The organism is Lysobacter sp. OAE881 (assembly GCF_040546665.1).
GTDB lineage: Bacteria > Pseudomonadota > Gammaproteobacteria > Xanthomonadales > Xanthomonadaceae > Lysobacter_J > Lysobacter_J soli.
The window spans coordinates 3,927,847-3,985,517 of record NZ_JBEPOG010000001.1 but is presented as its reverse complement, the minus strand read 5'-3'; the positions used below and the strand labels follow the sequence as shown (position 1 = coordinate 3,985,517).

The following is a 57,671-nucleotide window of genomic DNA, read 5'->3' as shown; positions in this document are numbered from 1 at the left end:
CTTGAGTGGTTCCGCTCGCTAGACGAAGCTCCAGTCGAGGCGCGTACGGATAGAGGGATCGTTCTCTACTTCTCCGCCCAAGGGCCGCTTGCATATCAGGGGAGCGGAAACATCGACGAGCGCTCTTCGCCCATAGTCACGATTTTCCTCCCGCGCGCTAGGCGCGGCGAGCTTTGGACTGTAGGTGAGGCGCACTTCTTGTCCACACCGCTCCGGCGGTTCCCGTCCTTGCAGAAGGTCAACCTGGCGTTCGGTAGATGGCTCTCCCGCCTGCAGTGTGTGTATTCCAACGGGCGGAGCGAAAGCGACTTCAACTATTACCTGGAGGGTTCGATTCGCAACTACGACACTCCAGTGTTTGCGTTCGATTCCGGATTACGCTCACTTCAGGATGGCCGCTACTTCGTAGCGGATGACGACTCCGAGGCTAGGCTTGATTCGCTCTGCAGGGCTCTTCGGTTGCGAGGCATCGAGTGCGCAGCTACCTAACAGGTAGCCGAGTCCAGGGCATAGTCCGGATTCATCGGCGCTCGCGAAGTCCGCTTCTGGCCGATAGCGGACGTTGGGCCGATTGAAGTGGGCTCGGCGGTGCTGATGTCCGCTTTCGACCCAAAGCGGTCATATCAGGGTTGAGGCGCTATTAGTTCTTTCGTACGAGGCGCATTCGTAATCGCAATATTCGTGACGGCGTCGTGTTCCGGGTCGGGCACGCAGGACCAAACTGGCGATGAAGGCATGGATCTGCCTGCCGTGATCTCGGCCGAGGCGATGCTGTCGCCCTCGGCCAAATTCGCATCCCAACCCATCGCGCTGAACATACAGGGCGAGTACGCCAACTTCTCGAAGAAGTGCAGTCAGACGAAAGCACTCATTGGACCGGTTGCCTATCCCAGACAGGTGGTCGCGTTCGATGAGCCAGGGCGACGCCGTATTCCGACGAGCATCGAGGGTACCGACAAGGGCTGTCCGCTTCAGCTCGTCAGCATCCAAGTTGAACTTCTCGCGGCGGCTGGGGATTCTCTGGCAGGAGGCGCTGCATTTATCGGGACGCCGGGAAGGAAAGCGCTCCTCCAGTGCTTCAGTTCAGTGAACGCGCCGGGGACCTGCGTCGTAGTGGGACCCCAATCGGCCAAGGCGCGCGAAGCGCGCAAGGCCATGCTGATTGGCGACCTCGTAATCCGTTGGACCGAAGCCGGGGCCCGGCCCGCTCCTGACCGATAGCGGACGCTCGGACGACGACCGGCGACCAAGTTGCTAATGTCCGCTTTCGACCCAAAGCGGACATCCGGATGCGCAGGCAGGAGGCGTGGAGATCGCATGTATTTCGCACTTAGCGCCGATGATCTGATGCTTTATGTGTTCCCCACCGTGACCGCGCTGACTGACTACTGTGAAGGCTGCGACGTCGAATCGGGTGGTTGGCTGTTTTGGGACCAAAGCGGCGCTCCGCTCCAACCTCGCTTCACGGAGCCAGTTAATCGGTCCGGGCGTGTCGTGGACGGCGGGATCTACGTCCTTGAAGCCGGCGCGGGGGAACGCTTGGTCACAACACTGCACAGGGTCACAGGCTTGGAATCGGATGCCTCGTTTCGGAATGTGGAAGACGTACGGAAGTACCTCGGCGGCTGATGTCCGCTCCTGGCCGATAGCAGACGCTCGGCCGGACGAGCCTGCTTTGGCGGTGCCAATGTCCGCTTCGACCCGACGCGGACATTCGAGGCACACTAGCTCTACCCCCCCCCCCGGTCGCCGTACGAACCCTTCGCATGCCAAGCCCTCAGTACCTGATTGCCCACGCGTGCTTTGCTTGCCGAAAGAGCTTCAAGGTCGCACCGCGTCCGGCCTTCACGGCAACCTGCCCGAACTGCAGTGCTCAGCTTCATGAGATGGGTCGATCGTTCAGGGCCCCGCCTACGAAGGACACAGAGCAGTGGGCGACGGTCCAAGCGCTCTTTGACGCAGGTTTCCGCTTCTCCAGTTACCGCAGCGTAGATGGACCGCCGTTGCCCGATCGGTTGTCTGAGGTGGACGGGTTCATTCGGGATTACCCGGAGCACCCGCTTCGCGTTGCGCCGCCACAGAGTCGCTCAGGCCGAGGCATCAGCTGATGTCCGCTGTTGGCCGATAGCGGACATTAGGGCAGGACAACAGCCCGGGCGGTGCTAATGTCCGACGCGAAGTGGACACAAGGAAAGGTGCTTCGAATGGCGATACGGCCGATGGGAAAGTGGCTGCTGCGCTGGGGGTCGCTGGCGCTCGCCGTCGTCCCCACATCGATTGCCCTGACCATGTTCTTTCGCGCGTGGGCCTTGTCCGACCACGCGGTGCTGGATCGCCCGTTCTGGCCCATCGTCGTCCTGCAGTTGTGTGCCATTGCCGCGTTTAGTTGGCACGCACTCGGCAACAAGCGACTTGAGGAGGGTGGTGCGGCGCAATGGATCGTCCAGTTCGTGGTGATCATCCCGTTCGGCACGATCGACTACTGGCGCAAGTACCTATGGGCCGACTCGTCACGACCATGAAACGAAGCCTCCAGCTGACGGTACTCATCCTTTACATGGCGATCGCCGGTTGCGAAACGTATATCGCCGAGCGCCGGTATCCGACGCTGGAGGACGCCAAGGCGGATCACCTGTACGAGCGAGGCTGGCTTCCCGACGTGTTGCCGCCATCATCCGTCGATATCCATACCGTCAACAATCTGGACGCGAGCACCTCGAAGGGAAGCTTCCGTTTCCAACCGTCGGAAGGGCCGCTGCTTTTCGGGAAATTGATAGCCGTCGCTCCTGCCGACGCACCGATCTCCAACTGGCGCGACATGCTGATGGATTACAAGCAGCGCGGCTTCACCGCTTGGAGCTATCGGGAAGGCGATGGGCACTGGGTGTTCTTCTGCATCACCAGCGCCGGCAAGTGCGAGTACACGATGTGGTCCGCACCTGGGGCCACGACCACGACCGCTTCTGGCCAATAGCGGTCGTTCATCCGGGATGGACGGCAGCCGGGTGCTAATGTCCGCCTTCGACCCGAAGCGGACACTCGGTTCGCGATTCACTTTGATCCGAGTTGGTCATGACAACCTTGCGATATGGCGTTTGGCTACTTACCGGTGACAGACCACTTTCGAGCGCTCGCTATTGGCGAGAGGATGCGGACGGTCTCTCGCAACCAACCCCGTTCAGTCGAGCGCTAGGGATTAGGTCGACCGACTCGGACCTGTCTTTCTCAGGTGTGTTTAGCGAACTGGGGCGTGGTCATCGTTCCCTGCCGCTTCTGCTGAAGGGAATGTTCGGTCGCTCGTTCGTGAGTACGCAGCCGCTCGTTACGCGAGAGGTGCTTTCCCGACGGCTACGGGCCGCGACAGGTTTCGCAGTGATAGCCGCCCCGGGCTTGAGGCTTCGCACGCTGCCCGGGCTGGCGCGGCTCGTGGCCACCGCGCAAATCAAGGCAGAGCGCACAGACGAATGACCGCTTCTGGCCGATAGCGGACATGGCTCCCGCGGGCGCGCGACGGCGATGCTAACGTCCGCTTCGACGCAGGGCGGAAATTCAAATGATGAAGATTTTGTGCTCCACTTGCCTCGTGATGGCCTGTTTCTCTTGACAGGGTGTCGCGCGCCCGACCAAGACAAGCTTGACGCGTTGGCCGCGTCGTTGATTTCCACTGGGAGCCGTCTGGGCGACGTGAGGGGTCGTCTCAATAGCGAAGGATTCGAGTGCGAAATGAGATCGCCCACGCCGAACGTGCACTGCAGTCGCAGGAGCGGGTCGTTGATTAACGCATGCGTGGAGAACGTGACCCTGATAGTCGACCCGGCGCGTAACAAGGTTACCGGCGCGACGGCAGGCAAAGTGTCATGCGCAGGCTTCTGAGGCAAAGATGCCTCGCGTGAAGCACGTGACGGCTAGTCACGCAAATGCCTGCTCCGGCCGATAGCGGACGTTCGACCGGCCGATCCCGCTGTTGCGATGCTAATGTCCGCGGCCGACCCGAAGCGGACATTCGGGTCGCTGCACAAAAGGAACTTGTCGGAGCTCAACCTCGTGCCCAGATTGCTGCTACTACTCTTTCTGCTGTTCATCCCGCTGTGCGCGATTGCGCAGGAAGGGCCGATCCTGCATCTCCACTGCGATCCTTCGCAGCCTAGGATCGCGCTGGCGATGACACGTTTGCCGGATTGGACGCCAAGCCGTCCCGGCGCCCACGTCGAGCGCATCGAGGTCGCCAAGCTGGTGATCTATAGTCCGGAAGACGAGCGGGGAGATACCTACCGGCTAGGGAGCACGTCCACCACGCGGACCTGTGGAAACCTGGTCGTCAGAGTCACCGGCGCCTTCTTCAACTCCAAAACGCAAGGCGAGATGGGGGCGGCAGATGACTACCCCATTGTCGAGCTCTTCGATGGTGACAAGCCATTGGCGACGCCACTTGCCGTTGGGGAATGTGACGCGTCAAACGGGATCTACAGCCTGTCGGCGGAATGCCCCAGGAACTGGGCCAGCCAGATAACCGTGTTCTTCTCCAGCGGTTCCGCGGTGCTGCACTTGCGCCATGAGTACGATGAATTCCGCAGCGAGCTGTCTGCTTCCAACCCATGACGACGTGCCCTGCGGGGCTCGCGAACGACCGCCGAAAGCGGGCGTTCGGCGGATCGAGGCGGGCCGGCAGTGCTAATGTCCGAGTCTGACCCATAGCGGACGCTCGGGGCAGGGGAAGGTGGCTTTGCCAAAGTCAATCTCGCTACTCTTGTGGGCTGCGCTTCTCGCTAGCGGCTGTGCTCGTCAGCACGATGTGCTCGTGGTTGGAAAGGCGGAGTTCCCAGGGCAGGTTTCCTTCATTGCTGAGGGGAACGTGATGGAGGGTTACGACCTCTCGATCCTGCTGAGCGATGCGATCCATAAGCGAGTTGCCAAGGCCACCGTCTACTGCACCCTGGATTCGCCAGCGGACGCGACCAGCTATCTGAAGGGGTATGAGGTGAAAGGATCCAACATCGTTCTTTCGCTCACTGACGACACATCCTGCGGCGAGCGCGTGGACGGAAAGCTGATCGGTGGAAAGCGCATTGAAGTGACCGCTCCTGGCCGATAGCGACATCGAGAACCGCGTCTTCAATGCTGATGTCCGTCCTCGAGCGGCGCAGTCGAGCGGAGACGTGGCGCCTCTGGACGGCACGCGACTTCGCGCGGAGCAAGCCATCTTCGTGAAACAGGAGTCAGGGGGGATGCATGGATACGCAGCGATCGCTGGCGGACAGGCTCTGGACGCTTGAGACGCGCAACAGGCGCATGGGCATCGCGTCGAAGGCCGCGCAGCTTTCCGACTACACCTGATGTCCGCTCCTGGTCGAAAGCAGACACGGTTGAGGGGGCGTAGCCTGCTACATGGACCACCGGCCAATCTTTGAAGCATTCGCATCTGCCTTTGTCATGCCGGCGTTCCGCGACCGCTTCGTACATGAGGCGTTGAAGCGGCCTGACACGCTGTTGGCGCGCGTCTGCCACACCCCTGGCGATCTGTTTGAAGCCTCCCTCGCCCGGGGCAGGTGCAGCTTTGAGCTTTCCGAGCCCTGCTTGATTTTGAGCAGCCCTAGGGGCTTCAGGTCATCCAGATGGGCTGAAGCTCACCGCGCGATGGGTCTCGGTGACGGGTTCCTGGTCGTAGGCGTCGCCGGAGCCAAGTTCTACGCCGAGACTGAGGCAACCAGAGGTACGCCTTCGATAACGTTTGCTGGTGGCAGCTAACGCGTTGTCCCGCCCGAGGCAAAATGGAGATGAAAAACGCAATGCCGGACCAACAGCCGCCAATGGCAGAGATTGCGGCCGACTACATTGCCGCTGTTCGATCGGGCACCAACTATTCGCATGCGCGTTTCGCTCCGATTGATTGTTGGCTCGACGGCCGCTGGGACGATCTTTGGCTCTTGATCCGATCCGTCTCGGATCTCCCTGAGGAGATCGACAGTCTGACCCTTGCTACGGTGGCCGCGGGTCCACTTGAGGGTCTGCTTTCGAAGGCGCCTGCGAGCTACGCCGATCGGGTTCTTGCCGAGGCGCGGCACTCGCCACGGTTGGCCAGGATGCTCACTGGTGTATGGCCCAGTTCCATTGCTCCGGAGACTTGGGGAAGGGTCGTCGAATTCTGTCGCAAGGCTCCCCATCCCATCGATGGAACGTATCAGTACTGAGCATGCTGACGCGATCGAGCCGGCGCTTTGCTTGGCCGTCCGCTTCTGGGCGATAGCGGACATTCGGCTCAGGGAACACGGCTCTGCGGTGCTGATGTCTGCGTCCGACCTATAGCGACATGCGTGCATGGCAACCAAGTCGGCTGAACATACCGTCTCTGACTGCCTTGATCGCCCCAAGCGCGCCTTTCACTGTGTTCGCCGGAGCTGATCCTCTTTGCGGACCTTTACGTGAGTTCGTGAGGTCGATCGAGCGTGAGGCGACGAGACGTCTTGAGTTTCACACCTTGTGGCGCGCGAACTTCAAAGGCGCGGGCCGGCCATCCTTGACAAGCGGTGCGATCACAATGGCTATGTCCCCGCGATGGCCGTGTGCGCGTACTTGCTGAAACACAGGGCGGTAGACTTATCCGAAAGCAATCTCGTCGCAAGCGAATGAGCCGCCATTGGGCGGCTCATTCCATCCTCTCCGTCAGGCCCGAGCGCGGCTCGCGTGGCGTCGGACTCGCAACTCCACCGCCGGCTGAGTCAGCATCCGGGTCGCAAGGACACCCGCATCGTCAGGGCATCAGCACCTTGTCGATCACGTGGATGACGCCGTTCTTCTGGTACACGTTCGCGATGGTGACGTTCGCGGCGTTGCCCTTGCTGTCGGTCACGGTGACCTTGCCGCCAGCTGCGCGGGCCGTCAGCGTTTCGCCCTGCACCGTCTTCAGTTCAGCCTTGCCGCCGCCGGCCTTGATCTGCGCCGCGATGGCCGCGGCATCCAACTTGCCAGGCACGACGTGATAGGTGAGCACGGCGGTGAGCTTGGACTTGTTCTCCGGCTGCAGCAGCGACTGGACCGCTCCGCTGGGCAGCGCATCGAATGCGGCGTTGGTCGGTGCGAATACCGTGAATGGGCCCGCGCCCTTGAGCGTATCGACAAGGCCCGCGGCTTTGACGGCGGCCACCAGCGTCGTGTGGTCCTTCGAGTTTGCCGCGTTGTCGACGATGTCCTTGCTGGCGAGCATCGGCGCTCCGCCGACCGTGGGATTGGCGCTGGGGGACGCCGCGTGGGCGGCGACGGTGCATCCGACGGCGAGCGTCAGGGCCAGTGCGATCTTCTTGATGTTCATGATGTCGTTACTCCTTCGATGACGTAGGCAGAACCGCAAGTCGGTGCTACGTCATCGAAGGTATATCGCCGGGGAATCGCTCGGCTTCAGTAGTTGCAGCTGCACGCGATGCAGGGAAACACGTAGTTTTCCGTGCGTGGGCGAGTAGAACTACGCAGGCGCCGCGCGCGCTGTTGCAGTGCCGCGGCCGGGTCGTGATTCAACTCCGCGCCGTTACAACAGGTGGCGCAGCGTCGGCAGGTACTTCTCGCTGGAACCGGTGTTCACGGCGACCACGCGCTCGCCGCGGTGGATGAACCCGCGGTCGAGCAATTGCGGCAGCGCCGCGAGACACGCTGCGCCTTCCGGCGAAATCCAGTCGTGCGTGCGGCGCCACGTCGCTGCGAGTTCGGTTTCGATGTCGGCTTCATCGACCGCTACCGCCGCGCCACCGCTCCGGCGGATGATGTCCAGAACGCGGAAATGACCGACGCCACCGGGCACGTTGAGGCCTACGGCCAGCGTCCCGCCTGCTTCGACGACGGTCGTGTCCGCTGCGCCGGCGTCGAACGCACGCACGAGCGGGGCCGTTCGTGCGCTCTGCACGCACAGCATGCGCGGGCGTCGCGAATCGATCATGCCCAGCGCTTCAAGTTCGTCCCACGCCTTCCACATCCCGAGCACGCCGGTGCCGCCGCCGGTGGGATAGATCACCGCGTCGGGCAATGACCAGCGCGTTTCGCCCGGCAACGGCTCCGCGAGTTCGAGGCCGAGCGACTTCTTTCCCTCGATGCGCCACCCCGGTTCCTGGAACGTCGCGACGGAAAACCAGCCCTCGGGGATGTAGCGCTCCTTGAGGAACGCGCCGGCCTCGCGGATCGTCGGGCCGACCAGTTCGAGCTTCACGCGATCGGGACGACGCGTGGCCGCCGCGGCGACGCCGCCGAGGATCGGCATCGGCGTGTCGTCCGGCATCGCGACGACGACGCTCAGCCCGCCCTCCAGCGCATAACGCACCAGCGAATCGCCGGCGTTGCCCTGTGTCGGCACCGCGAGCCTGGTCAGGCCCAGGCGACGCGCCTGCGCGGCCACCATCGCCATGCCGCGGTCCTTGAAGCTCTGTGTCGGGTTGGCACCGTAGCCGGGATGCGCCTTGCCTTCGTCCTTGAGCTGGAGCGCGAGGCCTGCCTTAGCCGCAACCGGATGCGCCGAATAATCGAGCAGCGGCGTCGCGCCTTCGCCGAGCGGCACCAGATGCGCGGCGTCGACCGGATCGTCGGCATCGAGCGCCATCAACGCGCCGAAGCGCCACAGGTCGCGACGCTGCGGGCGATACCACGCTGCATGCGGTTTCTCGCGCGCCAGTCGCTCCAGATCGAGCACCATCTCGACCGGCCGCCCGTCGACGGGATCGAGGTTCATCGGTACATCGGCGGAGTACTCGACGCCGGAAGCGATACCACGAAGGCAGCGGACGTAGGACATGGGCGAACCCGGTGGGAGGTCCGTCGTTGTCGCAGCCCGGGGCGCGGATTGCAACCAAGCGCAGCTCGGTGTTCGTAAAGGAATCGCGTTCGTGGAGGGGTAAGGCGACGGCGGCGTTCAGCGCGGCATGCACATGAAGCAGGGAAGGGGGCTGATCAGCCTCGCAACGCAGTAACAGTAGAACTACCGAAGCAGCACGCGGTGCCCGATGTTCATCATGGCCATGACACCGCCACGCGCCACGCCTGCGTCGGCGCGCACGCCCGTCTGGAAGGTGAGGAAGCATGGCGCCTAAACAGCCACCGTGGAAACGCCCGGCGCCGCCGGGCAAGGCGCCGCGCAAGCCGTTGACGTCCGCTGAAATCAAGGCAGCCAAGGCACGCGCGGATACAGCCGGCCGACGCTACCCGAACCTGGTCGACAACATGTGGGCGCTGCGCCAGCGACGTCTCTCCGATCGTTGACGGCTTGAAGAAAGGAGCGGAGGGATTGCGCTCCCTCCGCCCCTCATGCGTCCTTCGACTACACGGAAGGCGTCAGCCTTTCAGTCCTCCGGCCGGCGCAACGGGACGACGACGCTACCGTCGGAATCCGCAATCCTTGCGGCATCGAGCCTGGGTAACGTCAGGTCGACCAGCTCGGCGGTCCAGTCTTCCGCACGGATCCGGCAGAGTTCGTCCAGATACGCGCTGTCGCGCTCGCGTACCGAGATGGGTCCGGCTTCGGCGTCGGCCAGAATGTTCCGCCACGCGGCCAGCAGCGCGGTCGGATCCGGATGCGTGGCAGCCAGCGCACGCAGCGCCAATCCCTGGACGTGTACCTGCGCCTGCAGGCTGCACATGGCTTCTTCGGTGCTTCTGTCCATGCGCGTGCTCCGGCCGGGCTCAGGAGTTGAGGACGGCCCCGACCTGGATGCGCCGGGGCGTCGATTCGGGACGCTTGGGGATGCTGATGGTCAGCACGCCGTTGTGCCCCGATGCCGTGATGCCATCCGGATCGGCGCTGTCGGGCAGCGCGAAGCGGCGGTGGAAGACGCCGTGTCGTCGCTCGATGCGCGAGTACCGTTCGGTCTCGTGCACCTTCTCCTCGCGGCGTTCGCCCTTGATCGTCAGCAGGCCCTTGTCCATCTGCACTTCGATGTCCTGCGGATCGACGCCGGGGATGTCGGCGTAGAGCAGGAAGCGATCGGCTTCTTCCTTGATGTCCACGCGCGGCACCCACTGGCTGGTGACGACCGACGACTCGTCGGCGGTGTTCTGGAACAGGCTCCCCTCGAAGAGGCGGTCGAAGATCTGCTTGACCGGATCCTTCATCGATCCCTGCGCGGGCCACTGGGGATTGCGAACCATCTCGTTCATGGCTGGGTCTCCAATTGGCAAGGGACGGTCATTCCGTCCGGCGATGGGAGTAGGTTCGCGCCGATGGTTTTCAAGGCCCGCAAACGACGGGCATGCGCGCGTTGAAGATCGGTTTGGCAACGTGGAGATCGTGTCGAGGCGGCAGGGCCTGCCTCGGCGCGCCGACGCGTCGTGCGCGCTGGATGGTGCTTCGGCGGAGCACTGCTCGCCGCGGCGTCATTGCCGCAGCGAGCAGCCTTGCGCATCACCGCCTGTTCAAGCGCTCCCGGATGACCTCCCGACCGAGCTGCACCGCCGATGCCTTGGACATCGTGGCCGCAGGCAGAAGTTCGGGCGCTGCCAGTGCGGAAGGCCTCGGTGTCGCGGATTCGCCGGGCGATCTCTCGAGCACGAAGATATCGCCGTCGAAATCGACGAAGTACACGTTCTTCCAGAGGTCCGTTCCGAACGCGACGACATGATCGATCGTTCCGGACATGGGTGTGAATTCGGCGTTGCGCAACGCGAAGCTGGCCGACGTGATCGTTGCTCCCTGGCGGATGTCGCTCGTCGGGATCGACCAGAGGTTCGGCTGGGTGAAGTCGGCGAAGAGGTACTGGCCCCGTAGGTATTCGATCGGCCCGCTGTAGACGACACCGCCGGTGACCGAACTGCCCTCGCGCGGCCCCGTGCCGTGCCGGTACTCGGCGATCGGCGGCGTGAGGCCAGCGGTCGAGCCACCACGGAAGGGCTGCGTGCCCTCCATGATCGGCCAACCGAAATTCAGGCCGGGCACGTTCGCGGGGATCATGTTGATCTCCTCGATCGACCCCTCGCCTACATCGCCGATGTAGAGATTGCCTGTTTGCGGATCGAAACTGTTGCGGAACGGGTTGCGCAGGCCGTATGCCCAGACCTCAGGAGCATCGGGAGCGCGGAAGGGATTGTCGCTCGGGATTGCGTAATCGCGGTTCGGATCGGCCGGGAAGTCATCGCGCCTGGGATTGATGCGCAGGATCTTTCCAAGCAGCGACGCACGGTTCTGCGCGTTGTTGTCCGCGTCGCCGCTGCTGCCGCCATCGCCGACGCCGATGTACAGCAGGTCGCCCCGGAACCCGAGCCAACCACCATTGTGGATGTTCCGCGGATGCGGAATGCGCAGGATCACGTCGGCCGAGGCCGGGTCGGCCGCATCGTGGTAGTTCATGTACGTCTTGTAACGACGCACTTCGAGAGTGCCGTCCGCGACGGTCAGCATGACGTAGATCGTGCGCTCGGCGAGGTAGTCGGGAGAGATGGCGAAGCCGAGCAGTCCGCGCTCGCCATCGGTCGATACCTCGCGCGACAGATCCAGGAATAGATTGGGATTGACCGCGCCACTCTCGGTATCGAGGAGCTTGATCTTCCCGCCGCGCTCGATCAGGAACATCCGTCCATACGAAGTCGCGCCGGGCTCCGGCCACAGGAACATCGGATAGTTCGTGCCCGAGGCGATCCGACGCACGCGCTGCGGTGGCAGATCCAGGTTGGTGACCTTCACGGTCAATGCGAGAGTGGACGAGAGCCTGCCGTCGTTCGCAATGATCGAAACGGCGTAGACGCCATCCCGATTCATATCGGTCGGTTGCTCGAAGTCCGGCAGGTTGGCGAACCGCAGGCCGCCGGTGTGCTGGTCGATGAGGAAAGCGAACTTGTCCTCGCCGGCAAGCTCGAAGCTGAAAGGCTTGCCATCCGGATGCACGGCAGTGGCCGTGTAGAACACCTGCAATGTGCCCTCGGGCACCGTGGCCGACGACGCGGAGGTAAACGTCGGCGGGCGTTCCGCCGGTGCCGGCGTGACGGGCGCGGGAGTCGTAGGCGTGGTGGGAGTCGCTGGCGTGCTGGCCCCGTCGCCGCCTCCACCGCCGCCACACGCCATCAACAGCGAAACCAGTAGCACCATCCCCGTCGAACGAACTGCATCCTTCCCCATATCCAGCTCCCTGTCCCCGCGGCCGGCCGACATGGCGGCCTGCGGACGCCGCAGGGTGCCAGATGAATCGCGCGAGCCACAACCACGGTCATGACGGAGGGTGGCAGGGCCGGCGCATGGGGCTACGCGAGCCTGCTCAGCGGTGGACGATGGATCCGGCCGCGGCGACGCGCTTCGGATCGCCGGCGGAACTCGAGCCCGCGAGCCTGCGACTACAGGCGCTACTTGTGCCCGCCGCCCGAGCTCCAGCCCGATCGGCCGGAACCGCTTCCGCTCCAGTGGCGTGAATCCGATTCACTGCCGGCGATCGCGGTGATCATGACGACGATCACCACGTAGACGATGTAAAGCAGCCTCTTCATCAATCCTCCAACAAGGAACTGGCGCCACGCAGGTGGCCCGTCATGGCCAGTGGCGCCCAGATCAGTCCGATGCCCAGCAGGATCGCGCCGAAGTCGACGACCTCGCTTAGCCACAGCAAGGTGACGGTGCCTGCTATGCCGATCCAGATCAGGCCCGTGTCGGGAGTCTGGTCTTCCTGCGGGCGGGTGGGCGCGGTCCGCGTGTATCGGGTCGTCCGTGGCAGGCCGAATGCATCGGCGATCGTGACCTCGCCCATGCGCACGGCGTGCGACCAGGTCACCTCATCGTCGGACTGCTCGCGCGTGAGCGTCTCGTGGCCACAGGCGAAATCCGTCACACGCGTCGAGTCGCCGCGGCGGACGCGCCAGTTGAACGCGCCGAAGACCTGCTTGACGCGCGACACGTAGTCGTACTTGCGCGTCCACGTCCGCTTTCCCCAGCGGGCGCTTCCCATGTCGTGCAGCAGCGGCCAGTCGTCGCACACGCTCACCCGCTGCCACCCCTCCTGTGTTTCCACCAGCCACAGGTAACCCTGATCCGGGTTGAACAGCAGGTATTCGGTCCAGGCGGGCTCCGTGCGGTCGGTCGGCACATCGCATTGCATGATGCCGATGACCGTGTATTCAGCGCCCAGGCGCCCGCGCGCGCCGAGCGACAGCGTGGTGTTGAAGCGGGCCAGCCGGCGGTTGGCCTCGATGATCTCGGCGCGGTCACCGCTGCAATCCAGCAGCGAGCTGCACGAGGGGCAGACGACCTGCGTGGCCATCGCCACGGCGATGCTCACTGTCCCGGCGCAGCTCGGGCAGTCCAGCGCCAGTACCTTGCCCCTATAGCGGCCGGTCGAAGCTTCGATCTCTTCCTTGCGACGCAGGGTGTCCTTGTCGAAGCGGATCTGGCCGGCGGTTCCCGAGTACACGACCGGCGTTGCGTCGGAATAGTCGAGCGTCACGAACGCATCGCCGCGACGGGCATCGACCACGCGCGATTCCCAGCCGTCGCCGACGAGGATCGGCAGCTCGCCCTCGCCGCCGATGCATCGGCAACGACGGACGTCCGAGACGGTGTAGAGCGCGCCGCCGACCTTTGCCGGTTCGCCGGGACGCAACTCGTCGAAGGACGGCAGCAGGGATACGTCGGCCTGCTCGTCGCGGCGGGTGATCGCGTACTGTCCCGAGGCATCCGACAGCCAACCATGCGTCCCCTCATCGAAGACGATGTACCACTCGTTCCAGCTTCCCGCCTCGTATCGCAGGCGCAGCCCGCCAAGCACCTGGAAGCCGCGCTGGCCTGCGCGTCCACGTGTGCCGAGCTGGACGAGCGAACCGTCTTCCACGAGTTCGGCCATGACGCCAACCAGGCGCGCCGCCTCGGCGTCACGGGTGATCGTGCTGCGGCAGCTGCCGCAGACGACCATCACGGCGCCCGCGGAGTCGAACCGCACCGACGCGCCGCACTGCGGGCACAGGAACTGCTGCATCTCAGCCGGCCAGGCTGCGCAGGATCTGCGCCTTGGCGGCGTCGTATTCCTGCGCGGTGATCAGGTCCAGGTCCAGCATGCGCTTGAGCTGCTGGAGTTTGGCGACCGGATCGGCCGCCTCCGTCGCCGGGCCGGTTGCGGCCGCTGCGGGCGCCGCAGGTGCCTGGCCCGATAGCGCCTGCGCCATCGTCTGTCCGAGTACCGCACCAGCCGCAAGGCCTGCGCCGACGCCGGCGATGCCGCCTTCGTTCCTGGCCGCCAGCGGAATGGCGGTAGCCGTCTGGTAACGCGTGAACTTGTCGAGGTCGCCCGACATGCCCACCGCGATGCGCGTGTCGAGGGCTTTCTGGAGTTCCTCGGGGAGCGACAGGCTCTCGACCGCGAATGCTTCGAGCGCCACGCCGTAGCGCTCGAACACCGGAACGAGCCGTTCCTGGATGCGCTGCGACATGGCGCTCTGGTTCGCGGCGAGGTCGATGAACGGCACGCCCGTGTTTCCGAGGGCATCGGCCATCGTCGCCACGACGAGGTTGCGAAGTTGCTGTTCGAGGTCCTCGACGGTGTACACCGCGCGCGTTCCGGCGATCTCGCGGTAGAACTTCGGGATGTCCTGGATGCGGTAGCTGTAGATGCCGTGCGCGCGTACCCGGACCATGCCGAACTCGGCGTCGCGGATCGTCACCGGTTGTGCCGTGCCCCAGCGGCGACCGAGCTGCAGTCGCGTGGAGAAGAAGATCACGTCCGACTTGAACGGGGATTCGAAGCCCTTGTCCCAGTGCTGCAACGCGGTCAGCACCGGCAGCGTGCGCGTGGTGAGCTTGTAGGTGCCGGGGCCGAACTGGTCGGCGATGCGACCTTCGTTCACGAACAGCGCCTGCTGCGAATCGCGCACGGTCAGGCTGCCGCCGTACTGGATTTCCTGGTCTTCCATGGGGAAGCGCCAGGCGAGGACGCCGTCGCCTTCCTCCATCCACTGGAGGATGTCGACGAACTGCTTGCGGATGAAGGATCCCAGGCTCATCGGGGCGTACCTGCAGGTGTGGGGTGGAGAGTGTGGAAGCCGTGGCGGCGCGGATCGCCGCGGCGTTCGGAATCAGGTCAGGCAGGCGGCGTTGATGACGCCCACGCCGAGCGAGACGGCGCCCATGAGGCCGCCCATCGCGGCATTGCCTTCGTGGATGGCCTGGTTCATGCCGCGCAGCAACCGCGCGAGCGCGGCGTAGGCCGCGACCTGGACCAGCATCGCCAGCAGGGCCCAGAGCAGGAAGTCGCGCCAGCTCGCATGCAGGGCGATGCTGAAGGCCAGTGTGCAGCTGAAGCCGAGCAGCGCGCCGCCCAGCGAAAGCGCGGCGGCGATGTTGCCCTGGTGGATCAGGGTCCATTCGTCGAAACGGGTGACGCGCGTATAGATCGCGACGAAGCCTGCAAGCAGCAGCAGCGCGGAAAGCAGGTAGGCGAGGTACGGCAACGCGAAGTTCGGCACGGGCATCCTTCCCCAAGGAATGGCGCCGAGTATAGCCAGTTGGCCGGCGCATGCAGCCTCGCTAGAGTAGGCGCCCCGGGCCAGGGTCGCGTCGATTCGCCGCCCACAGGAACCCTCGCTCCGAATGCGCGATCGCGCCCTAATACTGTCCGTCCTGATCGTCGCGTCATGCGGTCTGGGCTACGAACTGATCAGCAGCGCCCTGGCCAGCTACCTGTTGGGCGATTCGATCCTGCAGTTCTCGTCGGTGATCGGCTGTTACCTCTCCGCGATGGGCATCGGCTCATGGCTGTCGCGCTACGTCGACGACGCCGATGTGCTCGACCGGTTCGTCGACCTCGAAATGCTGATCGGCCTGGTGGGCGGCGTGTCGGCGGCGGTCCTGTTCGTCGTCTTCGCATGGCTGTCCACGCCCTTCCGCACCGCCCTGTACGTGATGGTGTTCGCCATCGGCCTCATGGTCGGCATGGAAATCCCGCTGGTGATGCGCATCTTCAACCAGCGCCGCGCCGAATTCCGCGAGCTGGTCAGCCGCGTGCTCGCCTTCGATTACCTGGGCGCGCTGGTCGTGTCGCTGGTGTTCCCGCTGCTGCTCGCGCCGCACATGGGGCTGCTGCGCACCTCGTTCCTGTTCGGCATGTTCAACACCGGCGTCGCGCTGTGGACGGCGGTGGCGTTCCGCGACGAACTGACTGCACCGCGACTCAAACTCTTCCGCGGCGCCATCGTGCTGGGCCTGCTTGCGGCGGGACTGGCATTCTCCGGGCGCATGACCGCGTGGGCCGAACGCGGCATCTACGGCGACGAGGTCGTGCACGCGGAAAGCACGCCGTTCCAGCGCCTGGTCGTCACGCGCTGGCAGGACGACCTGCGGCTGTACATCAATGGCAACCTGCAGTTTTCGTCCCGCGACGAACACCGTTACCACGAAGCGCTGGTGCACCCGGGCCTGCAGGCGCTGCCGGGCGCGCGCCGCGTACTGGTGCTCGGTGGCGGCGACGGGCTGGCGGTGCGCGAGATACTGAAGTCGCCGGCCGTGCAGGCGATCACGCTGGTCGACCTGGATCCGGCGATGACGCGGATGTTCTCGCGCTCGCCCGACCTGGTGGCGCTCAACAAGGGATCGCTGAACGATCCGCGCGTGCACGTCGTCAACGAGGACGCCGGGCGCTGGCTGGAGAAGCACGGCGGCAGCTACGACTTCATCGTCGTCGATTTCCCCGACCCGTCCAGCTTCGGCATCGGGCGGCTGTACTCGGTGCCGATGTTCCGCCTGATCGCCCGCCACCTGGCCGCGAACGGCTACGTCGTGGTGCAGTCCACGTCGCCGTACTACGCCCCGCGTTCGTTCTGGAGCATCGAGGCGACGCTGCGCGAGGCGGGACTGCACACCTGGCCTTACCACTGCGACGTACCCTCGTTCGGCGATTGGGGCTTCGTGCTCGCCGGGCATCGGGCCGACTATGCGCAGCCGGTCGCGCTGGGCGTGCCGACGCGTTATCTCACCCCCGAAACGCTGCATGACCTGTTCGTGTTCCCGAAGGACATGCCGCGCATGGCGATGCCGCCCAATCGCCTGGACGAGCAGTCGCTGGTCCGCTATTTCGAAGAGGACTGGCGGCGGGTGATCCGCTGATGCAGCGGCGCGGCTTCCTGGTAGGCGCGGGGCTTGCCGGCGCGGCGGTGTTCGCGGCGACGCGCATGCGGGGCGTCGACAAGGTCGCGCCCGAGATCCACTTCCCCGGCATGCACGACGGGCACGCGCTGCGCGATGCGCATACGTTCCCTGCGCCGCGGGCGCATCTGCGCACCGGTGTGGCCATCCTGGGTTCCGGCGTCGCCGGCATGGCATGCGCGTGGGCGCTGGCCCGCGCCGGACGCCGCGACTTCGTGGTGCTGCAGGGGCCCGAATACGGCGGGAACGCCGCCGCGGCGAACCTGGGCGGCCGCGGCGACGACACCCTGGATTGCCCGCTCGGCGCGCATTACCTGCCGCTGCCGTCCTCCGAATCGGCTCACATGATGTCGCTCCTGGCCGACCTCGAGCTGCTCGAACGTGGCCCTGATGGCATCGCGCCCAGGTTCGACGAGGCGGCGCTCACGCATGCGCCGCACGAGCGGTTGCTGCGCAATGGCCGCTGGGAAGCCGACCTGCTCCCATCGCACGGTGTGCCGGCCGCGCAACTGGAACAGCAGCATCGCTTCCTTGCGCAGATGGCGTCGCTGCGGACGCAGCGTGGACGCGACGGGCGCCGCGTGTTCGCGCTCCCGGTCGCGCTGTCGTCCATGGACGAGGCGTGGCGCGCGCTGGATCGCGAGAGCTTTGCGCATTGGCTCGATCGCAACGGTTACGACGCCCCCAACCTGCGCTGGTATCTGGACTACTGCTGTCGGGACGACTACGGCGCAGGCACGCGGGAGGTGTCGGCGTGGGCCGGCCTGCATTACTTCGCCAGTCGCGACGGGCACGCCTCGAACGCATCCGGCGACACCGTGCTGACGTGGCCGGGTGGATTGTCGGAGTTGATCGCGCGCATGCGCACCTCGATCACGCGCCGGCTCGGGCACGACCGCTGGCTGCAGCGCGGCTTCGCCTCGCAGGTGCGTGACCGGGCAGGGGACGTGGTCGTGCTGGGCGCGCGACGCGAGGGCGCGCAGATCGCAACGTTCTCGCTCACCGCCGGGCAGGTGGTGAGCGCGATGCCGCTGCATGTGCTCGCGCGTATCTGGCCCGGACTCAAGGACACCGGCTACGATCCCGCGACGCACGCCAGTCCGCACGCGGCGTGGCTGGTATCGAATTTCCTGATGCAGGGATGGCCGAGCGAGTTGCCGGGCGAAGGCCTGGCGTGGGACAACGTGGTGCATCGCGGGCGCAGCCTGGGGTACGTGGTATCGACGCACCAGCTCCTGCGCGTGGCACCCACCGCGCGCACCGTGTTCACGGCGTACCAATCGCTGGACCGCATGACCCCGAAGCAGGCGCGCGGATGGCTCACACGCGCGACGGCGGACGAGCTGCGTGCCGAGGCCGCCAGCGACCTGCAACAGGCGTACGGGGACGAGTTGTGGCGACGAACGCGGCGACTGTCGATCACCGTCCGTGGCCATGCGATGGCGATCCCGGCCCCGGGCTTCCTGCACAACGCCGGGCTGTTGTCCTTGCGTGGACTCGACGGGCGGGTGCGCGTCGCGCATTCGGATCTGTCGGGTTATTCGGTCTTCGAGGAAGCCGCGTGGTGGGGCATCCGGGCCGCGGAGCAACTTGCGTGATCACGCGGCCCGACGGCTCGCTGCGGGCCTGCCAGCGCCCGCTTCCGAATCGTAGCGGACATACCCATGAGACTCTGTATGTCACCACAGGATGTGTTCCAGGCGGTTGCATTCGTCAGCGTCGTGGCGCCATGCGTCGTCAGCGTCGCCGCCCTGTATGTCCCCAGGCCGCGCCGGATGCTTTTGCGGGGAGCGGTGGCGATATCGGCCGGATGGATCGCCGACATCGCGCTCACGATCCATGCGTACAACCGCGCCGGCACCGCCGCGGCAGCAGCGTTGGGCGTCGACCATGCGGGGATGGGGTTCGATAACAACACCGTCGCTGTCGCAATCCTTGGCGGAGGGTTGTACCTCACGGCGGCAGTGGGGCTGGCGCTTGCAACCGGCGCTCTGATCAGGCGGACAAGGCCTACGTCCCCTCCCGGCCGATAGCGCTCGCCGCGGGGCCGGCCGCGGTTGAAGAAGTCGGGGTTCGGCTCGTCCTGGTGCAGCCCGGTTGCGTTCAGCACAACCGATCGGGCGCACAGCAGTCGAGGTCCTTGGCTGGCACCGGGACGTTCGGGTCCGGAACGAAGCCTCGTGCTTCCATTGCAGACGGCGATGCATTCGCCACTGGTCGATGCAGGTATCCGACCACTGGCCGGCCGCCGTTGTTGCGCGTATCACCGCGCCGGGTGAGACCTTCACCGCCGTGGCACCGCCGCCATGGCAGGATCGCGCCGCCGGTGGACGCGCCGGCGATCGAGGGAAGCGAGGCGTGGGCAAGCCAAGGATTCGCTTACACAACATCGGATTCGGACTCGCGTTGCTGGTGATCCTGTTGCTGCTGGCGCAGGCGCGGCGGACGCAGGAGGACCTGCTTCGATCGAACCAGGCTTTCTCGCGCAGCGCCGAAGTGCTCACCACCGTGCAGGACACGCTGTCCGCGTTGCAGGACGTGGAAACCGGCATGCGCGGTTACGTGATCACCGGCACGGACGCGTTCCTGCAGCCGTATCACGACGGGAACCGGCGACTGGTCGAGGCGCGTGCGCGGCTGCGCCAGCTGGTCGGCAACCAGCGCGATGCGGCCTGGTGGGGCAGGACCAACCACGACATCGACGAACGCCTGCGGCTGGCGAAAGTGAACGTCGACCTGCGTCGTCGCGCCGGGCTGGAAGCGGCGTCACAGAGCGTGGCGCAGGCGGGCGGCAAGGAGGCGATGGACCGCGTGCGCTCGCTGCTGGGCGAGCTGGAAGCCGCCGAACGCGAACGCATGATGGTGGAGGGACGCGCCGTCGAACGCCGCGTCGCGGAGTTCCGCCGCTGGACGACGTGGGGAACGGCGGTCGCGCTGGTGCTGCTCGCCGCGGCGCTTCTTTCCGTGCACCGCAGCCTCGTGCAGCGTCGGCAGGCGTTGCACCTGGCGCGCGCTGGCGAGGCGCGGCAGCGGGCGATCCTCGATGCGATTCCCGACCTGCTGTGGCAGTTCGACACGAACGGCAACCCGCGCCTTCTGTCCAGCGATTACGGGGCGACGCTGCCGCCGGCGCTGCTGCTCGCGATCCGCTCCGCCTTGCCGCACGTGCAGGCCGACAGCGCCGTGCACACGCTCACCGCGCAGGAAGCCAGCGGCCAGGTGTTCGAGGCGCGACTGGTCGCCATCGACGACGGGCATCTGGCGATCGTGCGCGAAGTTACCGAGTTCATCGTGCAGGAGCGGGCGCTGCGCGACCAGCACGACTTCCTACGCGCGATCGTCGATTCCGACGAAAGCCTCGTCTTCGTGCGTAGCGCGGGCGGGCGATTCACGCTGTGCAACATCGCGTTCGCCGCGACCATGGGGCTCACGCCTTCGCAGGTGGAAGGACGCCGTCCCTCGGACCTGGCGGGCCAGCGCATCATCGAACCGCTGTTGCAGGCCGACGACGCACTGCTGCAGGGCGAGGACGAATGGCGTGCCGACCGCGTGCGCATCGTCGACGTGCGCGAGCAGGAGCGCTGGATGCAGGTGCTCAAGCGCCCGCTCGTGCGCTCCGATGGCCAGCGCCAGGTGCTCACGGTGGTGATCGACGTCTCCGCGCAGCAGCGCATGGAGCGGATGAAGGACGAGTTCATCTCGACCATCAGCCATGAGCTACGTACGCCGCTGACCTCGATCCGCGGGGCGCTCGGGCTGGTGGTGGGCGGAACCGCCGGCGAGCTGCCCGATTCCGTGCGGCCGCTGCTGGAGATCGCGCACAAGAACACCGAACGGCTCGTGCGGCTGATCAACGACATCCTTGATATCGAGAAGCTGCAATGGGGCGGCCTGTCGCTGCAGACGCACCGCCTGCCGCTGCGCGCGATGGTGGCCCAGTCGATCGACCAGATCGCGACCTATGCGCGCGAGTTCGAGGTGACGGTCGAGTTCGGCCCCGGCGACGACGGCGTCGTGGAGGTCGACGTGGACCGCTTCGCGCAGGTGATGGCGAACCTGCTGTCCAACGCGATCAAGCATTCGCATGCAGGCGGTGTCGTGGAGGTGTCGGTGACGCGTCGCGACGGTGGCCTGCAGATCAACGTGCGCGACCACGGCGAAGGCATTCCCGAAAACTTCCGTCCGCGCGTCTTCGAGCGTTTCGCGCAGGCCGACGCCTCCGACGTCCGGCGTCGCGGCGGAACCGGCCTGGGCCTGGCGATCACGCAGTCGCTGGTGGAGAAGATGTCCGGGCGCATCGGTTTCGAGACCGAAACGGGGCAGGGCACGCGCTTCTTCGTCTGGTTGCCTGAAGCGATGCGCCTGAACGATCCCGCGCCGTCCAACACGGCCGACGACCTCACGCCGTACGTCGTGCTGCTGCAGGACGAATCGGCGCTGGCCGACGAACTCGCGCGCGTGCTGCGCGAGCACGGCTACCGCACGCTGCTCGCCAACGACATCGCACGTGCGCGCGAGCTGCTGCAATCGCCCAACGCGAAGGCGCTGGCGATCGACCTGGGATCGGCGGGCACGTCCGCGCGCGGCGTGCTGCGTGAACTGCGCTCCGAGCCGGAGTTCCGCTCGTTGCCGGTGCTGCTGCTGGGGATACGTCCGCCTTCGGTGGACTCCGACGGATTGCGCGGCGGCGCCGTCGGCGTGGTCGACTGGCTCGGCAAGCCGCTGGATCCGGAACAGGTGGCCGAGGCGGTGCGCACCACGCTGCGCGATCCGTCCCGGCGCTTCGAAGTCCTGCACGTGGAGGACGACGAGGACGTGTGCGCGCTCCTGCGGACGCTGCTGCAGGGGCATGGCCTGAACCTGCACGCGGCCGGTTCGCTGGCGCAGGCGCGCGAGCAGCTCTCGCATCGACGGCACGACCTGGTGATCCTCGACCTGAAGCTGCCCGACGGCGACGGATCGGAACTGCTCGAAGAGCTCGCGCGCGCCCGGCCGCCCACGCCGGTGATCATCTTTTCCGCCCAGGACGGCGGCCTCGCCGAGAGCCGCGCCGTGCTGCGCCGGCTGGTGAAATCACGCCACCATGCCCGCGAGCTTGCGACCCTGATCTTGGATACCTTGCGCCACTGGCCGGCCGGCGGCGCGCAGAAAGAGGAGACCGGATGAGCTCCGCCACCCATGTCCTGATGATCGAGGACGAGGAAGACATCGCACTGATCGTCCGTTACCTGCTCGAGCGAAACGGATTCACGGTCGAACACCTGGCCGACGGACGGGCCGGGCTGGAGCGCATCCAGACCGGCGCGGTGCCCGACCTGGTGCTGATGGACTTCATGCTGCCGTTCCGCGACGGCCTGGAACTGGTCGAACGCCTCCGCGCGCAGCCGCAGTGGACGTCCGTTCCCGTGTTGATGCTCACGGCGAAGGCGAGGGAAGCCGACATCGTGCGCGCGCTGGAGATTGGTGCGGACGATTACGTCACCAAGCCGTTCCAGCCCGAGGAACTGATGGCACGCATCCGGCGCCTGCTGAGGCGATCGCTGTGAGGTTGCGCGATGCGGCCCGTCTTTCGGTGCTGGGACTGGCGATGACCTTCTGCACGGCGAACGCGCAGACGGTCGAACAGGCGCAGGCGCTGGTCGAACTCCGGAAGTATGCCGACGCCGCGCGGGTGCTCGAACAACGCCTGGCGATCGCGCCCGACGATGCGGACGCGATGTTCCTGCTCGCGCGGACGCATGCATGGAACGGCGAGCCGACGCGCGCGCTGCCGCTGTACGAGCGCCTGCTGGCGCGCGCGCCCGACAACGTCGATTACCTGCTGGGATACGGTCAGGCCCTCGGCTGGGCGGGACGCAACGAAGAGGCCATCGAGGTGCTCACGCGCGCGCAGCGCCTCGCCCCGGACTACGCCGACATCGGACCCGCGCTCGCACAGGCGCGCGCCGCGCAGGCCGCCGCCATCTCGCCCGAGCCGTTGCTGCCGTCGCCCACCGACGCGCCACGCGCAGCAGCGCCGCAGACGCCGGAACGCCGGCGCACCGTCTCCGTGTCGGCGCGCCACGACTGGCTCGATGGCGCCTACGACGACTGGAGCGGCGTGCGCGTGGATGCATCGAGTTCGCAGCGCGGAAGGTTCGGCGGCTACGGCGCGATCACTGCCGACCGGCGCTTCGACCTCGACGACGTGGGCATCGAAGCCGGTGCGTTGCTGCCGCTGGGCGATACCTGGCTGCTGCAGCCCGAAGTGGGCGTGGTGCCCGACGCCGACTTCCTGCCGCGCTACTACGCGGACCTGCGCGTGCAGAACACCTTCGCGCATGGCTGGATCGGGAGCGCGAGCCTGCGCACCAGCGACTATCCCGACACGCGCGTCGACCGGCTCGCGGTGGGCGTGGAGCGCTACTGGAGCCAGTGGCGCGCGGCGTACACGTTCAACCTGACGCGACTTCGCGACACGCATTCGCCCGGCCACGACGTGCGCCTGGCGCGCGCGTACGGCGAGGGCAGCGAGATCGGCCTGCAGCTGGCGTTCGGACGGGAAGCCGCGCTGGTCGACACGGGCGTGGTCGCGAGCGACGTACGCGGCGCAGTGCTGTTCGGGCGCCATGTCTTCGCGCAGCGGTGGTCGTGGCTGTGGAATGCCGGCGTGGTGGAGCAGGGCGACCTGTACACGCGCCGCGGCATCGGCATCGGGCTGGAACGGCGGTTCTGACGATGGAATGGACCAGCTGGCTACCGGTCGATCCGCTGCTCCGGCTGGCCAGCCTGATCGCCTCGCTGCTGGCGGTCGTCACGGTCCTCGTGCTGCTCCAGGTGCTGGTGCTTTCCACGCTGGCGACGCGGCAGCGTCGTGCCCGTGAGGCGTTCGATCGCCAATGGCGCCCGCACATGGCGATGGCGAGCCTGGACACCGACATCGCCTGCGACCTGCCGGCGCCCAAGGGCCGCAGGCGCCTGTGGTGGCTCATGTTGTGGAACAAGCTGCAACGCAAGCTGCGCGGCGAGGCGACCTCGCGGCTGAACCGGCTGCTGCTCTCGCTCGGGCTCGACGAGTACGCATTGCGACTGCTGCGGTTTCCCGGCGTGCGCAATCGCCTTGTCGCGCTGGAAACCCTGCGTCATCTCGGCGACGCCGCGCACTGGGACGCGGTCGAACCGCTCGCGCACGGACGCAATCCGTTCGTCGCATTCGCCGCCGCGCAGGCGCTGATCGCGATGGACGCACCACGTGCGACGCGAACGGTGCTGCCGATCGCGCTGGAGGGCGAACACTGGGGCGGGCAGCGCCTGGTCGCGCTGTGCCGCCAGGCCGGACGCGACGCCGTCACCGACGCGCTGCTCGATCTGCTCGCGCGCGCCGACGCGCGTGCGTTGGCCCGACTCGCGCCGCTGCTCGCCTTCGCCGATCCCGTGCGTGCGGCACCTTGGGCGCGCGAACGCGCGCTGGGCGACGCCGATGCACGCAACCGGCAGGCCTCGCTCAAGGCGCTGGGCGAGCTGGGGGATCCGCGCGACAAGCCGCTGATCGTCCGCTCGCTGCACGACGAGGACCCCGCGGTGCGCCTCACCGCGGCCCAGGCGTTGCGGGCGTCGGCGGATCTGTCCGACATCGAGGTGCTGCTTCCCGCGCTCGCCGACCAGAGCTGGTGGGTGCGCCGGGAAGTCGCCGACACGCTGGCCGCGCTTCCGCGCATGGACGACGGCGCGTTGCAGTCGCTGCTGCCGCGCGTGGAGGACCGCTACGGACGCGAAGCGCTGGAGCGCGCCCGCGCCGAGCGCGCGATGAGGGCGGGGCGCGCATGAGCGGCGAGTTCCTCTTCGCCCTGCAGCTGTTTTTCATCGGCTACTTCGTGCTGCTCAATGGCGGCTACCTCGTACTCAACCTGCTGTCGATGCTGAGCCTGCGCAGCTACATGCGCCAGCGCGCCGAGTACGGCACCGACGCGCCGTACCTCGGCATCGAGCCGGCGATCTCGCTGCTGGTGCCGGGCTACAACGAGGAAGCGACGATCCGCACGTCCGTTCGCTCGATGCTGCAATTGCAGTACCCGGACTTCGAAGTGGTCGTCATCAACGACGGCTCGAAGGACGGCACGCTCGCGGCGCTGGTGGAGGAATTCGAACTCGTCCCGCATCCGGAGCTCGTGCGCCGCGCGGTGCCGCACAAGCCGATCCGCGGCGTCTATCGCTCACTGCGTTACGGAAACCTGCGCGTAATCGACAAGGAGAACGGCGGCAAGGCCGACGCGCTCAACGTCGGCATCAACGTCGCGCGCAACCGGCTGTTCTGCGCGGTCGACGCGGACTCGATCCTCCAGCGCGACAGCCTGCTGCGCATCGTGCAGCCCTTCATCGAGGACGAAAGGACCGTCGCCGCCGGCGGCACCGTGCGCATCGCCAACGGATCGGAAGTGCGCGGCGGCTTCCTGGTGAAATCGGGGCTGCCGCGCAACCTGCTCGCGCGCATGCAGATCATCGAATACCTGCGCGCGTTCCTGTTCGGGCGCCTGGGCTGGTCGCCGCTGAACGGCGTGCTGATCATCTCCGGCGCATTCGGCCTGTTCGATCGCGCGCGCGTGGAAGCCGTCGGCGGTTATCGCACCGACACGGTCGGCGAAGACATGGAACTGGTCGTGCGGCTGCACCGCTGGCATCGGCGCAAGCGCATCGCGTACCGCATCCGCTATCTGCCCGATCCCATCTGCTGGACCGAGGCGCCGGAAGATCTCGGCACGCTGGGACGCCAACGCTCGCGATGGCAGCGCGGCCTGGCCGAAAGCCTGATGTTCCACCCACCGTGGCGCTTCGGCTGGCGCGCGGGCGCGGCGGGTTACCTCGCGTGGCCCTTCATGGCGCTGTTCGAATGGGTCGGCCCGTTGATCGAGCTGACCGGCTACGTCTTCATGATCGTCGGCTTCCTCATGGGCTGGGTGTCGCCCGTCGCGTTCACCGTGTTCATCGCCGTCGCGCTCGGCATGGGCATCCTGCTGTCGGTCAACGGCCTGTTGCTCGAGGCGCTTTCCTTCCGCGTCTACAACCGCAGCCGCGACATGCTCTGGCTGTTCGCGATGGCGGTGCTGGAGAACTTCGGCTATCGCCAGCTCAACACGCTGTGGCGCTGCCGCGGCATGTGGCAATGGATGTCGCGACGCAAGCACCAGTGGGGCGCGATGAAACGCAGCGGGCAGTGGGGGAGGATGTAGCCCGCGATCGCGTCGCGTCGCCGCCTTCGCGACGACCCGTGCAAGTGAATGAGCCGGCCGCAGGCGCCCAAGCGGTCCTCATTCCAGTACGGCGCCATCTGCAATTCGCCGCCCGGCAACGACGACAGGCGTGAGAGAGCCGCATCCCCAGGGCGATGGCGCAAGGCCAACCACGCAGCTGCCGAGGGGCGCCGGCCGGGCGGCGCGCTGCGGTGGGGAGGACGCCTTGCACGTGCGTTATGACGGGAGCGCTTCGCATGTGGAACGAAGATCGCGCCCACATCACACCGCAAGCAACAGACTGCATACACCGCCAGCACATGACCTTCGACCAGTCCATGCATCGCCTGCATTCCAGACCGCTGAAAGGGCGGGAATATTCGCGAATCATGCGACGGTTCCGGAAGGGCATGATGCGCGCGACGCTCTTCGGCCTGTTCCTCCTGCCGCTGCACGTGACCGGGTCTGCCGTCGGGTCCGCGCAGGGCACCCTGGACATCGCGTTCGCGCTATTGGCCGCGACGGTATCCGTGATGTTTCTCGTCAGCATGCTCGGCATGGGAATCGCGTGGGCGAAGCGACCACGCCAACGGAACATCTCGGAAAACCGGAACTACTGCGGCATCGCGTAATACCCGAGCCAGCGCTGAGCGCTGCGGTGTGGCTGCAGTTGCGTTCGTGTCCGCGCTTGTGCTGACTCGCCGCTGATTCGTGCGATCGACTTGCGCATCGGGAAAAAGTTTGCGCCAGGCGTCACTCGGGTGATCGGTGCCTCATTTCGAACATCCGCTTCTCACCGATGGCTGACATTCAGCCAGATATGGCTGGCATGGGCGATGCTAGGCCCCCCTCGAGGGGGTTAACTACCTCGAGATACCCGCATCTTCACGATGCATCTACATATTGCGAAGCAAGCTGAAGGCGGGTCACGGCTCCAGCCGGCGCCGCGATATTTCCGATATCCCAACGAAGGAGGATTGGAATGATTCTGACCAAGCAAAATCTGGCGAAGCTCGGTGTGGCGGCCGTCGTAATTGCGGGCCTTGGCGGCTGCGCCACCTACAAGGAAGAGTTCGCGACGATCAACTCGCGCCTCGACTCGCTCGACCAGAAGGTACAGAGCGCGGCGCAGAGCGCCGAATCGGCCAACCAGTCCGCACAGCAGGCCAACCAGCGCCTGGATGCCCTGGAAGGCCGCGTCCAGCAGCTCGAAGCCGCTCCGGCGCGCAAGCCGCGCGGTTGATCGCGCTGTCGTAAATCGCTCTTTCGTACTACGTAGCGTAGTTACGCAAAAGGTGACGAACGGATCGAACCCAAGATCCGGTGGTCTTCATTGACCACCGGACTCTTTTGTCGACCGGCGCATTCGTCCCAAGGAAGTATCCCATCAATACCTTCATGCACCCTGCAATCCGCGCCGCTTCCGGCGCGCTCGCGCTGGCGCTGACGTTCGCGATCTGCGGTGTCGCCCATGCCCAGGGCCCCGAGCAATCGGCGGCCACGGTGGCGATGGACCAGCTGCCACCCGACCAGGCCGTGTCCGACACGGTGACCGAACTCGCGGGCTGGATCGTCGCCAGCGGCGACAACCAGGGCTATCCCTTCGCGATCATGGACAAGGCCGCGGCGCAGATCCTGGTGTTCGGCGGCGACGGACGCCTTCGTGGCGCCACGCCCGGGCTCTTCGGCTCGGCGGTCGGCGACCATTCCGCTCCCGGCGTTGCGGGTCTCGCGCTTCGCGAAATTCCGGGCCGCGATCGCACCACGCCTGCCGGTCGCTTCGTAGGCGGCTACGGCCCGTCGACCGACGCTGGCCGCGTGCTGTGGGTCGATTACGACTCCGCGGTGTCCATGCACCCGACGGCGACCGGCGTCCCCGCCGAGCGGCGCCCCGAGCGCCTCGCATCGCCCACGCCGGACGACAACCGCGTCACCCACGGCTGCATCAACGTGCAGCCCGATTTCTACGAAGCGGTGATCCGGCCGACGTTCGAGAAGGGCGGCGTGTTCTACATCCTGCCGGACTCGACACCGCTCGCCGAGGTATTCCCGGAGTTCGTGCAAAGCCGCGCGACCGCGCAGCACGACGATGGGACCACGCGTCGCCGTCGATAAGCGGCGCTTCCCCGGCCTACCCGGGCGTGTGACGTGAAGCAACGTAGCGGCCGGCAGTCCGGCCGCTTTTTTGTGTGCCGACGCCTGCAGATCATCCGCAGCCGTTCGTTTCCACGGTTCGCCTGGGCGTCGAATCTTCCGCCGACATCACCTGCGCGGCTCGAAGCATGCCGCCTTCTGAAACCTGCTTCGTGATGGCGAGCCCGCGCACGCAGCCCTGAATGGCTGCGAGGCGTCCTCCACGTCCGCTCGCGTGATCCGCGCGTGAGGCATTTCGCGTCTTCACTGCCACGTCCGCGACGCAGGCGTCGAATCCCGCTGCACTTCGCCTCGTCGTCGAAGCGAAGTGGTCGGGCGTCGGATGCGCCGATGCCACCAAAGGATGGAGTGGATCGATGCGCCTTCAACACCTCGCGCTGGCAGCAGCGCCGATAGTCCTCGTGCTGGTTCCCGTCCTGCTGGGCGCCCCTGCCCACGCAGCCACGCGACTGGTCAGCAACTGCAACGACAATGGCGCGGGCAGCCTGCGGGCCGCAGTCGCAAGCGCGGGGAGTGGCGATGCCATCGACCTGCGTTCGTTGCGCTGTTCGAGCATCGTGCTCAACGGGACCATCAACGTGCCGCAGGACCATCTCCGGCTGCTCGGGCCGGGCAGCGCGGCGCTGACCATCGACGCGAATCGCAAGGGGCGTGCGTTCCTCCATACCGGTGCGGGCACGCTCCATTTCGCGCGGATATCGGTGAGCAACGGCCTGTCGCGCGTCGCCGGCGAAGAAGATGAAGCCGAAGGAGGCTGCATCCATTCGCCCAACGGCACCGTCGAGCTGTTCCACTCGCGCGTGCACCATTGCGAAGCCTACTCGGAGGAATACACCTCGATCATCCTCTTCGGCGGTGGCATCGCGGCGCGCAACGTCGTGCTGAATTTCAGCAGCGTGTTCGAGAACAAGGCTGGCATCTACGGGTACGGCGGAGGCGTGTTCGCGAGCGGCTCGGTGAGGCTCTACCGCAGCCAGGTGTACGGCCACGACGTGACGGGCGACGGCGGCGGCATCTACGCCACGGAAGTGGATGCAAGCTATTCGACCATCCGCGACAACAGCGCCAATCGCGGTGGCGGCATCGCGTGCCAGGTCCTGAACCTCAACAAGTCGACCGTCTCGGGCAACCGCGCGGTGCTGCGCGACTTCCTCGGCGGATATCGCGAGAACGAAGCCGGCGGCCTGCTGGTGATGGGCACCGGCCACAGCGTCGTCGCCGACAGCACGATCTCGGGCAACTCGGCCTTCAACTACAGCGCCGCGGAGTTCAGCAACGGCACGGTAACCATCTACAACACCACGATCACCGACAACGTCGAGAACTATCCGGAAGGCGATCTGTGGCACTACTACCCGCCGGAATATTTCGGACGTGGCGCCCTGTATGCGACGACGCTGCGGCTGGAAGGAAGCATCGTCGCCGGCAACCGGCGAATCGAGGGCACGCCGCCATACGACATCGCCAACGGCACCGTAAGCGGCAGCCATAACCTCATCGGCGCTTCGCAGGTGCCGACGCCGGCGGACACGCTTGCATTTGCCGACCCGCGGGTACTGCCCCTGGCCGACAACGGAGGACCGACGCGGACGCACAGGCTGCGCGCCGACAGCCCGGCGCTGGATCGAGGCAACAACGTGCTCGGTCGCCAATTCGACCAGCGCGGGCCGGGCTTCCCGCGAGTCAAAGGCCCGGCACCCGATATCGGCGCGTATGAGCGCTGACGATCCCGCCGCCGCCCGTCCGAGGACACAGCGCGGAACGTGGATCGCCTGCGCGCACGCAGCTAGAGTGACCCCGCCGCGGCCGCGGAGCCGCGCGGGAGTCGATGCCATGACCGACCACGTCGCTTCGTGCAGTTGCGGGCAGCTGCGCATCATCGCGCGCGGCGAGCCCGTGCGCGTTTCGATCTGCCATTGCCTGTGCTGCCAGCAGCGCACGGGCAGTGCGTTCGGCGTGCAGGCGCGGTTTTCCGAGGACGCAACGACCGTCGAAGGCGACAGCACGCAGTTCGCGCGAACCGGCGACGAAGGCACGACGGCGCACTTCCATTTCTGTCCCTCGTGCGGGGCGACAGTGTTCTGGCGCGCCGACGCCATTCCCGGCTTCGTGACGATTCCGGTCGGCGCATTCGCCGATCCGACGTTCCCGGCGCCGACCGTGACGGTGTATGTCGACCGCAAGCACGCGTGGGTGCGGCTGCCCGACGGCATCCAGTCGCTCGACTGACCGCTGTCGATTCCGCGCGTCCCCGTTCGTCATCAGAACAGGCGGACACGTCGATCCGCACGGAGTGATCCCATGCGCAAGCTCATCGTGGCCGCGTTCATCAGCCTGGACGGCGTCATGCAGGCGCCGGGCGGGCCGGAGGAGGACACCAGCGGCGGCTTCGCGTACGGCGGCTGGATCGTGCCGTATGCCGATGGTTCCGGCGACGTGATGGACGGCGTGTTCATGCAGCCGTTCGCGTTGCTGCTGGGGCGCCGCACCTACGAGATCTTCGCGTCGTATTGGCCGCACGTGCGCGAAGGCGCGCCGCACCGCTTCATCGCCGACATGTTCAACGACGCGACCAAGCACGTCGCCACGCACCATGCCGACACGCTGCAATGGCAGAACAGCCGCGCGCTGGGCGCCGACATCGCCGCGGCCGTGCGCGAACTCAAGCGCACCGACGGCCCCGACCTCGTCACGCAGGGCAGCAGCGAACTGGTGCATCAACTGCTGGCCGCCGGTCTGGTCGACGAACTGCGTCTGATCGTGCATCCGATCCTGCTGGGGCAGGGCAAGCGCTTGTTCGACGATCGCGCGCAGCCATCGGCGTTCCGGCTCGACGCCACGCGCACGACGTCCACCGGCGTGCTGGTCAATCGCTACCTGCGCGAAGGCGACGTGCGGACGGGTTCGTTCGAATCCTGATCCGGTCGACGATTCGACCTGCTGCGCGGTCCCCCGACACGACGCGCTCCGCACGTTGGCGCGGCTCGAACGTGCGTGATGCATTCCCGCGAGACATTTACCGGGCACGAAAGAATCCTGCCCGGCGACGCGTACACGACCAGAACGCCTCGTGGCGCTGCTCCGCGGGCCTGCTCAGCCTGATTGGCTCCTGACCCAACGCAATGTTGGGCGACTTATCTGATTGATTTCGGAACTGTCCGATGTTGTGGGCGGGCCGCGACGAGGAACATTCACTTCGTCGCTAGGGCCAAGGCCTTGCGGCCCAACCATTCCCCCCAGCACATCTCAGGACTCCGTAATGAAGAAGACCCTGCTTTCCACCGCCCTGGTCGCCGTCGTGGCCGCCGCGGCCGTCCCGTCGGCCTTCGCCGCCGACGGCAAGATCACCTTCCGCGGCCAGATCGAAGACACCACCTGCACCGTGTCCGGCGGTACCGGCACCGACGGCGGCGCCCAGAACTTCACGGTCACGCTGCCGACGATCCAGAAGACGGCGCTCAGCACCGCCGGCTCCCGCGCGGGTGACACGCCGTTCTCCATCGTCATCGGCGGCTCGGGCCAGACCGGTTGCACCAACGGCAAGGTCGTGAAGGTCAAGTTCGAAGGCGCGCAGAGCCCGATCGACGCCGCAACCGGTCGCCTGAAGAACACCGTCGCCGCCGGCAACGCCGCCGTCGTGCAGGTCGGCCTGCTGAACGATTCGATGGCCGACATCAACCTGGTGGACAACACCAACGCCCCGACGGTCACGATCTCCAGCAACACGGCGAAGCTGAACTACTGGGCGCAGTACTACGCGCCCGCCACCGGCGTGACCGCCGGTGCGGTCGACACCTTCGCGATGTACTCGGTCGCCTACAACTGATCCACGGTTGACGGCAGCACCTGCGGGGCCGGTTCCGACCGGCTCCGCACACCGGCCCGAGGGCCGCGCGGTTCGCTATTCGAGGCAATGAGCATGAACATCTTCAATCGCGTGATGTGCGCCGTGCTGTTGACGGCCGGCAGCCTGTCCGCGGCCCACGCCGGCATCCAGATCGTCGGCACGCGTGTCGTGTATCCCTCCACCGAGCGCGAAGTGACGGTGCGCGTGATCAATTCGGGCACGTCGCCGCGCCTGCTGCAGGCCTGGACGGATTCTGGCGACGAGAAGGAAACGGCCGAGACGAGCAAGGCACCGTTCCTGGTGACGCCGCCGATCTCGCGCGTCGAGCCGGGCAAGGGACAGTCGCTGCGGCTCATGTTCACCGGCGACGGCAGCCTGCCGCAGGACCGCGAATCGGTCTTCTGGCTCAACGTGGTCGAAGTCCCGCCGAAGCCGGAAGGCGCCGCGACGGGCGAGAACAACTACCTGCAGTTCGCGGTGCGTACGCGCATCAAGATCTTCTATCGCCCGCAGTCGCTGCAGGGCGATCCGGTGGGCGCCATCGACCAGATCAACTGGCGCCTTGTCCGGCAGGGCGGCGACCTGGCGATGGAGTGCACCAACAGCAGCGCCTACAACGTGTCGTTCGCCGACGTGCGCCTGAAAGGTGCGCCGGATCGCACCGACGACATGACCGGCGGCGGCATGTGCCCCGCGAAGGGTCGCGAAAGCTTCCCCATCAAGGGCGGCGCAGACAACGGGCGCCTGACCTACAAGGCGATCAACGACTACGGCGCATTCATCGACGGCGAAGCGACCTACACGCACTGACCGCCGCCTGAGCACCACGCTGTAGCGGCGCGAGCCGCCCACCCGCCTCCCAATGCAATGCCCTCCCGCGGGAGGGCAGGGAGAGGTCTTGCCCCGTTTTCGCGCGCAGCGAGGGGCGACGGCCTCTCCGATCCGACAGGTCATCACCATGAACCATGTGTGCAAGCTTCACCGCGAAGTACCGGCCACGCGTCGGCCACTTATGCGTCCCTCGCGCCTCGGCACCGGAGTTCTCATCGCCCTGGGCATCGTGCCGCCGTTCGCGATGGCAGCGCCGAATCCTGCGCCGGAACCGGCGCCCGCGCCGCAGGAAGTCGAGTTCAGCTCCGCGTTCCTGGGCGAGGGCAGCGGCCGCTACGACCTGTCGCGTTTCGAACGCGGCAACTCGATGGTGGCCGGCGAGTATTCGCTCGACCTGTACGTCAACGAGTACCAGGTGTCGCGCGAGCACATTGCGTTCCGCGAAGCCGCCGATGGCCGCGTGCATGCGTGCTTCACGCGCAACCTGCTCGCCGTCATGAACGTGGACACGGGCAAGCTGGAAGCTGAGGGTGCGAATCTCGACGGGGACTGCCTCGATCTGGAAGCGCTGATTCCGAGCGCGACCGTCGTCCCGAATGCGGACGATCTGCGTCTGGACGTGTCCATTCCCCAGATCGCGCTGCTCCGCAATGCGCGTGGCTACGTCGATCCCAAATTGTGGGACCGCGGCGTCAACGCATTCACGCTTGGCTATACCTTCAATGCGTCGCAGTTCGACAGCCAGCAGGTGGATCACCAGCGCCAGGCTTACCTGGGTCTGGAAGCAGGCCTGAATGTCGGCGGCTGGCGCATCCGCAACCAGTCCAACGTGCGCTGGGACGAGGACGGTGGCAGCAGCTTCGACAACATCAACACCTATGCGCAGCACGACATCGACCGCCTGCAGTCGCAGCTGACCATCGGCGATACGTTCACCGAGGGGCGCTTGTTCGACTCCACGGCGTTCCGCGGCGTGAACATGGCCACCGACGACCGCATGCGCCCTGACTCGATGAACGGCTATGCGCCGGTCGTGCGCGGTGTCGCTGAAACCAACGCGCGCGTCACCGTGCGCCAGGCCGGCTATGTCGTCTACGAGACGACCGTCGCGCCGGGTGCATTCGAGATCAACGACCTGGGCGCCAGCGGTTACGGCGGCGACCTCGAAGTGATCATCCAGGAAGCCGATGGTCGGCAGCGCAGCTTCACCGTGCCGTTCGCGGCGGTACCGAACCTGTTGCGCCCGGGAGCCTGGCGCTATTCGGCCACGGCCGGCCGGATCCGCAACGACTTCCTTCTGGGCGACGCGCCGAACTTCATCGAAGGCACCTACCAGCGCGGCCTCAACAACCTGATGACGGGCTACGTCGGCGCCCAGGCGGCCGGATCGGGCCTGTACGCCAGCGCGCTGGTCGGCGCCGCGTTCAATACCCCGGTGGGCGCAGTGTCGCTGGACGTCACCGGTGCACGCACGAAGTTCGCGGGCGACGGCGGCGATCACAACGGCTACAGCGCCCGCATCACGTACAGCAAGAGCATCCCGAGCACCAACACCGATTTCGCGCTCGCCGCGTATCGCTATTCCAGTCTGGGCTTCTTCGACCTGCAGAACGCCGTGCAGCTCAACGACGGCGTGGTCAGTGGCCGGCTCGGCGGCGGCGTCGGCGACGAGGCAGGCGGCCAGCGCAGCCGTTTCCAGCTCACGCTGAGCCAGCGCCTGGGGCCGCGTGCGGGCCAGCTGTACCTGAGTGGCTCCCGCGGCGATTACTGGGATGGCCGTCCGGTCGAGACGAGCTACAACGCAGGCTGGAGCAATCACTTCCGCAATCTTTCGTACAGCGTGACCGCCAACCGCGCCCGCCTGGGCAACGGGCAGTACGACGACACGTTCTACGTCAACGTCACCGTGCCGCTGGGTCATGCGTCGGCGCGGAGCACGCCGCCGACGTTGAACCTGCAGGGTTCGCACGGTTCACAGGGCAATGGCCTCATGGCGAGCGTCAACGGCTCGGCCGGCGAGCGCAACCAGGTGGGCTGGGGCGTCAACGGCAACTTCGGCGATACCAACCACGACAGCGTCGGCGTCAACGGCAGCTGGCGCACGCCCTACGCCAACCTCGGTGCGGCGTACACGCGTGGCACCGACAGCCGGCAGGCGTCGGTGTCGGCCAGTGGCGGCCTGGTCGTCCATCCCGGTGGCATCACGCTGGCCAATAGCCTCGGCGACACCATCGGCATCGTCGAGGCGAAGGGCGCCAGGGGCGCGCATCTCAGCAGCGACGGCACCAGTCGTGTCGACCATCGGGGCTACGCGGTCGCTTCCAACCTTTCCCCGTATCGCCTCAACGAGGTGACGCTCGATCCGAAGGGCATTTCCGCCAGCGTCGAACTCGACAATTCGCGTCTGCTTACCGCGCCGCGCGCAGGTGCAGTGGTGCCGTTGAAGTACAAGACCGCTGTCGGACAGGCCTACCTCATCCATATCAACCCGACATCTGACATACAGCCGCCGTTCGGTGCCGAGGTGGATGACGCCGCAGGCAACGTCGTCGGCTATGTGGGTCAGAACGCCCAGGCCTTTGTGCGCCTGCCCGACGACAACAGCGTTGCACTGTCGGTGCGCTGGGGCACACAGAACGAGCGGTGCGTACTGGACTGGAATTCATCGCGCCAATCCACCGCCGCCGACGACATTACGCGCAGCGAGGCGACCTGCCATGAGCAATAAGTTCGACAGCCGTCGGTGTGCGATCGGCGATGCAGCAACCAATGACATCCATTCCCCGAGGGCCAGCGCTATGGCAAAAGGCGCGGAGATTCCCGACATGATTCCCAACGCGACCCAATCCCGGCGACGTCGCAGCCGCCTCCCTGCAGATGCTGTTGCTTCTGTTGGCGCTGTTGAGCTCAACTCATGTGTGGGCCAGCAGCTGCTCGGGTGGCGGGCAGACCTACTACATCAACCTGCCCTCCACGCTTCGCGTGGCCCGTGACACGCCCGCCGGCACGCAATTGACAGGCTGGTACGAACAGCAGTTTCCCAACACATACAACTGCTACCTCGACGCCTACTCGTTCCTTGGTTCCGCTGCCCAGGAGTTCGGATTCAGCGATACGGGAAGGACCTGGACCTCAGGCGGATACACCCATACGCTTTACCAGACCGGCGTGCCCGGTGTCGCGTTGGCAATGGAGTTCTCCAGGTACGTCAGCGACACACTGTGCTCGACGTGGTCGCCTTATCTTGGAATCACGCCCGCTGGTGGCGGTCCGGCCGGCTGGAGCGGCCAGCCGCCCTATGGATGGACCGGCGGCTCGTGCGGTAACGCCAACTACAGCATGAGCATGACCACGGGTGGCAAGGCTCGCTTTACGCTGGTCAGCACAGGGCCCATTACGTCTGGGACTACGTCGGCCGGCACGGTCATGCAGGTCAGCGCGTACATAGACGCAAGCCTCGTGGGCGCGCCAGTCTCGTTGGCCATTCCGGCGACCGTCATCACCTCGGGCAGTTGCATCACGCCCGACGTCACCGTAGACCTTGGCGTGCGCAGTCGGGTCGGCTTCACTGGTATTGGCACGAGGGTGGGCGCCACGGATTTCACCATCAACGTGAACAGCTGTCCGGCCGGAATGACATCGGTGCAGTACCGCTTGGAACTCGCACCGGGAGTGACTGCCTACAGTGCGAGCACCGGTGTTGTGAACCTCGATTCCACGTCAACAGCGGCCGGCGTGGGAGTGCAGGTTACCGACCGCAGCAACACGCCCTACAACCTCAGCACGATGCCCTGGAAGTCGATCTCGCCGAACTATTCGTCCGCCGGCAACTACACCATTCCGCTGCGCGCGGCGTATTACCAGACGGCGACCGCCGTTACGCCGGGCGACGCGAACTCGGCGATCATGTTCACGATGCAGTATCTGTAGACGCGGCCGCTTTCGATCGTTCAAAACAAAAGCCCGCCGCGATGGCGGGCTTCTGCCTTGCATCGGCGTGTTTGCCGGAGGCGTAACAGGCTGGATCGTGCCGCCCGAAAGAGAACGGCGGGATCGCTCCCGCCGTTCTTCATTTCCTGTTTGACGCGAAGACTCAGGACGAAACCGGCTTCACCGCCGGCGGCGACCACTGATCGTCGAGGATCGCCTGCTCCGGCCAGTACGTGCGCACGTACAACGAGAAGTCGGCGCCCTTGGGCGAGGGCAGCCAGTTCGCGCGCTGCACCGGGTCGCTCGGTGCGTCGGGCTGCACGTAGATCGTCAGCGTGCCGTCGGGGTTGGGCTTGAGGTCCTTGTTCTTCGTGCCGACGGAGTAGCGGTTGATCTCGTTCGGCGCGAAGAAGTGCTCCGCGTCGTACAGTGTCAGCGACCAGAAGCCCTTCACCGGCGGGCCGCCCTTGTCGAAGGTCACCGTGTAGCGCTTGCTGCCGTTGAGTCGCGCGCCGGTGTCGTCGAGGTCCTGGTAGAAGTACGTCGCCTCGTTCGGCTTGTTGACGTAGATGTTCGACTTGGCAACGGCGGTGCGCGTGAAGTAATCCGAGCCGAACTGCGCGCCGTTGCGCACCGTCGTCCAGTTGTGCGGCAGCGGCACGCCGAAGTTGCGGAACTGCAGCAGCGGCGCGATGAGTTCCTGCTCGGCCTTCTTCGCTTCGTCGATGGCGGCGGCCTTCAGCGCCGGGTCCTTCTGCAACGCGTCCACCAGCGCCAGTGCCTGCGCGTAGCGGGTTTCCTCGCCGGGCAGCGGCTTGGCGTCCTTCAGCACGATCGGCAGTTCATCGAAGAACGTATCCGGATTCACCTTCGGCGCTTCGCCGCCGCCGGGCGCGCGCGGCGGTTGCGGGAACGACGGATTCTTCGACCAGTCGTGCTGCTTCAGCTTTCCGTCGAACTTCGACAGCGGGTACATGTCGATCTGCGCCACCAGCGGCTGCACGGCGGCGCGATCTTCCGCGGTGTCGAGCAAGGCGACACGCGGGATCACGTAGCCGGTGTTGGTGCCGGCGCGGAAGACTTCGGTGATGCCCTGCGGCACCTCGCCCTTCCAGTCGGGACCGGCGAGCAGGTAGAAGCCCGGCTTGGTGTCGTACATCTTGCCGAGGTTGACGAAGCTGTCAGTGCGCGAGTCCACGACCTGGTACACCCAGAAACGGTCGCCGAAGTCCGGCACCTGGATCACCACGGGTTCGATGTCGAGCGCGAGCGGCCCGCCGCCGTACACGACGTCCTGGTTGGGGCACGCGACTTCGCGCTCGGACGGCGCGACGTAGTCGGTGAGCATCATCAGGCTGTTGGGCGGTGCGGCCGGAAGCACGCCGCCGAGCTTTCCGGGCCCCGGCAGATCCTTGAAGCCGAGCCGGCGGTTGTAGATGTTCACCATCGGCCACGCCCAGAAATACGTGTCGCGCGCGGCCATGCGAACGTAGGGCTCGGTGAGGCGCGTGCCGGCGACGGGACCGGGCACAGCGGGGGTGGGCGTTGGCGTGGTAGCGGGCGCTGGTGCGGTGGCGGCGGTGGGTTGCGGCGCAGGCGCCGCAGCGTCGGGAGAGGGTTGTTTCTGGCAGGCCGCGAGCGAAGTCGCGGCAACGATGGCGAGGGCGAGGGTGTGGATGCGCATGGGCTGTCCTTGTCGTGGGGTTCGTGTGTTCGGGTGCCTGCGCATCAGGAGCGCTTCACCAGCGGAGGAGGGGAGTAGCTGCCGTCCTTCACGCCGCCCTTCGGGCCGTAGAAGCGGAAGGTGAGGCGGTAATCCTGCCCGCGCGGTGTCGGCAGCCAGTTGCCGCCGGGCGCGTCGGCCGGTTTGTCGGCGGCGAAGTAGAGCGTGAGCGAGCCGTCGGGGTTGTACTTCAGGTCCGACTGGTTGTTGAGCAGGAAGCGGTTCTTCGGATTGGGCAGCACGCGGAAGTTCGTCGCGTCCACGGCGATCACCGACCAGAAGTAGTCGGCGAAGCTCGCCGGCAGCGCGTCCTTCGGGAAGGTGATCGTGTAGACGTGGTCGCCGCTGAGCTTCGCGCCGTCGCCGTCGAGCGAACCCTTGTAATAGACGACCTCGTCCATCGTGTTGGCCCAGATGCCGCCCTGGTTGATCAGCGAGCGGGTGAGCCAGTCGTTGCCGTACACGCCGACGGTGCCCGGGCGCACCCAGTTGTTGCGCTTCGTGCCGTGGCCGAGGATTTCCGACGCCTTGTGGAAGTCGGCCATCGCCTTGTCGCGGATGACCTGATCCACGCGTGCGCGTTCGGCGGGATCCTTCACGCCTTCGGCGATCGCGCGCACCTTGGCCTGCAGCGGTTCCATGCCGGTGTTCAGATCGGTCTCGCTGTCGAGCACGGCCGGGGCGAGTTCGAACGCTTCCACGCCCGGCGGCTTGGCGATGTCGAAATCCGGCACCGCCGGTTCGGTCGGCGGCGCCGGGTTGCCCGTCGCCTTGAAGGCGAACTGGTGCTGCAGCGCTTCGGCCTGCTTCCAGTCCTTGCCCAGTTCGACGCGCATCAGCACGCGCGAATACTTCACAGGCAGGTCGATGCGCGTGACGTTCGTCGGCAGCTGCACGTTCGCGCCCTTCAGGCACACCGCGTAATCGCCGGCGCCCTTGGGCTGCGTGCGCTCGTTGATGTTCGCCAGCGTCTCGCCCCAGCCGTTGAGGAACTGCACCGTGTAGTAGCGGTCGGTGATCTTCGGCACCGTCACGATCGTGCAGCTGTTCTCGTCGACGGCGACCCAGGCTTCGGAATAGGCGACATCGAGGTTCGGGTTAGGCCAATCCACGCCGCCCGGCTTGCGGTGGATCAGCTCGTTCCACTTGAAGCCTTCCTTCAGGTCGAGCTGCTGCTGGCGCAGCACCAGCAGGCGCGACAGCAGGTAGATGTACGCATCGCTGATGTCCTGGTCGGTGTACGACCGGGCGGGCGTGGCAGCGGGAGTTGCGGTTCCGGGCGGCGTCTCGGCGGCGCCCTCCGGTGTGGGCGTGCGATTGCACGCGGTGAGCGGGATCAAGGCGACGGCAACAGCGACAGCCAACCAGCGGACACGGGGCATGGCGGCAACTCCTTGCGAGGTAGGGGGTTGATGCGAGCGCCGGCGTGAAACGGCGGTGAAGTCGGATAAAGCCGAAGCGAGCTGAACGTGAGTTGCGTCGCAAGTCATTGATGCTACGAAGGAAACCGCTCGCGACTACCCCGAAACTGTCGCGTTGCGGCACGAAGCGGACTCATGCGGTGCGGCGGTTGCCGCGTCCGGTCCGGGTGGCTGCGCACTGGCATTCGCACACCAAACCTGGCCGCATGCGCGGCACGGGTGTGCACAACACAGCGTCCTTCGGCGCGGGTTGTTCTGGACACGGGGCGGCGCCAACCATGGACCGTCACCAGTCCAAGGACGCCCGCCATGACCGAGATCCTGCGCTACACCGCCTTCACCACCGATCCGGCCGGCGGCAATCCCGCCGGTGTCGTGCTCGACGCGCGCGGACTCACCGACGCGCAGATGCAGCAGATCGCCGCGGACGTCGGCTATTCGGAAACCGCGTTCTTCTCGCCGCGCGAGGACGGCGCGTTCGACGTGCGCTATTTCAGCCCGCGGGCGGAAGTCACCTTCTGCGGGCACGCGACCGTCGCGGCCGTCATCGCGCATGCGCAGCGGCACGGCGCGGGCGAGCGCACGCTGCACACGCGCGCCGGCATCGTGCGGGTGGACGTCGATGCGGGCCAACGCGCGACGCTGGTCAGCGTGGCGCCGCGCGTGGAGCCGCTCGCGGACGAGGACCTGACGGCCGTGCTGGCCGCCCTGGGTTGGCATCGCGATGAACTCGATCCCGCATTGCCGCCCGCGATCGGATACGCGGGTGCGTGGCATCCGGTGATCGCGGTCGCGTCGCGCGATCGACTGGCGCGACTGGACTACGACTACGACGCACTCGCCGCGCTGATGGCCACGCGTGACTGGACGACGATCAACCTCATCCATCGCGAGAACGACGCCACCTTCCACGCGCGCAACCCGTTCCCGCCCGGCGGCGTGGTCGAGGATGCGGCGACCGGCGCGGCAGCCGCAGCGCTGGGCGCGTACCTGGCGGCGAACGACGCGCTGCCTGCGGAACGCGCGTTCGTCATCCATCAGGGCGTGGACCTTGGGCGACCGAGCCGGCTGGACGTCGCCGTGCCGGAAAACCTTCGCGATGGCGTGCGCGTCAGCGGCGCGGCGGTGGCGATCGACGGTTGATCGCCATCCATTGAATGCGGTGCCTGGCGAGTTCCTCGCCATTCCACCGCATTCGGCACAGTCGCTGCCCGGAGCGTCGCACACGACCCAGCGCACACTTCCGCCCCGCGCCGCCTTACGACCAACGCCTATAGCCCGTTCGTCACTTGACGGCCCCCGAGCCCCCCACCCACAGTCGGTGCGATTTTGTCTCGATCGCCTGCCCGCCCGCCGTTCCGGCGTCCGCGGGCCCACTCCGGGGGTACTACAACAGTGGATAGACGTTCCTTCCTCACCATGTCCGGCATCGGTGTCGCCGGGCTGATGTTGCCGTTCGGCCGCGCCATCGCCGCCGAAGAGCTGCTCACCACCCTCGACGTGGCCAAGAAGAAGCAGCTGGCCGACGCCGCGCTGCAGGCCGCCACGTCCGCGGGCGCCAGCTATTCCGACGTCCGCATCGGCCGTTACCTGCGCCAGTTCGTCATCACGCGCGAGGACAAGGTCCAGAACGTCGTGAACACCGAGTCCACGGGCATCGGCGTGCGCGTGCTGGTCAACGGCGCATGGGGCTTCGCCGCCACCAACGCGCTGAACACGCAGGGCGTGGTGAAGGCCGCGCAGCAGGCCGCGGCGATCGCCAAGGCCAACGCGAAGATGCAGACCACGCCGGTCCAGCTGGCCAAGGCGCCGGGCGTGGGCGAGGTGTCGTGGAAGACGCCGATCAAGAAGAACGCGATGGAAGTGCCGCTGAAGGACAAGGCCGACCTGCTGCTTGGCGTGAACGCCGCGGCGATCAACGCCGGCGCCAACTTCGTCAACTCGATGCTGTTCCTGGTGAACGAGCAGAAGTACTTCGCGTCCACCGACGGCAGCTACATCGACCAGGACGTGCACCGCATCTGGGCGCCGATGACCGTCACCGCCATCGACCAGGCCACCGGCAAGTTCCGCACGCGCGACGGCCTGTCCTCGCCGATGGGCCTGGGGTTCGAATACCTGGACGGCGCATCGTCGGGCAAGGTCATCTCGCCGAACGGCGTCGTGAACTACGGCCTGTCGTACGACATGAAGGAAGACGCCATCGCGGCCGCAAAGCAGGCGAAGGCCAAGCTGAAGGCACCGTCGGTCAAGCCGGGCAAGTACGACCTCGTGCTCGATCCGTCGCACACCTGGCTCACCATCCACGAGTCCGTCGGCCATCCGCTCGAACTCGACCGCGTGCTCGGCTACGAAGCCAACTACGCCGGCACCAGCTTCGCCACGCTGGACAAGCAGAAGGAGCGCTTCCAGTACGGCAGCGGCATCGTCAACATCTTCGCCGACAAGATCCAGCCGGGCAGCCTCGGCGCCGTCGGTTACGACGACGAAGGCGTGAAGACCAAGAAGTGGGACCTCATCAGCGACGGCAAGCTGGTCGACTACCAGACCATCCGCGACCAGGCCCACATCCTCGGCAAGACCGAATCCGACGGCTGCTGCTACGCCGACTCGTGGTCGAGCGTGCAGTTCCAGCGCATGGCCAACGTGTCGCTGGCGCCGGGCAGGAACAAGCTGTCGGTCGCCGACATGATCAAGGACGTCGAGAACGGCATCTACATCATCGGCGACGGTTCCTTCTCCATCGACCAGCAGCGCTACAACGCGCAGTTCGGCGGCCAGCTGTTCTACGAGATCAAGAACGGCAAGATCACCCAGCAGATCGAGGACGTCGCCTACCAGATCCGCACGCCGGAATTCTGGAACGCCTGCGCCGCCGTCTGCGACGAAAGCGACTATCGCCTCGGCGGTTCGTTCTTCGACGGCAAGGGCCAGCCGGGCCAGGTTTCGGCGGTCTCGCACGGTTCGAGCACGGCGCGCTTCAACGGCATCAACGTCATCAACACCGCCCGCAGCCTCGGCTGATCGCGCGCTGGAGAACTGAATAAATGAGCATCTTCACCGAAGAACAGTCCAAGGCCATCCTGGACAAGGTCATCAAGCTGTCCAAGGCCGACCAGATCAGCGCGACGCTGTCGGGCTCGGTCGACGGCAACATCCGTTTCGCGCTGAACAACATCTCCACCAGCGGCATCGTCGACAACACCGAACTCGCGGTCGAAGTCGCCTTCGGCAACCGCGTGGGCACGGCGACCATCAACGAGTTCGACGACGCCTCGCTCGAACGCGTCGTGCGCCGCGCCGAAGACCTCGCGCGCCTGGCGCCGGAAAACCCGGAATTCATGCCGGCGATCGAGAAGCAGACCTACAAGCCCAGCCCGACCTTCAGCGAATCCACGGCGGGCATCACGCCGGAATACCGCGCCAAGGTGGCGGCCGACTCCATCGGACCGTGCAAGGGCGAGAAGCTGATCGCGGCGGGCTTCCTGGAAGACGGCCAGAACTTCGTGGCCATCGCCAACTCCAACGGCAACTTCGCCTACCAGCGCGGCGCGAACTTCAACTACACCTGTACCGTGCGCACCGAAGACGGCCGCGGTTCGGGCTGGGTCGGTCGCAACCTCAAGGACGCGTCGGACTTCAAGGCCGACGCCGACATCCGCACCGCCATGCGCAAGGCCACCGAATCGGCCGAAGCTAAGGCGCTGGAGCCGGGCAAGTACACGGTGATCCTGGAACCGGCCGCGGCCGCGGGCCTGATCTCGTTCATGATGAATTTCTTCGACGCGCGCCAGGCCGACGAAGGCCGCAGCTTCCTGTCGAAGAAGGGCGGCGGCAACAAGCTCGGCGAGCAGGTCTACGACTCGCGCGTGAACATCAGCGCCGACCCGTGGGATCCGCGCGCGCCGGTGCTGCCGTGGGATTCCGAAGGCCTGCCGCGCGAGAAGATGAACATCGTCGAGAACGGCAAGGTCGTCGCGCTCAACTACTCGCGCTACTGGGCCAAGAAGCAGGGCAAGCGCGCCGTGGGCGAGCCGGGCAACCTGCTGGTCGCCGGCGGCGACAAGTCCACGGCCGACCTGGTGCGCGGCACGCAGAAGGGCATCCTCGTCACGCGCACCTGGTACATCCGCATGGTCGATCCGCAGACCGTGCTGCTGACCGGCCTCACGCGCGACGGCACCTTCTACATCGAGAACGGCCAGATCAAGCACCCGGTGAAGAACTTCCGCTTCAACGAGTCGCCGGTGATCATGCTCAACAACATCGAGGAACTCGGCCGTCCGGTGCGCGTGGCCGGCGACGAATCCTCGTTCGTGATGATGATCCCGCCGATGAAGCTGCGCGATTTCACCTTCACCTCGCTGTCCGACGCGGTGTGACGGGGAAGTTCGATCGTGCAACGTCGTGATTTCCTCAGCTTCACCGGTTTGACCACGGCAGGCGCGCTGCTCCCGTTCGGGCGCAGCGTTGCTGCGGAAGCGCTGCTGGAACCGGTCGATCATGCGCGTCGTCGGCAGCTCGCCGACGCCGCGCTCACCACGGCCCGTGCAGGCGGCGCGCAGTATTCCGACGTGCGCATCGGCCGTTACCTGCGCCAGTCGGTCATCACCCGCGAAGCGCGCGTGGAGAACGTCGTCAACGCCGAGTCCTCCGGCGTGGGCGTGCGCGTGCTCGCCGACGGCGCGTGGGGCTTCGCGGCCACGCACGTGCAGACGCCGGAAGCCGTCGCGCAGGCGACGCGCACCGCGTTGTCGATCGCGAAGGCCAACGCGCGCAACCAGACGCGCAAGGTCGAACTCGCGCCCACGCCCGCATTGGGCGAGGTGCGCTGGGCCACGCCGATCCGCAAGAACGGCATGGAAGTGCCGATCAAGGACAAGGTCGACCTGCTGCTGTCGGTCAATGCCGCGGCGATGAAGGCCGGCGCGGATTTCTTCAACTCCACGCTGTTCCTCATCAACGAACAGAAATACTTCGCGTCCACCGACGGCAGTTACGTCGACCAGGACATCCACCGCATCTGGTTGCCGGTGACGGCCACCGCCGTGGACAAGGCGAGCGGCAAGTTCCGCACGCGCAATGGCCTGTCCGCACCGATGGGCATGGGCTACGAGTACCTGGACGGCGCGGCGGCGGGCAAGCGCGCGCTGCCCGGCGGCATCACTGCCTACGCCACCAGCTACGACGTGGTGGAAGACGCGGTGCAGGCCGCGCGCGACGCACGCGCGAAGCTCAAGGCGCCGTCGGTGAAGCCGGGCAAGTACGACCTGGTTATCGATCCGACGAACCTGTTCCTCACCATCCACGAGAACGTCGGCCATCCGCTCGAACTCGACCGCGTGCTCGGCTACGAGGCCAACTACGCAGGCACCAGCTTCGCCACGCTCGACAAGCGCGACGCCGGCTACAAGTGGGGCAGCGACATCGTCAACTTCGTCGCCGACAAGACCCGGCCGGGCAGCCTCGGCGCGGTCGGTTACGACGATGAAGGCGTGAAGACGAAGCAGTGGGACCTCGTGCGCGACGGCGTGCTCGTCGATTACCAGGCCACGCGCGACGAAGCGCACATCCTCGGCCACACCGAATCGCACGGTTGCAGCTACGCCGATTCGTGGTCGAGCGTGCAGTTCCAGCGCATGGCGAACGTTTCGCTGATGCCGGGCAAGGCGCCGCTCAGCGTCGCCGACATGGTCAAGGACGTCGAGAACGGCCTGTACGTGCACGGCCGCGGTTCGTATTCCATCGACCAGCAGCGCTACAACGCGCAGTTCGGCGGCCAGCTGTTCTACGAGATCAAGCACGGCAAGGTGACCGGCCTGGTCGAAGACGCCGCGTACCAGATCCGCACGCCGGAATTCTGGAACGCGTGCGTGGCGATCTGCGATGAGCGCGACTTCCGCCTCAACGGTTCGTTCTTCGACGGCAAGGGCCAGCCGAGCCAGGTCTCGGCGGTGTCGCACGGCGCGGCCACGGCGCGGTTCAACGGGATCAACGTCATCAATACCGCGCGGTCGATATGAACCGCGCGCAGTTCCTCCGCCTGATGCTGGGAAGCGCGGCAGCCGCGATGCTGCCGCCTCTCGCGCAGGCGGCGGCTGCGGACTACGACTTCTGGCTGACGCGGTTGAAGTACGACTCCGGCGACTGGGACGTCGACCAGCGGATGCCGGCGAACCTGATCACCTCGCTAATCGACTACACCCACCTGCGCGTGGATCCGAAGGAACACGTGCTGGCGCTGGCCGATCCGAAGATGCTCACGGCGCCCTTCTGCTACCTCGCCGGCCACAAGCTGGTGGACTTCAATCCGGCCGAACGTCGCAACTTCGAGCGTTACGTGCGCAACGGCGGTTTCGTCTTCGTCGACGACTGCAACCACGACATCGACGGATTGTTCGCCAAGTCGTTCGAGGAACAGATGGCGAAGATCTTCGGCCCGAAGGCGCTGAAGAAGCTGCCGAACAACCACGCGCTGTACCGCAGCTTCTTCGAGTTCAAGGACGGCCCGCCGGCCACCACGTTCGAACTCAACGGCTGGGGCGACGACCTGGTGCATGACTACCTGAAGGGCATCGAGATCGACGGCCGCCTGGGCGTGCTCTACAGCAACAAGGATTACGGCTGCGAGTGGGATTACGACTGGCGCAACAAGCGTTTCCTCGCCGAGGACAACACGAAGTTCGCCGTCAATATCGTGATGTATGCGTTGAGCAGTTGATGCCCCAGGGTCGTCATCCCCGCGAAAGCGGGGATCCAGCGACTTCAGGGCGGACGACGAAGGCACTGGATTCCCGCGTGCGCGGGAATGACGAGCAAGAGCGAACACGGACTCCACACATGAACCACACCCTCACCGAAGCGCAACTCAAGACCCAGCTCGAACGCCTCGGCACGCTGCGCAACGCCATCGCGCAGGCCATCGTCGGCCAGGAATCCGTCGTCGAGCAGTTGCTCATCGGCCTGCTCGCCGGCGGCCACTGCCTGCTCGAAGGCGTGCCGGGCCTGGGCAAGACGCTGCTGGTGCGCTCGCTCGGCCAGGCGCTGGAACTGCAGTTCCGCCGCGTCCAGTTCACGCCCGACCTGATGCCCAGCGACATCCTCGGCACGGAACTGCTGGAAGAAGACCACGGCACCGGCCATCGTCATTTCCGCTTCCAGCCGGGCCCGATCTTCACCAACCTGCTGCTCGCCGACGAACTCAACCGCACGCCGCCGAAGACGCAGGCCGCATTGCTGGAAGCGATGCAGGAGCGGACCGTCAGCTACGCCGGCGTGACGCACACGCTGCCCGCGCCGTTCTTCGTGCTGGCGACGCAGAACCCGATCGAACAGGCGGGTACGTATCCGCTGCCGGAAGCGCAGCTGGACCGCTTCCTGCTGCACATCCGCGTGGACTACCCGACCGAACGCGAGGAGCGCGACATCCTCGCGCAGACCACCGGCACGCACAGCGCGCACGTGCCCAGCGTGATGCACGGCGAGGAAGTGCTCGCGCTGCAGGCGCTGGTGCGCGAGGTGCATTTCGGCGACGACCTGCTCGCGTGGGTCACGCGCCTGGTGCGCGCCACGCGCCCGGGCGCCGACGTGCCGGATGAAGTGAAGCAGTGGGTGAAGTGGGGCGCAGGTCCGCGCGCGGGCCAGTCGCTGGTGCTCGCCGCGAAGGCGCGTGCGCTGCTGCACGGCCGCCTCGCCGCGACGCGCGAGGACATCGCCGCGCTCGCCGCGCCGGTGATGCGCCATCGCCTGCTGCTGTCGTTCGCCGCCGAAGCCGAGCAGAAGAGCGCCGACGACGTGATCGCCGCGCTGCTGCGCGCGGTGCCGTTCAACGGTTGATCGCCACGTTCCGATGAACGCGCCCGGCACCCGCATCGCCGACTTCATCCCGCCTGCCGTGCGCGCCCGGCTGAAGGACCTGCGCCTGACCTCGCGACGCGCGGTCGGGCTGCAGGGCCTCGGACTGCATCACAGCCGCAGTCGCGGCGCGGGACTGGAATTCGCGCAGTACCGCGCGTACGAGCCGGGCGACGAACTGCGTCAGATTGACTGGAAGCTCTACGCGCGCTCGGACCGCTTCTTCGTACGCGAAGCCGAACGCGAGAGCCCGCTCGCCGCGTGGCTCCTGATCGACGCGAGCGCGTCGATGGCGCAGGAAGACAAGGCGCGTCCGGGCTGGTCGCGATTGGCGGCGGCGAAAGGCCTTGCGGCTTGCGTGGCCGAACTCGCGCTACGACAGGGCGACCGCTTCGGCCTGGTCGCATTGCGCGACGACGGCGTGCGTCTGCTCGCGCCCGGCGCCGGCCTGCGTCAGCGCGACCGCTTCCTGCTCGAACTGCACGGACTTGAAGCGCGCGGGCAATGGCCGTCGCCGGAAAAGCTGCGCCCGCTGTGGGAACGCATCGGCGCGGGCGATCTGGTGGTGCTGCTCAGCGACGGTTTCGACGAAGGCGCCATCGACGTGATGACGCGCCTGGCCGCCGCGCGTCGCGAAGTGCTGACGGTGCGCATCCTCACCGCCGAGGAGCGCGATTTCCCCTTCAACGGCGGCCATCGCTTCCACGACCCCGAAACGGGTGAGGAACTGCTCGGCGACGGTGCCGCGATGCGTGCGGAGTTCCTGGCGCGCTTCACGCGGGCGCGGCGCGAGCTCGATGCGCGGCTGGATTCCAGCGGCATCCGCCATGCCGAATACGTGCTCGACCAGCCGCTCGACCTGCCGCTGCGGCGGCTGTTCGGCGCGCGCGACGCCGCGGAGTACGCGTGAGCCTCGCGTTCCTGATCCCCGCCGCGCTGGCCGCACTGGGCGCACTGCTGATCCCGCTGGCGATCCACCTCGCGCGCCGCAGCGAGCAGCGCCCGACCGCGTTCGCCGCATTGCGCTGGCTGCGGCAGAAGCCCAAGCCGCGGCATCGCATCCGCTTCGACGAATGGCCGCTGCTGATCCTGCGCCTGCTGCTGGTCGCGCTGATGGCGCTGCTGCTCGCGCGTCCCGTGCTGCACGGCGGTGAATCGCATGCACCGTACGTCGCCGTGGCGCCGGGCGTAGATCTCGCAAAAGCGCGAGCGGCGCTCGATTCGCCGCAGGCGCGCTGGCATTGGCTGGCGCCCGGCTTTGCGGAAGTAGAGGCGGTGCCGGATGCGACGCACGCATCGCTTCCGAGCCTGCTGCGCGAACTCGACGCGAACCTGTCGGAAGACGTCGCGCTGACCGTGCTCGCGCCGGAGCGCATCGATGATGCGGATGGCCGGCGCATCGTCTTGTCGAGGAAGGTCGACTGGCGTGTCGTGCCGGGTGTGACGCCGGCTGACGCTGCACGGAAGGCATCTGCCGCGCCTGCATTGATCGTCCGCCACGCGGCTGATCGTGCGACGGCAGCGCGCTACCTGCGTGCCGCCTCGATCGCGTGGCAGCCGACGGGTTCGAATTCGAAGGTGGATTCCGCATCCACCGACCAGCCGTTGCCTTCCGATGCGAAGCAGGTCGCGTGGCTCGCGGCGGGCGATGTTCCGCCGCAGGTACGCGACTGGGCGCGCAACGGCGGCACGCTGCTGCTCGACGCCGACGCGAAGTTCGCCGACATGACCGCGTGGACGCCACTGTGGCGCGATGAAGGCGGCTCGACGCTGATCGAAGGCGCCGCGTACGGCCGCGGCCGCGTGCTGCGCTTCACGCGCACGCTCGTTCCGCAGGCGATGCCGCAGCTTCTCGACGCGACGTTCCCGCAGCATCTGCGCGACGCGCTCGAACCGCCGGCCGCGTCGCCGTCGCGCGTTCTGTCCGCCGAACACGCTCCGCTCACCGGTGGCCCGACGTTCCCGATCTCGCCGCGCGATCTCCAGCCGTGGCTCGCGTTGTTGATCGCGCTGGCTTTCCTGCTCGAACGCTGGCTCGCGACGTCGTCGCGACGCGCGGTGGCGCCATGAACGCGACCACGCTGCTACGCCAGACCTTGCAGCACGCCCGCACGCGCGTCGCGCTTGACGCCGTCGCGCGCACGCTGCCGTGGGCCTTTGCCATCGCAGTCATCGCTTGGCGATGGCAAGGCGTCGGCGTGGCCTTGGCGGTGTTCGTCATCGCGACCGCCGTCGCCGTAGCGTTCGCGATCCATCGCGCGCGCAGGCTCGACACGCACTGGCTCGTGCAGCGCCTGGACGCGACGCGTCCGGACATGGAGGACAGCACGGACCTGCTGTTCGCGCCCGAAGCGTCGATGACGACGCTCGAACGCCTCCAGCGCGGCCGCCTGATCGAACGTCTTGAGCGCGGCGCGACGCCGGATCTTCGTCCGCGCGTGGTGGACGCGCGCGATCGTGCTTTCAGTGACGATAGCCGCCATCGTGTCCGCCGCCGCGCTGTTTTGGCCGGATCGTCCTGCGCAGGCCTTCGACGACGTCGTCGCGCAGCTCAGCGGCGAGGCCACCAAGCCCACGCACACGCGCATCGTCGAGCAGAACCTGCGCGTTGCCCCGCCGGCTTACACGCGACAGGCCGCGCGCGACGAACCTTCGCTCGATACGCGCGCGCCGTTGGGCACGAAGCTGACCTGGACGCTGCGCCTTGCGCCGCAGCCTGCCGGCGCCGAGCTCGTCCTCCACGACGGGCGCCGCGTCGTGCTGCGTCGCGATGGCGACGTCTGGCGCGGCGAGCACGTTCTCACGCGTTCGGCGCTGTATCGACTGAGCCTGACCGATGCGCCGCCGCTGCGCGATGCCAAACCGCATCGCCTCGATGCCATCGCCGACCGCCCGCCGCAGGTGCGCGTGATCGAACCCGACCGCAGCTTGAGCCTCGCCACCGCGAACCAGAAGGCGTGGTCGGTTTCGTTCGAAGCGAGCGACGATTACGGCATCGCGAACACGGCGAGGCTGCGCATCACGCTTGCGCAGGGCAGCGGCGAAAACATCACCTTCCGCGAGCAGGCCGTGACGTTGCGCGGCGCCGGAAGTGCTGCGACCAAGCGCTTCTCGCATTCGCTGGACCTGCGCGCGCTCGGCTTCGCCGTGGGCGACGACCTGATCGCGCAGCTGGAGGTGGAAGACAACCGCACGCCGTCGCCGCAGAATGCGCGCAGCGCGAGCCTCATCCTGCGCTGGCCGTCGGACCTCGGCACCGAAACCAGCGACATGGAAGGCATGGTGCGCAAGGTGATGCCGGCGTACTTCCGCAGCCAGCGCCAGATCATCATCGACGCCGAAGCGCTGTTGAAGGAAAAGCGCCGCCTCGACGCTACCGAATACCTGCGACGCAGCGATGCCATCGGCGTCGACCAGCGCATCCTGCGCCTGCGCTACGGACAGTTCCTCGGCGAAGAGGCCGAAGGCGAGCCGAAGCCGCCGCCGACGTCCGATGACGTTTCCGCCGTAACGGAATCGGCGACCGAAGGCGCGGACGAACACGAACACGCGAACGAACCGGCGAAGGACGATCACACGCACGACAACGCCGCCGCGACGACATCAACCTTCGGGCAGGAAGGCGCGGTGCTCGAGGAATATGGCCATACGCATGATCACGCCGAAGCGGCGACGCTGCTCGATCCGGAAACGCGCGCGACGCTGAAGCTCGCACTCGATGCGATGTGGCAGTCGGAAGGTCATCTTCGCCAGGGGCATCCCGACCTGGCGCTGCCGTATGCGTACACTGCGCTCAAACACATCAAGCAGGTGCAGCAGGCCAGCCGCATCTACCTTGCGCGCGTGGGCCCGGAGCTTCCGCCCATCGACGAATCGCGCCGCATGAGCGGCGACCGCGCGGGCATCGCGCGCCGCGGTGACGCGCTGGTCGCGGCGACGCCGCCCGATCCCGCGCTGCTTCAGCTCTGGCAGGCGCTCGACGATGCGCGCGCTCGCAGAGACGACATGGACTTCGCTGCGCTCGACCGCTGGCTGCGTGCCAACGAATCGCGCGTGGCCGATCCGCTGTCGCTGATCGCCGCGATCGAAGCGCTGCGCGCCGAACCATCGTGCGCGTCGTGCCGAAGCGAACTGCGCGCGCAATTGTGGCCGTTGCTGTCGCGGCCGCCGGCCGCGGTGCCGCGTCGCGACGACGGCGATGCGGCCGGTCGTCGCTATCTCGACGCGCTGCGGCAGGAGAACGCGCGATGACGTGGTTCACGCCGACGACGACGGCCTGGGTGCTCGGGCTCGCGACGGTCATCGCGATCGTGCGCCTGCTCGTGCGCCACCTGCGCGCCGATCCGGCGCAGCGTTCGCACCTCGCGCGCATCGCGGTGCTGCTCGCCGCGCAGCCGCTGTGTGCCGCGCTGCTGTATTTCGCGCTGTGGCCGCCCACGGTTCCCGGTCGCGCGGGCACGCTGGTGATCGCCACCGCAGGCGCACAGCGCACGCAGGTCGCGGCCGGCGACGCGCTGGTCGCGCTTCCCGAAGCGCCGGCGTGGGCGGAGGTCGAGCGTGCACCGGATCTCGCGACCGCATTGCGGCGACATCCCGGCACGCAGCGCGTCCGCGTCATCGGTGATGGCCTCGATGCGCGAGATCGCGATGCGGCATCGGGCCTCGCCGTCGAATTCGAAGCGGCGCCGCTGCCGCGTGGCGTGCTCGAACTGAATGCACAAGAGCGCATCGCGGTCGGCGACGAATTCAGCGTGTCCGGTCGCGTCGGCGGCGTGCACGGGGGTGTCGTTGAACTGCTCGATCCCGCGCGTCGTCGCGTCGACCAGATGACACTGCCGGCGGACGGGCGCTTCACCTTGACCGCAACCGCGCGCGGCGAAGGCAGCGCGATGTTCCGCGTTCGCGTGCTCGATGCGCGCCAGCGTGCGGTGGAAGACGTCGACGTGCCGGTCCAGGTCGAGGCGCAGGTGCCGCTGCGCGTGCTGGTTATCGCCGGTGCGCCCAACCCGGAAGTGAAATACCTGCGTCGCTGGCTGGAAGACGCCGGCCTGCCGGCGCAGACGCAGATGGCGGTCGGCGGTGGCGTGCAGCTGGGCGATGCGCCGGTTTCAATCGATGCCGCAACGCTGTCGCGCTTCGACGTCGCCATCCTCGACGAGCGCGCGTGGTCGTCGCTCGGCGATGCGCAGCGTGGCGCGCTTGATGCCGCAGTGCGCGATGGCCTGGGTCTGCTGATTCGCGTGACGGGCGCGCTGTCGGCGAACGAGCGTGCGCGCCTGCGCGCGCTCGGTTTCGTCGTCGAGGGCGGTCGCGACTCCACTGTCGCGAAGCTTGCGCAGGGCGCCCGCGACGATGCCGCCGAGCGCGCACGGCTGGGTCCCGGTACGCAGGACGCGCCGCGTTCGCACGAGGAACCGCCGGTCGCGGTGCCGGAACTCACGCGTCGCGATGCGAAGCTCGGCGCTGCCGATGGCGTGACGCTGCTGCGTGATGCGAATGGCGCGGTGCTCGCCATGTGGCGCGCACACGGGCGCGGTCGCGTGGGGGTGTCGTTGTTGGCCGACAGCTATCGCCTGGTGCTTGGCGGTCGCGACGATCGCCATGCGCAGCTCTGGAGCGATACGGTCTCGACACTGGCGCGCGCGCGAAGCCATGCAACGTTCGGCATCGACGCCGATGCATGGCAGGGCGAGCGGATGTCGCTCTGCGGCGTGCAGGAGGATGCGTCGGTCGTCGCGCCCGACGGTTCGATGCATCGGGTGCTGCGCGATCCGGCGGCCCGTGGTTGCGCCGCGTTCTGGCCCGAATCGGCGGGCTGGCACCGCGTGCGTTCGGGCGATCGCGAACAGGCGTTCTTCGTGCGCCCCCCCGATGCGGCGCCGGGCATGCGCGCGCAGTCGATGCGTGAGGCAACACTGCGCCTCGCATCGTCCACTTCGAAGGTTGCGAACGATCAGGCGACGGGCCCGGATCGACCGGGCGCGCGTTGGCCGTGGTGGCTCGGCTGGCTGGTCGCGAGCGCGGCGTTGTGGTGGTTCGAGCGTTCGCGCGTGGGGCGCCGCGTCAGCGCAGCGTGATCGAGCGCGACGGCCGCGTATCGGCCTGCAAGGCATCGCGCAGCAGCTTCAGTGACGCCGTGCGCCGACCCTGGGTCTCGGACGCGACGCAATCGGACGGCACGCGCAGTTCGAAGCCGTGCATGTCGGCATCGGTCGCGGTGGCGAACACGCACACGTCCAGCGCGACGCCGGTCAGGATCAGCTTCTTCGCGCCGAGCTTGCCCAGCAGCATGCGCAGCGGCGTATCGCGAAAGCCGCTGCGCTCGGGCTTCAGGACGAAGAAGTCGTCGTCCTCCGGATGCAGCAGCTTCACCAGCGGCGCGCCGAGCGAATCGGCCGCGCCGCACTCGGCCACGACCTGCTTGAAGTCCGAACGCCATTGGCCGTAGTTGTCGTTGACGTAGATCGCCGGCACGCCGCGCGACTTCAGCCGCTTCTTCAGGCGCGCGATGTTGCGTGCGGCCGGCAGGGCCGCGGCGAGCAGCTTGTCGCCCTGCGGGAAATCCAGGGCGTTGATCATGTCGATGATGAGGAGGGCGTGGCCTTTCACTCGTCGCTGCGACCAGGAACGGGAAGGCTAGGATCGACGCGGCGAGGTGAGCGCGCCGTCAGAGAGCCCAGCCGCGCACGGGCGCCGCGATGTGCAAGCGCCCTCATCCGTTCCTCGCGCAATGACTTGCGGGCTCAGTTCACCGGCGCGTAGCGCAGCGTCAGGAACCACTCCCGTCCACCCTGGTTGTAGAACGCGACGGTCTCGTAATCGCGATCGAACACGTTCGCCACGCGGGCCTGCAGCGTGAGCGAGGAGGTGATCGCATACTCCGCGCGCAGGTCGAGCGTGCCGTAGCCGCCGAGGCGACGGGTGTTGGCGACGTCATCGAAACGCGAGCCTTCACCCACCGCGGTCGCGCCGATGCGGAACTTGCCGAAGGCGCGATCCACATCGACGCGGGCGCTGTTCTTCGCGCGACGCGCGAGGTCGTTGCCTTCGTAGAAGCCGCTGCGGTTCTCGGTGTCGAGGTAGCTGATCGCACCGTTGATCGTCCATTCGGCCACCGTGGTGTCCACGCCGAGTTCGGCCCCGCGCATGCGCGCGCGCTCGACGTTGTTCGGCAGGCCGATCGCCGCGTCGAAGGCGATCAGGTCGTCCACGTCGGTGTCGAAGGTATCCAGGCGTACGTTGAACGTCTCGCCGCGCCACGCGACGCCCAGTTCCCACGTCTCCGAATCTTCCGGACGCAGGTTCGCGTTGCCGAAGAACGGGTAGTACAGCTCGTTGAACGTCGGCGCCTTGAACGCGCTGCCGTAGCCGGCGGTGACGCGCCAGTTCTGCGCGAACTCGATGCCCCACGCGGCGCTGCCGGTGGTGTGGCCGCCGAACTGCTCGTTGTCGTCGCGACGCACGGATGCCTCCAGCGACTGCGCACCTATGCGGCCCTGGTACTGCACGAACGCCGCCTTGTTGTCGCGCGACAGCTCGTCGTACTCGGTCGTGCTGCTCACGCTGTCGTCGAGCCAGTCCAGGCCCACGCTCAGCAGGTGCTTCTCGGCGAGGCCGAAATCGCCCTGCAGCGTCGCGCTGTCGCGGTAGGTGCTGAAGTAGTCGAGGTAGGTGTCGCCGAGGTAGTTGTCCGACGCATCGGTGTTGCGGCCGGCGGTGAGGTGCAGGTCGACGCGGTCGTTCGGGTGCCAGCGCAGCTTGCCGCCGACGACCTGCTGCACGGTCTTCGCGCGATCGGTGAAGTCGCCGTCGAATTCGTTGTCGCCTTCGTTGCGCAGGCCGTGGCCTTCCAGGCTCCACTGCTCGTTGAACTCGATGCCGCCGCGGACCGACAGCGCGTCGCGCGTGTAGCCGTCGCGGTCGGGCTGCGAATCCGGCGCGATGAAGCAGCCGGCGCCGTCGAAGGTCACCGGGTCGAAATAGCCGCGGCACGCGTTGATGCCCTGCGTGTGGCTGTGCGAGTAGTCCGCACCAAACCACGTGCGGCCGCTGCGGCCGCCGAAGCCGGTGGCGAATTCGTTGAGGCCGTTGGAACCGCCACCGACCGTGACGCGCGGCGCGAAGCCTTCGCGGTCGCGGCGCGTGAACACCTGGATCACGCCGCCGATGGCGTCGGCGCCGTAGAGGCTCGAACGCGGACCACGCACGATCTCGACGCGATCGATCAGGTCGACCGGGAGATCCTGGAGCGACGCGAGGCCCGACGTCGCCGAGCCGATGCGGATTCCGTCGACGAGCACGAGCACGTGGTCGGACTCGGCGCCGCGCAGGAACAGCGTGGTGAGCTTGCCCGCGCCGCCCTGGTTCGACAGCGAGATGCCGGCGCGACCGCGCAGCAGGTCGGGCAGCGAGCGCGCCTGGCTGCGGCGGATCTGCTCGGCGTCGATCACCTCGACCGGTGCGAGCGCATCGTTGACGGTGACCGCGGTGCGGTTGGCGGTGACGACGACTTCGTCCAGGTCCGTCGCCTGCGGCGCGGCGTGCGCGAGCAGGGGCAGGGCGGACGCGCAGGCCAGGGCGAGCGCTTGGACGTGGAGGCTGCGGAAGGACATCGGGGTTCTCCGGCGCGTGTTCGCGCCAACGGCAAGGGGAACGGTTGCCGGGAGAATCGAGGCTGCGGACAAGGGCGCGGACGCACCGACGTCGCCGCCGCGACGCCCTCCGCATCGCAACCAGGGGTGGTCCGGCCTGTCGCCAGGCGGTCCGTGCGGAGAGGCCGGTCTCCGGACTCGCGAGGCAGGACAGGGTCCTCGGGCTGCGGCGCCTTCCCGTGCGTGCGCACAGTGGCCAGTGCCGAACCCGGATCCGGATGGATCCGCCTTCGCTTACCGTTGCGGGGGCAGTGCCGGAATGGCCGCGTGGGCGTCACCGGCTTCCCGTTTCAACCCGTGGGCAGACGCCGCCGGGTCACCTCGAAGCGGGGCGAAGTCTACGGCATTTTCTCAGCGAAGCCAGTTGAAAGCCCCTCTCCCGTTTGCGGGAGAGGGGTTGGGGTGAGGGCAGGAGGCGTGGGCAACTATCTGGAAAGCATCGGCATCGATCGATGTCGACGCAGCCATCCGTGGCGAAAGGAGACCGGCTTGCGGTACGCCCGGCCCGGCCATCCTGGCCGGTCGTTCGCCCTTCGCCTTCGGGCACCTTCTCCCGCTTGCGGGAGAAGGGAAAAGCTCAGTCCCGATCCGCCGGCTCGTCGAACAGCGTGGGCATCGCGATGCTTTCTTCCTCGCGCGCCATCTGGGTCGTGGTAACCGGCGCGGCGGCCGGCTTGTAGCGCGGCGGCGGCAGCAACGCGGTGGCCGCGTCGGCGGCGAGGATCAACTCGCTGCGGCGTTCGTCGGAGATTTCCTGCCAGTGGCAGTCCTGCAGCGCGCCTTCGATGGCGTAGAGCAGGTTGAGCGTCGGCTTGAAGCCTGCACGCTTGACGCGCATGAAGGCTTCCACCGTGCCGGCGGCCGCGAGGTCCTCGCGCGTGCGCAGGCCGACCTGGCGCAGCCAGGCGGCGGACTTGGGGCCGATGTTGCGCAGCTTGTCGGCCTGCTTCGGGTCGGGCTTGTCGGTCATTCCAGTG

50 protein-coding genes, 1 pseudogene and 1 riboswitch (1 of these 52 running past the window's edge) are annotated in these 57,671 nt (G+C 66.9%); of the genes and pseudogenes, 36 read left to right on the top strand and 15 right to left on the bottom strand.

The genetic code is table 11. The annotated features are described in order from the left end of the window. Nucleotides 1-735: 735 nt before the first annotated feature. From ABIE51_RS18250 to ABIE51_RS18220, 7 genes are all read left to right on the top strand, one after another. On the top strand, nucleotides 736-1,221 hold the full coding sequence (locus ABIE51_RS18250; RefSeq protein ID WP_192632763.1) for a hypothetical protein: 486 nt from the start codon (nucleotides 736-738) through the stop codon (nucleotides 1,219-1,221). 96 nt (nucleotides 1,222-1,317) lie between these two features. Next, on the top strand, nucleotides 1,318-1,629 hold the full coding sequence (locus tag ABIE51_RS18245) for a hypothetical protein (protein ID WP_192632764.1): 312 nt from the start codon (nucleotides 1,318-1,320) through the stop codon (nucleotides 1,627-1,629). Between the two features lie 536 nt (nucleotides 1,630-2,165). Then, nucleotides 2,166-2,522: a hypothetical protein gene (locus ABIE51_RS18240; RefSeq protein ID WP_192632765.1), complete on the top strand. Its 357-nt coding sequence runs from the start codon at nucleotides 2,166-2,168 to the stop codon at nucleotides 2,520-2,522. Next, a complete protein-coding gene (locus ABIE51_RS18235) occupies nucleotides 2,519-2,974 on the top strand; it encodes a YbbD-related protein (protein ID WP_192632766.1) in 456 nt (151 codons plus the stop codon). Before ABIE51_RS18240 ends, ABIE51_RS18235 begins: the two co-directional genes overlap by 4 nt. A 1,052-nt stretch (nucleotides 2,975-4,026) precedes the next feature. Further along, nucleotides 4,027-4,599 (top strand): hypothetical protein, encoded by a 573-nt coding sequence (locus ABIE51_RS18230; RefSeq protein ID WP_192632767.1) that lies wholly within the window; start codon nucleotides 4,027-4,029, stop codon nucleotides 4,597-4,599. A 256-nt stretch (nucleotides 4,600-4,855) separates the two neighbouring features. Then, nucleotides 4,856-5,092, top strand: a complete 237-nt coding sequence (locus ABIE51_RS18225; RefSeq protein WP_192632768.1) for a hypothetical protein — start codon at nucleotides 4,856-4,858, stop codon at nucleotides 5,090-5,092. 676 nt (nucleotides 5,093-5,768) lie between these two features. After that, nucleotides 5,769-6,188 (top strand): DUF6869 domain-containing protein, encoded by a 420-nt coding sequence (locus ABIE51_RS18220; RefSeq protein ID WP_192632769.1) that lies wholly within the window; start codon nucleotides 5,769-5,771, stop codon nucleotides 6,186-6,188. 560 nt (nucleotides 6,189-6,748) lie between these two features. On the opposite strand, the gene ABIE51_RS18215 is transcribed toward ABIE51_RS18220, so the two are convergent. Both ABIE51_RS18215 and ABIE51_RS18210 read right to left on the bottom strand, forming a co-directional pair. Further along, entirely contained in the window at nucleotides 6,749-7,306 is a 558-nt protein-coding gene (locus tag ABIE51_RS18215; protein ID WP_192632770.1) for a fasciclin domain-containing protein, read from the bottom strand. Nucleotides 7,307-7,519: 213 nt separating this feature from the next. Further along, entirely contained in the window at nucleotides 7,520-8,770 is a 1,251-nt protein-coding gene (locus ABIE51_RS18210) for a threonine synthase (RefSeq protein WP_192632771.1), read from the bottom strand. 284 nt (nucleotides 8,771-9,054) lie between these two features. Between ABIE51_RS18210 and ABIE51_RS18205 the strand changes: the two genes are divergently transcribed. Then, nucleotides 9,055-9,234, top strand: a complete 180-nt coding sequence (locus ABIE51_RS18205; RefSeq protein WP_192632772.1) for a hypothetical protein — start codon at nucleotides 9,055-9,057, stop codon at nucleotides 9,232-9,234. An 80-nt stretch (nucleotides 9,235-9,314) separates the two neighbouring features. On the opposite strand, the gene ABIE51_RS18200 is transcribed toward ABIE51_RS18205, so the two are convergent. From ABIE51_RS18200 to ABIE51_RS18170, 7 genes are all read right to left on the bottom strand, one after another. After that, nucleotides 9,315-9,635 carry a hypothetical protein gene (locus tag ABIE51_RS18200; protein WP_192632773.1) on the bottom strand — a complete coding sequence of 107 codons (321 nt, stop codon included), beginning with the start codon at nucleotides 9,633-9,635 and terminating at the stop codon, nucleotides 9,315-9,317. A gap of 19 nt (nucleotides 9,636-9,654) precedes the next feature. Beyond that, a complete protein-coding gene (locus ABIE51_RS18195) occupies nucleotides 9,655-10,128 on the bottom strand; it encodes an Hsp20/alpha crystallin family protein (RefSeq protein ID WP_115841894.1) in 474 nt (157 codons plus the stop codon). A gap of 244 nt (nucleotides 10,129-10,372) precedes the next feature. Beyond that, on the bottom strand, nucleotides 10,373-12,112 hold the full coding sequence (locus ABIE51_RS18190; protein ID WP_192632774.1) for a PQQ-dependent sugar dehydrogenase: 1,740 nt from the start codon (nucleotides 12,110-12,112) through the stop codon (nucleotides 10,373-10,375). A gap of 188 nt (nucleotides 12,113-12,300) precedes the next feature. Next, a complete protein-coding gene (locus ABIE51_RS18185) occupies nucleotides 12,301-12,441 on the bottom strand; it encodes a hypothetical protein (RefSeq protein ID WP_192632775.1) in 141 nt (46 codons plus the stop codon). Then, a complete protein-coding gene (locus tag ABIE51_RS18180; protein ID WP_192632776.1) occupies nucleotides 12,441-13,919 on the bottom strand; it encodes a DUF4178 domain-containing protein in 1,479 nt (492 codons plus the stop codon). Before ABIE51_RS18180 ends, ABIE51_RS18185 begins: the two co-directional genes overlap by 1 nt. Nucleotide 13,920: 1 nt before the next feature. Next, the gene (locus tag ABIE51_RS18175) at nucleotides 13,921-14,940 is read right to left on the bottom strand and encodes an SPFH domain-containing protein (RefSeq protein WP_192632777.1); all 1,020 of its coding nucleotides are present in this window, start codon (nucleotides 14,938-14,940) and stop codon (nucleotides 13,921-13,923) included. A 72-nt stretch (nucleotides 14,941-15,012) separates the two neighbouring features. Continuing rightward, a complete protein-coding gene (locus ABIE51_RS18170; RefSeq protein ID WP_354504673.1) occupies nucleotides 15,013-15,402 on the bottom strand; it encodes a DUF350 domain-containing protein in 390 nt (129 codons plus the stop codon). A 94-nt stretch (nucleotides 15,403-15,496) separates the two neighbouring features. On the opposite strand from ABIE51_RS18170, the gene ABIE51_RS18165 reads away from it, so the two are divergent. From ABIE51_RS18165 to ABIE51_RS18080, 18 genes are all read left to right on the top strand, one after another. After that, the gene (locus ABIE51_RS18165) at nucleotides 15,497-17,038 is read left to right on the top strand and encodes a polyamine aminopropyltransferase (RefSeq protein ID WP_354504910.1); all 1,542 of its coding nucleotides are present in this window, start codon (nucleotides 15,497-15,499) and stop codon (nucleotides 17,036-17,038) included. Beyond that, a complete protein-coding gene (locus ABIE51_RS18160; RefSeq protein ID WP_192632780.1) occupies nucleotides 17,038-18,675 on the top strand; it encodes an NAD(P)-binding protein in 1,638 nt (545 codons plus the stop codon). Before ABIE51_RS18165 ends, ABIE51_RS18160 begins: the two co-directional genes overlap by 1 nt. 78 nt (nucleotides 18,676-18,753) lie before the next feature. Next, on the top strand, nucleotides 18,754-19,110 hold the full coding sequence (locus ABIE51_RS18155) for a hypothetical protein (protein ID WP_192632781.1): 357 nt from the start codon (nucleotides 18,754-18,756) through the stop codon (nucleotides 19,108-19,110). A 187-nt stretch (nucleotides 19,111-19,297) separates the two neighbouring features. Then, on the top strand, nucleotides 19,298-22,243 hold the full coding sequence (locus ABIE51_RS18150; RefSeq protein ID WP_354504670.1) for a CHASE3 domain-containing protein: 2,946 nt from the start codon (nucleotides 19,298-19,300) through the stop codon (nucleotides 22,241-22,243). After that, nucleotides 22,240-22,623: a response regulator transcription factor gene (locus ABIE51_RS18145; RefSeq protein ID WP_157030153.1), complete on the top strand. Its 384-nt coding sequence runs from the start codon at nucleotides 22,240-22,242 to the stop codon at nucleotides 22,621-22,623. Before ABIE51_RS18150 ends, ABIE51_RS18145 begins: the two co-directional genes overlap by 4 nt. Next, nucleotides 22,620-23,792: a YaiO family outer membrane beta-barrel protein gene (locus ABIE51_RS18140; protein WP_192632783.1), complete on the top strand. Its 1,173-nt coding sequence runs from the start codon at nucleotides 22,620-22,622 to the stop codon at nucleotides 23,790-23,792. Before ABIE51_RS18145 ends, ABIE51_RS18140 begins: the two co-directional genes overlap by 4 nt. A 2-nt stretch (nucleotides 23,793-23,794) precedes the next feature. Beyond that, complete coding sequence (locus ABIE51_RS18135) at nucleotides 23,795-24,883, top strand: HEAT repeat domain-containing protein (protein ID WP_192632784.1); 1,089 nt, start codon at nucleotides 23,795-23,797, stop codon at nucleotides 24,881-24,883. Continuing rightward, nucleotides 24,880-26,283 (top strand): glycosyltransferase family 2 protein, encoded by a 1,404-nt coding sequence (locus ABIE51_RS18130; RefSeq protein WP_192632785.1) that lies wholly within the window; start codon nucleotides 24,880-24,882, stop codon nucleotides 26,281-26,283. Before ABIE51_RS18135 ends, ABIE51_RS18130 begins: the two co-directional genes overlap by 4 nt. Before the next feature lie 257 nt (nucleotides 26,284-26,540). Further along, nucleotides 26,541-26,915, top strand: a complete 375-nt coding sequence (locus tag ABIE51_RS18125) for a hypothetical protein (protein ID WP_192632786.1) — start codon at nucleotides 26,541-26,543, stop codon at nucleotides 26,913-26,915. A 350-nt stretch (nucleotides 26,916-27,265) separates the two neighbouring features. Next, nucleotides 27,266-27,526 (top strand): hypothetical protein, encoded by a 261-nt coding sequence (locus ABIE51_RS18120; protein WP_115841887.1) that lies wholly within the window; start codon nucleotides 27,266-27,268, stop codon nucleotides 27,524-27,526. A 194-nt stretch (nucleotides 27,527-27,720) separates the two neighbouring features. Beyond that, nucleotides 27,721-28,398, top strand: a complete 678-nt coding sequence (locus ABIE51_RS18115) for a hypothetical protein (RefSeq protein WP_115842074.1) — start codon at nucleotides 27,721-27,723, stop codon at nucleotides 28,396-28,398. 395 nt (nucleotides 28,399-28,793) lie between these two features. Next, nucleotides 28,794-30,161, top strand: a complete 1,368-nt coding sequence (locus tag ABIE51_RS18110; protein WP_192632787.1) for a choice-of-anchor Q domain-containing protein — start codon at nucleotides 28,794-28,796, stop codon at nucleotides 30,159-30,161. A 109-nt stretch (nucleotides 30,162-30,270) separates the two neighbouring features. Next, nucleotides 30,271-30,666, top strand: coding sequence for a GFA family protein (locus ABIE51_RS18105; protein WP_192632788.1), 396 nt, complete (start codon nucleotides 30,271-30,273; stop codon nucleotides 30,664-30,666). A 72-nt stretch (nucleotides 30,667-30,738) separates the two neighbouring features. Continuing rightward, the gene (locus ABIE51_RS18100) at nucleotides 30,739-31,356 is read left to right on the top strand and encodes a dihydrofolate reductase family protein (protein WP_192632789.1); all 618 of its coding nucleotides are present in this window, start codon (nucleotides 30,739-30,741) and stop codon (nucleotides 31,354-31,356) included. 340 nt (nucleotides 31,357-31,696) lie between these two features. Beyond that, complete coding sequence (locus ABIE51_RS18095) at nucleotides 31,697-32,263, top strand: fimbrial protein (protein ID WP_192632790.1); 567 nt, start codon at nucleotides 31,697-31,699, stop codon at nucleotides 32,261-32,263. Between the two features lie 93 nt (nucleotides 32,264-32,356). Next, nucleotides 32,357-33,094, top strand: coding sequence for a fimbria/pilus periplasmic chaperone (locus tag ABIE51_RS18090; protein ID WP_354504665.1), 738 nt, complete (start codon nucleotides 32,357-32,359; stop codon nucleotides 33,092-33,094). Nucleotides 33,095-33,296: 202 nt separating this feature from the next. Further along, complete coding sequence (locus tag ABIE51_RS18085; RefSeq protein ID WP_192632791.1) at nucleotides 33,297-35,843, top strand: fimbria/pilus outer membrane usher protein; 2,547 nt, start codon at nucleotides 33,297-33,299, stop codon at nucleotides 35,841-35,843. A gap of 149 nt (nucleotides 35,844-35,992) precedes the next feature. Then, the gene (locus ABIE51_RS18080) at nucleotides 35,993-37,045 is read left to right on the top strand and encodes a fimbrial protein (protein WP_354504662.1); all 1,053 of its coding nucleotides are present in this window, start codon (nucleotides 35,993-35,995) and stop codon (nucleotides 37,043-37,045) included. Nucleotides 37,046-37,208: 163 nt separating this feature from the next. On the opposite strand, the gene ABIE51_RS18075 is transcribed toward ABIE51_RS18080, so the two are convergent. Next, nucleotides 37,209-38,729: a DUF1254 domain-containing protein gene (locus ABIE51_RS18075; protein WP_192632793.1), complete on the bottom strand. Its 1,521-nt coding sequence runs from the start codon at nucleotides 38,727-38,729 to the stop codon at nucleotides 37,209-37,211. A gap of 44 nt (nucleotides 38,730-38,773) precedes the next feature. Beyond that, nucleotides 38,774-40,150, bottom strand: a complete 1,377-nt coding sequence (locus tag ABIE51_RS18070; protein WP_192632794.1) for a DUF1214 domain-containing protein — start codon at nucleotides 40,148-40,150, stop codon at nucleotides 38,774-38,776. Between the two features lie 348 nt (nucleotides 40,151-40,498). Between ABIE51_RS18070 and ABIE51_RS18065 the strand changes: the two genes are divergently transcribed. The 10 genes and pseudogenes from ABIE51_RS18065 to ABIE51_RS18015 all read left to right on the top strand — a co-directional run bounded on the left by ABIE51_RS18065 (nucleotide 40,499) and on the right by ABIE51_RS18015 (nucleotide 54,120). Continuing rightward, on the top strand, nucleotides 40,499-41,332 hold the full coding sequence (locus ABIE51_RS18065; RefSeq protein WP_192632795.1) for a PhzF family phenazine biosynthesis protein: 834 nt from the start codon (nucleotides 40,499-40,501) through the stop codon (nucleotides 41,330-41,332). A gap of 252 nt (nucleotides 41,333-41,584) precedes the next feature. Next, on the top strand, nucleotides 41,585-43,213 hold the full coding sequence (locus ABIE51_RS18060; protein ID WP_192632796.1) for a TldD/PmbA family protein: 1,629 nt from the start codon (nucleotides 41,585-41,587) through the stop codon (nucleotides 43,211-43,213). Between the two features lie 23 nt (nucleotides 43,214-43,236). After that, entirely contained in the window at nucleotides 43,237-44,571 is a 1,335-nt protein-coding gene (locus ABIE51_RS18055) for a TldD/PmbA family protein (protein WP_115841874.1), read from the top strand. Nucleotides 44,572-44,586: 15 nt separating this feature from the next. Continuing rightward, on the top strand, nucleotides 44,587-46,212 hold the full coding sequence (locus tag ABIE51_RS18050) for a TldD/PmbA family protein (RefSeq protein ID WP_192632797.1): 1,626 nt from the start codon (nucleotides 44,587-44,589) through the stop codon (nucleotides 46,210-46,212). Continuing rightward, a complete protein-coding gene (locus ABIE51_RS18045) occupies nucleotides 46,209-46,910 on the top strand; it encodes a DUF4159 domain-containing protein (RefSeq protein ID WP_115841872.1) in 702 nt (233 codons plus the stop codon). The genes ABIE51_RS18050 and ABIE51_RS18045 overlap by 4 nt, the downstream gene beginning before the upstream one ends. Nucleotides 46,911-47,029: 119 nt before the next feature. Then, nucleotides 47,030-48,025: an AAA family ATPase gene (locus tag ABIE51_RS18040; RefSeq protein ID WP_192632798.1), complete on the top strand. Its 996-nt coding sequence runs from the start codon at nucleotides 47,030-47,032 to the stop codon at nucleotides 48,023-48,025. A gap of 13 nt (nucleotides 48,026-48,038) precedes the next feature. Continuing rightward, complete coding sequence (locus ABIE51_RS18035; RefSeq protein ID WP_192632799.1) at nucleotides 48,039-48,953, top strand: DUF58 domain-containing protein; 915 nt, start codon at nucleotides 48,039-48,041, stop codon at nucleotides 48,951-48,953. Further along, entirely contained in the window at nucleotides 48,950-50,113 is a 1,164-nt protein-coding gene (locus ABIE51_RS18030; protein WP_192632800.1) for a BatA domain-containing protein, read from the top strand. Before ABIE51_RS18035 ends, ABIE51_RS18030 begins: the two co-directional genes overlap by 4 nt. Then, nucleotides 50,110-52,294: pseudogene (locus tag ABIE51_RS18020) on the top strand (hypothetical protein). The gene ABIE51_RS18030 and the pseudogene ABIE51_RS18020 overlap by 4 nt, the downstream one beginning before the upstream one ends. Further along, nucleotides 52,291-54,120, top strand: a complete 1,830-nt coding sequence (locus ABIE51_RS18015) for a carboxypeptidase regulatory-like domain-containing protein (RefSeq protein WP_192632802.1) — start codon at nucleotides 52,291-52,293, stop codon at nucleotides 54,118-54,120. Before ABIE51_RS18020 ends, ABIE51_RS18015 begins: the two are co-directional and overlap by 4 nt. Here ABIE51_RS18015 and ABIE51_RS18010 read toward each other — a convergent pair. The 4 genes from ABIE51_RS18010 to msrC all read right to left on the bottom strand — a co-directional run. Next, the gene (locus ABIE51_RS18010; protein ID WP_354504654.1) at nucleotides 54,107-54,652 is read right to left on the bottom strand and encodes a cysteine hydrolase family protein; all 546 of its coding nucleotides are present in this window, start codon (nucleotides 54,650-54,652) and stop codon (nucleotides 54,107-54,109) included. The two genes, ABIE51_RS18015 and ABIE51_RS18010, sit on opposite strands and share 14 nt — an antisense overlap. A gap of 134 nt (nucleotides 54,653-54,786) precedes the next feature. After that, the gene (btuB, locus tag ABIE51_RS18005; RefSeq protein WP_192632803.1) at nucleotides 54,787-56,655 is read right to left on the bottom strand and encodes a TonB-dependent vitamin B12 receptor; all 1,869 of its coding nucleotides are present in this window, start codon (nucleotides 56,653-56,655) and stop codon (nucleotides 54,787-54,789) included. Nucleotides 56,656-56,816: 161 nt separating this feature from the next. Then, nucleotides 56,817-57,016, bottom strand: a riboswitch (cobalamin riboswitch). 255 nt (nucleotides 57,017-57,271) lie between these two features. Further along, nucleotides 57,272-57,664, bottom strand: coding sequence for a TfoX/Sxy family protein (locus ABIE51_RS18000; RefSeq protein WP_115841866.1), 393 nt, complete (start codon nucleotides 57,662-57,664; stop codon nucleotides 57,272-57,274). Then, a protein-coding gene (gene msrC / locus ABIE51_RS17995; RefSeq protein WP_115841865.1) for a free L-methionine (R)-S-oxide reductase MsrC crosses the window boundary here: on the bottom strand, nucleotides 57,661-57,671 show its final stretch. The gene runs 475 nt beyond the window's last position; only the last 11 of its 486 coding nucleotides appear in the window; its start codon lies beyond the right edge, outside the window — the gene reads right to left on this strand; its stop codon occupies nucleotides 57,661-57,663. Before msrC ends, ABIE51_RS18000 begins: the two co-directional genes overlap by 4 nt.

Coding starts and splice junctions, on each gene's coding strand:
- ABIE51_RS18080 (WP_354504662.1), top strand. CDS start 35,993: ATGCTGTTGCTTCTGTTGGCGCTGTTGAGCTCAACTCATGTGTGGGCC.
- ABIE51_RS18085 (WP_192632791.1), top strand. CDS start 33,297: ATGCGTCCCTCGCGCCTCGGCACCGGAGTTCTCATCGCCCTGGGCATC.
- ABIE51_RS18200 (WP_192632773.1), bottom strand. CDS start 9,635: ATGGACAGAAGCACCGAAGAAGCCATGTGCAGCCTGCAGGCGCAGGTA.
- ABIE51_RS18175 (WP_192632777.1), bottom strand. CDS start 14,940: ATGAGCCTGGGATCCTTCATCCGCAAGCAGTTCGTCGACATCCTCCAG.
- ABIE51_RS18000 (WP_115841866.1), bottom strand. CDS start 57,664: ATGACCGACAAGCCCGACCCGAAGCAGGCCGACAAGCTGCGCAACATC.
- ABIE51_RS18090 (WP_354504665.1), top strand. CDS start 32,357: ATGAACATCTTCAATCGCGTGATGTGCGCCGTGCTGTTGACGGCCGGC.
- ABIE51_RS18075 (WP_192632793.1), bottom strand. CDS start 38,729: ATGCGCATCCACACCCTCGCCCTCGCCATCGTTGCCGCGACTTCGCTC.
- ABIE51_RS18135 (WP_192632784.1), top strand. CDS start 23,795: ATGGAATGGACCAGCTGGCTACCGGTCGATCCGCTGCTCCGGCTGGCC.
- ABIE51_RS18055 (WP_115841874.1), top strand. CDS start 43,237: ATGAGCATCTTCACCGAAGAACAGTCCAAGGCCATCCTGGACAAGGTC.
- btuB (WP_192632803.1), bottom strand. CDS start 56,655: ATGTCCTTCCGCAGCCTCCACGTCCAAGCGCTCGCCCTGGCCTGCGCG.
- ABIE51_RS18160 (WP_192632780.1), top strand. CDS start 17,038: ATGCAGCGGCGCGGCTTCCTGGTAGGCGCGGGGCTTGCCGGCGCGGCG.
- ABIE51_RS18180 (WP_192632776.1), bottom strand. CDS start 13,919: ATGCAGCAGTTCCTGTGCCCGCAGTGCGGCGCGTCGGTGCGGTTCGAC.
- ABIE51_RS18215 (WP_192632770.1), bottom strand. CDS start 7,306: ATGAACATCAAGAAGATCGCACTGGCCCTGACGCTCGCCGTCGGATGC.
- ABIE51_RS18035 (WP_192632799.1), top strand. CDS start 48,039: ATGAACGCGCCCGGCACCCGCATCGCCGACTTCATCCCGCCTGCCGTG.
- ABIE51_RS18070 (WP_192632794.1), bottom strand. CDS start 40,150: ATGCCCCGTGTCCGCTGGTTGGCTGTCGCTGTTGCCGTCGCCTTGATC.
- ABIE51_RS18250 (WP_192632763.1), top strand. CDS start 736: ATGGATCTGCCTGCCGTGATCTCGGCCGAGGCGATGCTGTCGCCCTCG.
- ABIE51_RS18150 (WP_354504670.1), top strand. CDS start 19,298: ATGCAGGTATCCGACCACTGGCCGGCCGCCGTTGTTGCGCGTATCACC.
- ABIE51_RS18155 (WP_192632781.1), top strand. CDS start 18,754: ATGTCACCACAGGATGTGTTCCAGGCGGTTGCATTCGTCAGCGTCGTG.
- ABIE51_RS18220 (WP_192632769.1), top strand. CDS start 5,769: ATGGAGATGAAAAACGCAATGCCGGACCAACAGCCGCCAATGGCAGAG.
- ABIE51_RS18045 (WP_115841872.1), top strand. CDS start 46,209: ATGAACCGCGCGCAGTTCCTCCGCCTGATGCTGGGAAGCGCGGCAGCC.
- ABIE51_RS18015 (WP_192632802.1), top strand. CDS start 52,291: ATGACGTGGTTCACGCCGACGACGACGGCCTGGGTGCTCGGGCTCGCG.
- ABIE51_RS18185 (WP_192632775.1), bottom strand. CDS start 12,441: ATGAAGAGGCTGCTTTACATCGTCTACGTGGTGATCGTCGTCATGATC.
- ABIE51_RS18065 (WP_192632795.1), top strand. CDS start 40,499: ATGACCGAGATCCTGCGCTACACCGCCTTCACCACCGATCCGGCCGGC.
- ABIE51_RS18120 (WP_115841887.1), top strand. CDS start 27,266: ATGATTCTGACCAAGCAAAATCTGGCGAAGCTCGGTGTGGCGGCCGTC.
- ABIE51_RS18145 (WP_157030153.1), top strand. CDS start 22,240: ATGAGCTCCGCCACCCATGTCCTGATGATCGAGGACGAGGAAGACATC.
- ABIE51_RS18100 (WP_192632789.1), top strand. CDS start 30,739: ATGCGCAAGCTCATCGTGGCCGCGTTCATCAGCCTGGACGGCGTCATG.
- ABIE51_RS18235 (WP_192632766.1), top strand. CDS start 2,519: ATGAAACGAAGCCTCCAGCTGACGGTACTCATCCTTTACATGGCGATC.
- ABIE51_RS18125 (WP_192632786.1), top strand. CDS start 26,541: ATGTGGAACGAAGATCGCGCCCACATCACACCGCAAGCAACAGACTGC.
- ABIE51_RS18195 (WP_115841894.1), bottom strand. CDS start 10,128: ATGAACGAGATGGTTCGCAATCCCCAGTGGCCCGCGCAGGGATCGATG.
- ABIE51_RS18245 (WP_192632764.1), top strand. CDS start 1,318: ATGTATTTCGCACTTAGCGCCGATGATCTGATGCTTTATGTGTTCCCC.
- ABIE51_RS18240 (WP_192632765.1), top strand. CDS start 2,166: ATGTCCGACGCGAAGTGGACACAAGGAAAGGTGCTTCGAATGGCGATA.
- ABIE51_RS18130 (WP_192632785.1), top strand. CDS start 24,880: ATGAGCGGCGAGTTCCTCTTCGCCCTGCAGCTGTTTTTCATCGGCTAC.
- ABIE51_RS18205 (WP_192632772.1), top strand. CDS start 9,055: ATGGCGCCTAAACAGCCACCGTGGAAACGCCCGGCGCCGCCGGGCAAG.
- ABIE51_RS18190 (WP_192632774.1), bottom strand. CDS start 12,112: ATGTCGGCCGGCCGCGGGGACAGGGAGCTGGATATGGGGAAGGATGCA.
- ABIE51_RS18210 (WP_192632771.1), bottom strand. CDS start 8,770: ATGTCCTACGTCCGCTGCCTTCGTGGTATCGCTTCCGGCGTCGAGTAC.
- ABIE51_RS18040 (WP_192632798.1), top strand. CDS start 47,030: ATGAACCACACCCTCACCGAAGCGCAACTCAAGACCCAGCTCGAACGC.
- ABIE51_RS18105 (WP_192632788.1), top strand. CDS start 30,271: ATGACCGACCACGTCGCTTCGTGCAGTTGCGGGCAGCTGCGCATCATC.
- ABIE51_RS18225 (WP_192632768.1), top strand. CDS start 4,856: ATGGAGGGTTACGACCTCTCGATCCTGCTGAGCGATGCGATCCATAAG.
- ABIE51_RS18095 (WP_192632790.1), top strand. CDS start 31,697: ATGAAGAAGACCCTGCTTTCCACCGCCCTGGTCGCCGTCGTGGCCGCC.
- ABIE51_RS18110 (WP_192632787.1), top strand. CDS start 28,794: ATGCGCCTTCAACACCTCGCGCTGGCAGCAGCGCCGATAGTCCTCGTG.